The sequence below is a fragment of the Micromonospora sp. DT233 genome (assembly GCF_049841815.1).
In the GTDB taxonomy this organism is placed as follows: domain Bacteria; phylum Actinomycetota; class Actinomycetes; order Mycobacteriales; family Micromonosporaceae; genus Micromonospora.
The window spans coordinates 225,478-281,422 of sequence record NZ_JBNCLB010000003.1 but is presented as its reverse complement, the minus strand read 5'-3'; the positions used below and the strand labels follow the sequence as shown (position 1 = coordinate 281,422).

At 75.2% G+C, this 55,945-nt stretch carries 52 protein-coding genes (2 of these 52 running past the window's edge); 19 read left to right on the top strand and 33 right to left on the bottom strand.

Features of this window, described 5'->3' with window-relative positions; genetic code table 11:
• Positions 1-1,873, bottom strand: partial view of a putative bifunctional diguanylate cyclase/phosphodiesterase gene (locus ACLQ2V_RS09310; RefSeq protein ID WP_425717993.1) — the 5' portion only. It extends 794 nt beyond the left edge of the window; only the first 1,873 of its 2,667 coding nucleotides appear in the window; the start codon lies at positions 1,871-1,873; its stop codon lies beyond the left edge, outside the window.
• A 260-nt stretch (positions 1,874-2,133) separates the two neighbouring features.
• Here ACLQ2V_RS09310 and ACLQ2V_RS09305 point away from each other — a divergent pair, with 260 nt between their 5' ends.
• Positions 2,134-2,511: a PH domain-containing protein gene (locus ACLQ2V_RS09305; RefSeq protein ID WP_425717992.1), complete on the top strand. Its 378-nt coding sequence runs from the start codon at positions 2,134-2,136 to the stop codon at positions 2,509-2,511.
• Positions 2,512-2,593: 82 nt separating this feature from the next.
• Here ACLQ2V_RS09305 and ACLQ2V_RS09300 read toward each other — a convergent pair whose 3' ends face one another.
• A complete protein-coding gene (locus ACLQ2V_RS09300; protein WP_425717991.1) occupies positions 2,594-3,520 on the bottom strand; it encodes a 2-hydroxyacid dehydrogenase in 927 nt (308 codons plus the stop codon).
• Positions 3,521-3,598: 78 nt separating this feature from the next.
• Here ACLQ2V_RS09300 and ACLQ2V_RS09295 point away from each other — a divergent pair, with 78 nt between their 5' ends.
• Both ACLQ2V_RS09295 and ACLQ2V_RS09290 read left to right on the top strand, forming a co-directional pair.
• A complete protein-coding gene (locus ACLQ2V_RS09295; protein ID WP_425717990.1) occupies positions 3,599-4,771 on the top strand; it encodes a PQQ-dependent sugar dehydrogenase in 1,173 nt (390 codons plus the stop codon).
• Between the two features lie 161 nt (positions 4,772-4,932).
• The gene (locus tag ACLQ2V_RS09290) at positions 4,933-6,498 is read left to right on the top strand and encodes a metallophosphoesterase (protein WP_425717989.1); all 1,566 of its coding nucleotides are present in this window, start codon (positions 4,933-4,935) and stop codon (positions 6,496-6,498) included.
• Between the two features lie 45 nt (positions 6,499-6,543).
• On the opposite strand, the gene ACLQ2V_RS09285 is transcribed toward ACLQ2V_RS09290, so the two are convergent.
• The 6 genes from ACLQ2V_RS09285 to ligA form a co-directional block, all read right to left on the bottom strand.
• Positions 6,544-8,901, bottom strand: a complete 2,358-nt coding sequence (locus ACLQ2V_RS09285) for a transketolase-like TK C-terminal-containing protein (protein WP_425718320.1) — start codon at positions 8,899-8,901, stop codon at positions 6,544-6,546.
• Positions 8,902-9,015: 114 nt separating this feature from the next.
• A complete protein-coding gene (gene gatB, locus ACLQ2V_RS09280; protein ID WP_425717988.1) occupies positions 9,016-10,509 on the bottom strand; it encodes an Asp-tRNA(Asn)/Glu-tRNA(Gln) amidotransferase subunit GatB in 1,494 nt (497 codons plus the stop codon).
• A 13-nt stretch (positions 10,510-10,522) separates the two neighbouring features.
• Positions 10,523-11,998: an Asp-tRNA(Asn)/Glu-tRNA(Gln) amidotransferase subunit GatA gene (gene gatA, locus ACLQ2V_RS09275; protein WP_425717987.1), complete on the bottom strand. Its 1,476-nt coding sequence runs from the start codon at positions 11,996-11,998 to the stop codon at positions 10,523-10,525.
• Positions 11,995-12,300: an Asp-tRNA(Asn)/Glu-tRNA(Gln) amidotransferase subunit GatC gene (gene gatC / locus ACLQ2V_RS09270; RefSeq protein ID WP_425717986.1), complete on the bottom strand. Its 306-nt coding sequence runs from the start codon at positions 12,298-12,300 to the stop codon at positions 11,995-11,997. The genes gatA and gatC overlap by 4 nt, the downstream gene beginning before the upstream one ends.
• Before the next feature lie 165 nt (positions 12,301-12,465).
• Complete coding sequence (locus ACLQ2V_RS09265) at positions 12,466-15,060, bottom strand: putative bifunctional diguanylate cyclase/phosphodiesterase (RefSeq protein ID WP_425717985.1); 2,595 nt, start codon at positions 15,058-15,060, stop codon at positions 12,466-12,468.
• A 221-nt stretch (positions 15,061-15,281) separates the two neighbouring features.
• Positions 15,282-17,420 (bottom strand): NAD-dependent DNA ligase LigA, encoded by a 2,139-nt coding sequence (gene ligA / locus ACLQ2V_RS09260; RefSeq protein ID WP_425718319.1) that lies wholly within the window; start codon positions 17,418-17,420, stop codon positions 15,282-15,284.
• Positions 17,421-17,872: 452 nt separating this feature from the next.
• Here ligA and ACLQ2V_RS09255 point away from each other — a divergent pair, with 452 nt between their 5' ends.
• Positions 17,873-18,508 (top strand): type II toxin-antitoxin system PemK/MazF family toxin, encoded by a 636-nt coding sequence (locus ACLQ2V_RS09255; protein WP_425717984.1) that lies wholly within the window; start codon positions 17,873-17,875, stop codon positions 18,506-18,508.
• A gap of 77 nt (positions 18,509-18,585) precedes the next feature.
• On the opposite strand, the gene ACLQ2V_RS09250 is transcribed toward ACLQ2V_RS09255, so the two are convergent.
• The 7 genes from ACLQ2V_RS09250 to ACLQ2V_RS09220 all read right to left on the bottom strand — a co-directional run bounded on the left by ACLQ2V_RS09250 (position 18,586) and on the right by ACLQ2V_RS09220 (position 24,978).
• Positions 18,586-19,587: an ADP-ribosylglycohydrolase family protein gene (locus ACLQ2V_RS09250; RefSeq protein ID WP_425717983.1), complete on the bottom strand. Its 1,002-nt coding sequence runs from the start codon at positions 19,585-19,587 to the stop codon at positions 18,586-18,588.
• A 48-nt stretch (positions 19,588-19,635) separates the two neighbouring features.
• The gene (locus ACLQ2V_RS09245; protein ID WP_425717982.1) at positions 19,636-20,001 is read right to left on the bottom strand and encodes a VOC family protein; all 366 of its coding nucleotides are present in this window, start codon (positions 19,999-20,001) and stop codon (positions 19,636-19,638) included.
• A gap of 36 nt (positions 20,002-20,037) precedes the next feature.
• Positions 20,038-21,042: a methionine synthase gene (locus ACLQ2V_RS09240; protein ID WP_425717981.1), complete on the bottom strand. Its 1,005-nt coding sequence runs from the start codon at positions 21,040-21,042 to the stop codon at positions 20,038-20,040.
• Positions 21,043-21,062: 20 nt separating this feature from the next.
• Positions 21,063-22,136, bottom strand: a complete 1,074-nt coding sequence (gene mnmA / locus ACLQ2V_RS09235; protein ID WP_425717980.1) for a tRNA 2-thiouridine(34) synthase MnmA — start codon at positions 22,134-22,136, stop codon at positions 21,063-21,065.
• A 46-nt stretch (positions 22,137-22,182) separates the two neighbouring features.
• Complete coding sequence (locus tag ACLQ2V_RS09230) at positions 22,183-23,358, bottom strand: cysteine desulfurase family protein (protein WP_425717979.1); 1,176 nt, start codon at positions 23,356-23,358, stop codon at positions 22,183-22,185.
• 118 nt (positions 23,359-23,476) lie between these two features.
• A complete protein-coding gene (locus ACLQ2V_RS09225) occupies positions 23,477-24,136 on the bottom strand; it encodes a class F sortase (RefSeq protein WP_425717978.1) in 660 nt (219 codons plus the stop codon).
• A complete protein-coding gene (locus ACLQ2V_RS09220) occupies positions 24,133-24,978 on the bottom strand; it encodes a DUF4397 domain-containing protein (RefSeq protein ID WP_425717977.1) in 846 nt (281 codons plus the stop codon). The genes ACLQ2V_RS09225 and ACLQ2V_RS09220 overlap by 4 nt, the downstream gene beginning before the upstream one ends.
• Positions 24,979-25,219: 241 nt before the next feature.
• Here ACLQ2V_RS09220 and ACLQ2V_RS09215 point away from each other — a divergent pair, with 241 nt between their 5' ends.
• On the top strand, positions 25,220-25,825 hold the full coding sequence (locus ACLQ2V_RS09215; RefSeq protein ID WP_425717976.1) for an RNA polymerase sigma factor: 606 nt from the start codon (positions 25,220-25,222) through the stop codon (positions 25,823-25,825).
• Positions 25,788-26,753: an anti-sigma factor gene (locus ACLQ2V_RS09210; RefSeq protein WP_425718318.1), complete on the top strand. Its 966-nt coding sequence runs from the start codon at positions 25,788-25,790 to the stop codon at positions 26,751-26,753. The genes ACLQ2V_RS09215 and ACLQ2V_RS09210 overlap by 38 nt, the downstream gene beginning before the upstream one ends.
• Positions 26,754-26,871: 118 nt before the next feature.
• On the opposite strand, the gene ACLQ2V_RS09205 is transcribed toward ACLQ2V_RS09210, so the two are convergent.
• The 4 genes from ACLQ2V_RS09205 to ACLQ2V_RS09190 all read right to left on the bottom strand — a co-directional run bounded on the left by ACLQ2V_RS09205 (position 26,872) and on the right by ACLQ2V_RS09190 (position 30,037).
• Positions 26,872-27,831, bottom strand: coding sequence for an electron transfer flavoprotein subunit alpha/FixB family protein (locus tag ACLQ2V_RS09205; protein WP_425717975.1), 960 nt, complete (start codon positions 27,829-27,831; stop codon positions 26,872-26,874).
• An 11-nt stretch (positions 27,832-27,842) separates the two neighbouring features.
• Entirely contained in the window at positions 27,843-28,622 is a 780-nt protein-coding gene (locus tag ACLQ2V_RS09200) for an electron transfer flavoprotein subunit beta/FixA family protein (RefSeq protein WP_425717974.1), read from the bottom strand.
• 210 nt (positions 28,623-28,832) lie between these two features.
• Entirely contained in the window at positions 28,833-29,237 is a 405-nt protein-coding gene (locus ACLQ2V_RS09195) for a hypothetical protein (RefSeq protein WP_425717973.1), read from the bottom strand.
• A gap of 2 nt (positions 29,238-29,239) precedes the next feature.
• Positions 29,240-30,037, bottom strand: a complete 798-nt coding sequence (locus ACLQ2V_RS09190) for a GNAT family N-acetyltransferase (RefSeq protein WP_425717972.1) — start codon at positions 30,035-30,037, stop codon at positions 29,240-29,242.
• 115 nt (positions 30,038-30,152) lie between these two features.
• On the opposite strand from ACLQ2V_RS09190, the gene ACLQ2V_RS09185 reads away from it, so the two are divergent.
• Positions 30,153-30,551, top strand: a complete 399-nt coding sequence (locus ACLQ2V_RS09185; protein ID WP_425717971.1) for a PLD nuclease N-terminal domain-containing protein — start codon at positions 30,153-30,155, stop codon at positions 30,549-30,551.
• A 19-nt stretch (positions 30,552-30,570) separates the two neighbouring features.
• Here the strand turns inward: ACLQ2V_RS09185 and ACLQ2V_RS09180 are convergent, their stop codons facing one another.
• On the bottom strand, positions 30,571-32,193 hold the full coding sequence (locus tag ACLQ2V_RS09180; protein WP_425717970.1) for an acetolactate synthase: 1,623 nt from the start codon (positions 32,191-32,193) through the stop codon (positions 30,571-30,573).
• Between the two features lie 117 nt (positions 32,194-32,310).
• Positions 32,311-33,084: an enoyl-CoA hydratase-related protein gene (locus tag ACLQ2V_RS09175; protein WP_425717969.1), complete on the bottom strand. Its 774-nt coding sequence runs from the start codon at positions 33,082-33,084 to the stop codon at positions 32,311-32,313.
• Positions 33,085-33,181: 97 nt separating this feature from the next.
• Here ACLQ2V_RS09175 and ACLQ2V_RS09170 point away from each other — a divergent pair, with 97 nt between their 5' ends.
• Positions 33,182-33,736 carry a DUF6232 family protein gene (locus ACLQ2V_RS09170; protein ID WP_425717968.1) on the top strand — a complete coding sequence of 185 codons (555 nt, stop codon included), beginning with the start codon at positions 33,182-33,184 and terminating at the stop codon, positions 33,734-33,736.
• Here the strand turns inward: ACLQ2V_RS09170 and ACLQ2V_RS09165 are convergent.
• On the bottom strand, positions 33,682-34,173 hold the full coding sequence (locus ACLQ2V_RS09165) for a nuclear transport factor 2 family protein (protein ID WP_425717967.1): 492 nt from the start codon (positions 34,171-34,173) through the stop codon (positions 33,682-33,684). The genes ACLQ2V_RS09170 and ACLQ2V_RS09165 overlap by 55 nt on opposite strands.
• 312 nt (positions 34,174-34,485) lie before the next feature.
• Between ACLQ2V_RS09165 and ACLQ2V_RS09160 the strand changes: the two genes are divergently transcribed.
• Both ACLQ2V_RS09160 and ACLQ2V_RS09155 read left to right on the top strand, forming a co-directional pair.
• On the top strand, positions 34,486-34,968 hold the full coding sequence (locus ACLQ2V_RS09160; RefSeq protein ID WP_425717966.1) for a DUF6232 family protein: 483 nt from the start codon (positions 34,486-34,488) through the stop codon (positions 34,966-34,968).
• A gap of 52 nt (positions 34,969-35,020) precedes the next feature.
• The gene (locus ACLQ2V_RS09155; protein WP_425717965.1) at positions 35,021-35,707 is read left to right on the top strand and encodes a hypothetical protein; all 687 of its coding nucleotides are present in this window, start codon (positions 35,021-35,023) and stop codon (positions 35,705-35,707) included.
• A gap of 20 nt (positions 35,708-35,727) precedes the next feature.
• Here ACLQ2V_RS09155 and ACLQ2V_RS09150 read toward each other — a convergent pair whose 3' ends face one another.
• Together ACLQ2V_RS09150 and ACLQ2V_RS09145 are read right to left on the bottom strand one after the other, a co-directional pair.
• Positions 35,728-36,627, bottom strand: a complete 900-nt coding sequence (locus ACLQ2V_RS09150; RefSeq protein WP_425717964.1) for a ribokinase — start codon at positions 36,625-36,627, stop codon at positions 35,728-35,730.
• Between the two features lie 67 nt (positions 36,628-36,694).
• Entirely contained in the window at positions 36,695-37,528 is an 834-nt protein-coding gene (locus ACLQ2V_RS09145; protein ID WP_425717963.1) for an ABC transporter ATP-binding protein, read from the bottom strand.
• 131 nt (positions 37,529-37,659) lie between these two features.
• Here ACLQ2V_RS09145 and ACLQ2V_RS09140 point away from each other — a divergent pair, with 131 nt between their 5' ends.
• Complete coding sequence (locus ACLQ2V_RS09140; protein ID WP_425717962.1) at positions 37,660-38,682, top strand: ATP-binding cassette domain-containing protein; 1,023 nt, start codon at positions 37,660-37,662, stop codon at positions 38,680-38,682.
• A complete protein-coding gene (locus ACLQ2V_RS09135; protein ID WP_425717961.1) occupies positions 38,679-39,686 on the top strand; it encodes an ABC transporter permease subunit in 1,008 nt (335 codons plus the stop codon). Before ACLQ2V_RS09140 ends, ACLQ2V_RS09135 begins: the two co-directional genes overlap by 4 nt.
• Positions 39,687-39,718: 32 nt before the next feature.
• On the opposite strand, the gene ACLQ2V_RS09130 is transcribed toward ACLQ2V_RS09135, so the two are convergent.
• On the bottom strand, positions 39,719-40,894 hold the full coding sequence (locus ACLQ2V_RS09130; protein ID WP_425717960.1) for an ROK family transcriptional regulator: 1,176 nt from the start codon (positions 40,892-40,894) through the stop codon (positions 39,719-39,721).
• Positions 40,895-41,071: 177 nt separating this feature from the next.
• Between ACLQ2V_RS09130 and ACLQ2V_RS09125 the strand changes: the two genes are divergently transcribed.
• A complete protein-coding gene (locus ACLQ2V_RS09125) occupies positions 41,072-42,526 on the top strand; it encodes a glycoside hydrolase family 3 N-terminal domain-containing protein (RefSeq protein WP_425717959.1) in 1,455 nt (484 codons plus the stop codon).
• Between the two features lie 128 nt (positions 42,527-42,654).
• Here the strand turns inward: ACLQ2V_RS09125 and ACLQ2V_RS09120 are convergent, their stop codons facing one another.
• Entirely contained in the window at positions 42,655-44,166 is a 1,512-nt protein-coding gene (locus ACLQ2V_RS09120; RefSeq protein ID WP_425717958.1) for a cation:dicarboxylate symporter family transporter, read from the bottom strand.
• Positions 44,167-44,261: 95 nt separating this feature from the next.
• Positions 44,262-44,966 (bottom strand): GNAT family N-acetyltransferase, encoded by a 705-nt coding sequence (locus ACLQ2V_RS09115; RefSeq protein WP_425717957.1) that lies wholly within the window; start codon positions 44,964-44,966, stop codon positions 44,262-44,264.
• Between the two features lie 250 nt (positions 44,967-45,216).
• Between ACLQ2V_RS09115 and ACLQ2V_RS09110 the strand changes: the two genes are divergently transcribed.
• Positions 45,217-45,408, top strand: a complete 192-nt coding sequence (locus ACLQ2V_RS09110; RefSeq protein WP_425717956.1) for a DNA repair protein — start codon at positions 45,217-45,219, stop codon at positions 45,406-45,408.
• Positions 45,409-45,503: 95 nt separating this feature from the next.
• Here the strand turns inward: ACLQ2V_RS09110 and orn are convergent, their stop codons facing one another.
• Entirely contained in the window at positions 45,504-46,094 is a 591-nt protein-coding gene (orn, locus tag ACLQ2V_RS09105) for an oligoribonuclease (protein WP_425717955.1), read from the bottom strand.
• Between the two features lie 74 nt (positions 46,095-46,168).
• Between orn and ACLQ2V_RS09100 the strand changes: the two genes are divergently transcribed.
• The gene (locus ACLQ2V_RS09100) at positions 46,169-47,458 is read left to right on the top strand and encodes a glycosyltransferase family 87 protein (protein ID WP_425717954.1); all 1,290 of its coding nucleotides are present in this window, start codon (positions 46,169-46,171) and stop codon (positions 47,456-47,458) included.
• Positions 47,459-47,608: 150 nt separating this feature from the next.
• Here the strand turns inward: ACLQ2V_RS09100 and ACLQ2V_RS09095 are convergent, their stop codons facing one another.
• From ACLQ2V_RS09095 to ACLQ2V_RS09085, 3 genes are all read right to left on the bottom strand, one after another.
• The gene (locus tag ACLQ2V_RS09095) at positions 47,609-48,208 is read right to left on the bottom strand and encodes a hypothetical protein (protein ID WP_425717953.1); all 600 of its coding nucleotides are present in this window, start codon (positions 48,206-48,208) and stop codon (positions 47,609-47,611) included.
• Between the two features lie 185 nt (positions 48,209-48,393).
• Positions 48,394-49,119 (bottom strand): YcnI family protein, encoded by a 726-nt coding sequence (locus tag ACLQ2V_RS09090; protein ID WP_425717952.1) that lies wholly within the window; start codon positions 49,117-49,119, stop codon positions 48,394-48,396.
• Positions 49,120-49,134: 15 nt separating this feature from the next.
• On the bottom strand, positions 49,135-50,805 hold the full coding sequence (locus ACLQ2V_RS09085; protein WP_425717951.1) for a copper resistance CopC/CopD family protein: 1,671 nt from the start codon (positions 50,803-50,805) through the stop codon (positions 49,135-49,137).
• 424 nt (positions 50,806-51,229) lie between these two features.
• Here ACLQ2V_RS09085 and ACLQ2V_RS09080 point away from each other — a divergent pair, with 424 nt between their 5' ends.
• The 4 genes from ACLQ2V_RS09080 to ACLQ2V_RS09065 all read left to right on the top strand — a co-directional run bounded on the left by ACLQ2V_RS09080 (position 51,230) and on the right by ACLQ2V_RS09065 (position 54,444).
• Positions 51,230-51,844 carry a sigma-70 family RNA polymerase sigma factor gene (locus ACLQ2V_RS09080; RefSeq protein WP_425717950.1) on the top strand — a complete coding sequence of 205 codons (615 nt, stop codon included), beginning with the start codon at positions 51,230-51,232 and terminating at the stop codon, positions 51,842-51,844.
• Positions 51,845-51,969: 125 nt separating this feature from the next.
• The gene (locus ACLQ2V_RS09075) at positions 51,970-52,488 is read left to right on the top strand and encodes a MauE/DoxX family redox-associated membrane protein (RefSeq protein WP_425717949.1); all 519 of its coding nucleotides are present in this window, start codon (positions 51,970-51,972) and stop codon (positions 52,486-52,488) included.
• On the top strand, positions 52,481-53,197 hold the full coding sequence (locus ACLQ2V_RS09070; protein ID WP_425717948.1) for a DsbA family protein: 717 nt from the start codon (positions 52,481-52,483) through the stop codon (positions 53,195-53,197). The genes ACLQ2V_RS09075 and ACLQ2V_RS09070 overlap by 8 nt, the downstream gene beginning before the upstream one ends.
• Positions 53,194-54,444 carry a hypothetical protein gene (locus ACLQ2V_RS09065; RefSeq protein WP_425717947.1) on the top strand — a complete coding sequence of 417 codons (1,251 nt, stop codon included), beginning with the start codon at positions 53,194-53,196 and terminating at the stop codon, positions 54,442-54,444. The genes ACLQ2V_RS09070 and ACLQ2V_RS09065 overlap by 4 nt, the downstream gene beginning before the upstream one ends.
• A 106-nt stretch (positions 54,445-54,550) precedes the next feature.
• Here the strand turns inward: ACLQ2V_RS09065 and ACLQ2V_RS09060 are convergent, their stop codons facing one another.
• Both ACLQ2V_RS09060 and cbiQ read right to left on the bottom strand, forming a co-directional pair.
• Complete coding sequence (locus ACLQ2V_RS09060; RefSeq protein ID WP_425717946.1) at positions 54,551-55,312, bottom strand: energy-coupling factor ABC transporter ATP-binding protein; 762 nt, start codon at positions 55,310-55,312, stop codon at positions 54,551-54,553.
• A protein-coding gene (gene cbiQ, locus ACLQ2V_RS09055; RefSeq protein WP_425717945.1) for a cobalt ECF transporter T component CbiQ crosses the window boundary here: on the bottom strand, positions 55,309-55,945 show its 3' portion. The gene runs 134 nt beyond the window's last position; the window shows 637 of its 771 coding nt (coding positions 135-771); the start codon falls outside the window, past its right edge; the stop codon is at positions 55,309-55,311. The genes ACLQ2V_RS09060 and cbiQ overlap by 4 nt, the downstream gene beginning before the upstream one ends.

Genomic DNA, 55,945 nt, shown 5'->3' with positions numbered 1-55,945 from the left:
CGTCGTACCACTCGATGCGGTCCCGGCCGAGCTGGGCGGCCCGGTGCCGGGCCAGGTCCGCCTGGCGCAGCACGTCGTTCGCGGCGGCGGCCCCGGAGAGCTCGGCCAGGCCGACGCTGGCCCGCAACCGGACCTCGCCGCCCGCCACCTGGTACGGCACGCCGAGCATCTCCAGCAACCGGGCACCCAGCGCGTACGCCAGCACGGAGCCGGCGGTGGTGACCACCGCGAACTCGTCCGCGGCCAGCCGGGCCAGCACGTCGTCGCAGCCGACGGCCGCGCGCAGCCGGCGGGCGGCCTCGACCACGGCCGCGTCGCCGCCGGCGTGGCCGTGGTCGTCGGCGACCTCGCCCAGGCCGTGCAGGCCCACCACCAGCAGCGTTCCCGGCCCGTTTCGCCGGGCGTCCAGCTCGCGCACCAGCTCGCGCCGGTTGGCCAGCCCGGTGAGCTGGTCGGGCGCGGCGAGTTGGTGGACCGCCGGTTCCAGCCGGCGGCGCTCGCCGACGTCGCGCACGTGCAGCACCAACGCGTGCACCTCGGGCACGTCCCGCTGGTCGCTGATCGTCGACTCGGTCTGCCGCCACGCCCCGTGCCCGTCGCGCAGCCGGGCGGGCAGCAGCGTGGGCTGCGCGCCGGCGCGCACCCCGTCGAGCAGCCGGGTGGCCCGGGGCACGTCCTCGGGGTGCAGCAGGGCGGTGAAGGGGTGACCGAGGACCTCGGCGTCGGTCAGCGCGAAGAGCCGGGTGGCCGCCGGGGACTGCCAGCGCACCCGCAGCGCGTCGTCCAGCAGCATGATCAGGTCGTGGCCGCCGGAGACCAGCGCCCGCAGCTGCGCCTCCTGCGCGGCGAGGCGGGCCGCGTACCGGCGGTTGTCGGTGTTCGAGATCAACTCGCGGACCACCAGCGGCGGGATCACCGCCAATCCGAGCAGGACGGTGCCCGGCCGGAATTCGCCGCGCGCCGCCAGGTGACCGGCGGCGGCCAGGGCGGCGACGACGGCCGGGGCGGTGATCCGGGGCCAGCGCGGCGGCGGGCCGTCCGGCCTGGGCGGGTCGCCGGCGGCCACCCGGCGGACCCCGTCCGCAGTCAGCAGCGCCCCGGCCACCAGCGGCGCGACGGTGACCAGCAGGGCCCGCTCCGGCGCGTCGTGGGCGAGCAGCACGATCAGCCCGAGCAGGCCGAGGTGGGCGGCCCCGGCACCGAGCAGGCAGTTGGCCCTGCCCGGCCGCCGCCGCCAGTGCGCCAGCGCCGTCACGCCGATCGCCGCGAAGCCGAAGCCGAAGCCGGCGGCCACCGCCGCGACCCGGGCGGCGGTGGTGGCCTGCCCCAGGGCGAGCAGCAGCACCCAGCCGGCGAAGGCCAGGCTCAGGCCCAGGCCGACCACGTCGACCGCGCGGCGCAGCCGGGCCCGGTGGGACAGCCGGCTGCGACCGGGCAGCAGGAGCAGCCCGGCGGTCTGCGGCAGGGCCGCCAGCGCGAAGCCGGCCGCGCCGACGGCGGCCCGCAGGTCGACGCCGACGAGCGGCAGCACCGCGACGGTCAGCCCGACGGTGGCCACCGCCGCGTCGAGCAGGCCGGCGATCGGACGGCACCGGGCCGACCGCCGGTGGGGGACCACCGGCCGGGCCGGGGACGCGAGGTGGTCGGGGACCGCCGGCCGGTCGGGGGTGGCCGGAAGGTCCGGGACGGAGAGCCGGGAGAGCCGGATGCCGGCCAGGACGCTGCCGGCGGCACCGGCGAGCGCCACCGCGGCCAGCGGCGGCACGACGCCGAGCAGGCCGGCGACGACGAGCAGGGTCGTCGCCGCCAGCACCAGCAGGTCGGCGGCGTTCGAGGGGCGGCGGAGGGCACCGGAGGGATACGCGACGGGCACGGTGGTCGCCTTCGTGAGGGGGCACGGGCGGTGGGGGCACGGGGTGGCGGGTTGCGGGTGGGTCGCCGCCCGGCGTGGCGTTCCGAAGCGGCGCGGGCACGTTGGGTTAGCGGGCCCAACTTGATGAAACGGCCAAACGTCACCGCAGGAAATGGCCAACGCGGCAGTAAGATGAGTGATTCAAATCACATTCACGGCATCGGCCGCCCGGTCCGCCGCCCGCCCGGAGGCCAAACCCGTCCGGATGGGATCATCGACCGGTGAGCCGCACCGAGACCGTCCGCTTCCGCCACAGCCAGGCGCTCCTGGTCGCGGCGGTGATCGCCTTCATCGGGACGCTGCCGTTGGCCAGCATCCGGTGGTACCTCCTGCCGCTGCTGCTCATCCCGCTGGCCATCGGCGTCTGGGTCTGGCGGGCCGGCACCGAGGCGGACGCCCGGGGGCTGCGCCTGCGGGCGCTGGTCGGGCAGCGCCGGATCGACTGGGAACGGGTCGTCGAGCTGGCCGCCGACCCCCGGGGCCGGGCCGTGGCCCGGCTCGACGACGGCGAGGTGCTGGTCCTGCCGGCGGTGCGGGGCAGCGAACTTCCCCGGCTCGTCGCCGTCACCGGCCGGCCCCCCTCCGACCCCACCGGCTGACCCAGCAGCCGTTCGCCACCGTGCTGGCTCAGCAGCCGTTCGCCACCGTGCTGGCTCAGTAGCCGTTCGCCACCGTGTTGGCTCAGTAGCCGTTCGTCACCGTGTTGGCCAGGGGCCGACCGGCGGCGAAGCGCCGGACCTGCTCCCCCACCAGCCGGTACGCCCGGGGCAGCAGCCCGCGCACCGAGCCGGCGACGTGCGGGGTGAGCAGCACGTTCGGCAGCCCCCACAGTGGGTGGTCGGCGGGTAGCGGCTCGGGGTCGGTGACGTCCAGCGCCGCCCGCAGCCGGCCCGTGGTCAGCTCCGCGACCAGCGCGTCCGTCCGGGCCACCGGGCCGCGCGCCGCGTTGACCAGCAGCGCGCCGTCGGGCATCGCGGCGAGGAACGTCTCGTCGACCAGGCCCCGGGTCGCCTCGGTCAGCGGCACCAGCAGCACCACCACGTCGGCCTCGGGCAGCAGCGCCGGCAACTCGTCGACCCCGTGCACCCCCTCCGCCGGGCGGGGCGTCCGGGCGACCAGCGTGAAGGTCACCTCGAACGGCGTCAGCCGGGCCCGCACCGCCGCGCCGATCGAGCCCGCGCCGACGATCAGCACCCGCTTGCCGGCCAGCTCGTCGGTCGGGCAGACCCGGTCGTACGCCCACTCGCGGACCGACTGGGCGACGGCGAAGGCGGGGAAGCCGCGCAGCGCGGCCAGGATCGCGGTGAGCACCCACTCGGCGGTGCTGGAGTCGTGCACGCCGCGCGCGTCGCAGAGCGTCACCCCCTCGGGGACCCGGTCGACCCAGGCGTCCGCGCCGGCCGAGAGGAGCTGCACCACCCGCAGGTCGGGCAGCTCGTCGAGGAGTGCGGTGGCGGAGGAGTCGGAGAGGAACGGTGGCACCCAGAACCGCACGTCGGCCCCATCGGACGGCAGCCGCGACGGGTCCTCGGCCACCTCCACGGTGACGCCGGGGGGCACCGCGCCGAGCAGGGTGCGGCCGGCCGGGTGCGCAATCCATACCTTCACGCCCGCCGACGATAGCCGCCCCACCCCCCGCCCGGCACGCGGTCCCTCGTCCGTGGCGGGTGCGACTAGGCTGGGCCGGTGAGCGCCCGTACCCCGTACCCCCGCAGGAACCCGCTGCGCGCGGTCGTCGCGGCGTCGTGCGCGGCGCTGCTGCTGGCCGCCGCCGGATGCAGCTTCGGCGATCCGCCGCCGGACCCGGCCGGCGAGCCACCGAACCTCCCCGCGCCCTCCGCCTCCGCGCCGGCCGGTGGTGCCGGCCCGCAGGCGGTGGCGACCGTGCTGGCCAAGGGGCTGCGGGTGCCGTGGGGGATCGCCTTCCTGCCCGACGGCGCCGCGCTGGTCACCGAGCGCGACAGCGGCCGGATCCTCCAGGTCGGCCCCGGCTCCGGGCGCGAGGGGCTGACCGTCACCACCCTGCGGACCGTGCCCGGCGTGGCGGCCGGCGGAGAGGGCGGCCTGCTCGGCATCGCCGTCTCGCCCCGCTACGCCTCGGACCGGGCGATCTTCGTCTACCACACCGCCGAGCGGGACAACCGGATCGTCAAGCTGACCCCCGACGCGGCGACGCCGATCCTGACCGGCATCCCCAAGGCCAACATCCACAACGGCGGTGGGCTCGCCTTCGGGCCGGACGGCTACCTCTACGCCAGCACCGGCGACGCCGGCAACCGGGCTGCCGCCCAGGACCGCAAGCAGGTCGGCGGCAAGATCCTGCGGCTCACCGCCGCCGGCAAGCCGGCGCCGGGCAACCCGTACCCGGGCTCGCCGGTCTGGTCGCTGGGCCACCGCAACGTGCAGGGCCTCGCCTGGGACGCCGGCAAGCGGATGTACGCCGTCGAGTTCGGCCAGAACACCTGGGACGAGATCAACCAGATCACCAAGGGTGGCAACTACGGCTGGCCCACGGTCGAGGGGAAGTCCGACGACCGGCGCTACACCGACCCGCTGGCGCAGTGGAGCACCTCCGAGGCGTCCTGCTCGGGCCTGACGGCGAGCGACCGGCTGCTGGTCACCGCCTGCCTGCGCGGGGAGCGGCTCTGGCTGGTCGAGCTGACCGCCACCGGTGGCGTGCTCGGCCAGCCCCGCGAGCTGCTCAACGGCAAGTACGGCCGGCTGCGGGCGGCGGTCACCGCCCCCGACGGCTCGATCTGGGTGAGCACCTCCAACCACGACGGGCGGGGTGATCCGGCCGCCGAGGACGACCGCCTCCTGCGCCTCGTCCTCTCCGACGGCGGCGCCGGGCGCGGCTGAGCCACGCGCGGCCGATCCGGGCGCGGCTGAGCCGGGCGCGGCTGAGCCGGGCGCGGCGACCGGATTTCGGGCACCGCCGCCGGGTCGGCCGGTTCCCGGGCGACCCGCCCGGGTATCCGGGGTTTGCCAAGATCTTTCACAGGGCAGGTCAGAATCTCAGCATGGACGGCCAGGAGAACGAGCAGCCGAACACCGGGGACGCCGACGCCCCGGCGACCGCGCGCACCCGACGCGCGACGGCCCCCTCCCGACCCACCGCCCGGCGCCGGCTGCGCCGGGTCGGCGTGGCGCTCGCCGTGGTGGCGGTCGCCCTGGTCGGGGTGGTGCTGGGCACCTTCGGCGGCGGGCAGGTCGAGACCGACATCGGCCCGTTCCGGGCCGAGCTGACCCTCTCCCCCGCGCTCACCGGCGGCACCACCGTCGACATCCCGCCGCTGGGCGCCCTGCAACTGGACAGCCACAACGGGCCGACCCACCTCACCGTGGGGCTCGGGGCGCTGGACCAGCGGCGCACCGAGGCGTTGATCGACGACCCGGCGAGCATCAGCCGGGCCAGCCAGTCCGCCGTCACCGACGTGCGCAACGGGGTGCTCCGCCTCGGCCTGCGCGCCACCGGCGCGGCGCTGCTGGTCACCCTCGTGCTCGGGGTGCTGGTGTTCCGCGACACCCGCCGCGCCGCCTGGGCCGGCGGGCTGGCCCTGGTGATCACCGGCGGCAGCCTCGGCCTGGCCGCGTCCACCATCCGCCCCCAGTCGATCGAGGAGCCCCGGTACGAGGGCCTGCTGGTCAACGCCCCGGCGATCGTCGGCGACGCCCGGCGCATCGCCAACGACTACACCAAGTACGCCGAGCAGCTCCAACGCATCGTCGGCAACGTCAGCCAGCTCTACACGACCGTGGCCGCCCTGCCGGTCTACGAGCCGGCCCCCGGCACCACCCGGGTGCTGCACGTCTCCGACATGCACCTCAACCCGACCGGCTGGCAGCTCATCCGCACCGTGGTCGAGCAGTTCGACATCGACGTGGTCATCGACACCGGCGACATCACCGACTGGGGCAGCGAGCCGGAGGCCTCGTACGTGGCGTCGATCGCGCTGCTCAAGAAGCCGTACGTCTACATCCGGGGCAACCACGACTCGGGCAAGACGGCGGCGGCGGTCGCCCAGCAGCCCAACGCGACGGTGCTGAACAACTCCACCACCACCGTCGCCGGGCTGACCATCGCCGGCATCGCCGACCCCCGCTTCACCCCCGACAAGGAGACCTCACCGGCCGGCAGCGGCCTGACCCAGGCCGTCGCCGACCAGGTCATCGGGGCCGGCGACCAGCTCGCCGCCACCGTGCGCAACTCCCCGCAGCCGGTGAACATCGCCCTGGTGCACGACCCCGCGTCGGCCGGCCCGCTCTCGGGCACCTGCCCGCTGGTGCTCTCCGGGCACACCCACGCCCGGCAGGTCTCCAAGCTGCCGCAGGCGCCGGGGCAGCCCCCGACGCTGCTGATGGTGGAGGGCTCCACCGGCGGGGCCGGGCTGCGTGGCCTGGAGGGCGAGAAGCCCACCCCGCTGTCGATGACCGTCCTCTACCTCGACCAGAACAAGCTGCTCCAGGCGTACGACGACATCACCGTCGGCGGGACCGGCCAGTCGCAGGTCAGCCTGGAGCGGCACGTGGTGGCGGACCCGGCGGCCGGCGCCCAGGCCCCGGTCACCCCGACGCCCACCCGCTGACCCGAAGGCCGGGGCCGGGGCCGGGGGGCGGGAGCCGGGGCGGGCTCAGCGCAGCGACAGGGCCGCCAGGGCGGCGTTGACGATGCTGCCCGGGAGCAGGTCGTGCAGCTCGTAGAGCTCGCTGACCGTGCCGGACTGGCCGAACTCGTCCACCCCCAGCGGCACCGCCGGGGCGCCGACCGCGGAGCCGAGCCAGGCCATCGCGTGCGAGGCGGCGTCGTGCACCGACACCACCGGCACCCGGTCGGCGAACGCCGAGCGCAGCGCGCCCGGGACGCTCGGCACGGTGGCCGTGCGGACCCCCTGCCGCAGGGTGCGCTGCCACGCCCGGTACAGCCGGTCCAGGCTGGTCACGTCCACCACGTGCGCGGCGATGCCCTCCTCGGCCAGCTCCGCCGCGGCGGCCACCGCCTCCGGCAGCACCGCCCCGGACGCGGCGAGCTGCACCACCGGCGCGTCGGCCAGGTGCGGGTACGCCTGGTGTGCGTCCACCAGCCGGTACGCCCCGGCGACCGCCTGGCGGCGCAGCACCGCGTCACCCAGCCGGGCCCGCGCCGCCTCGAAGGGCGCCTGGTCGATCGGGCGGGTGCTGAGCCGGAAGTAGTACGCCCCGTCCTCGGCCGGCGCGGCCGTGGCCGCGGGCGCCCCACCGGCGGCGATCTGCCCCAGCGCGTCGCAGAGCAGCCAGTCCAGGGTGGCCGCGTACGCGGGCTCGATGAACGTGACGCCCGGCAGCTCCAGCCCCACCGAGGCGGTGATCGTGGACTGGTGCGCCCCGCCCTCCGGGGCGAGGGTCACCCCCGACGGGGTGCCGGCGACCACGAACCGGGAACCGGAGTACGTGCCGTAGAGGAACGCGTCCAGCCCGCGCAGCACGAACGGGTCGTAGACCGTCCCCACCGGCAGCAGCGGCTGCCCGGACAGGTCCCAGGCCAGGCCGAGCTGCCCCAGCAGCAGGAACAGGTTCATCTCGGAGATGCCCAGCTCGATGTGCTGGCCCGACGGGCTCTCCGTCCAGCGCAGCATCCGGTCCTCCGCCCAGGAGCGCCGCTCGGTGGGGGCGAAGACCCCGGTCTTGTTGATGAACCCGGCGAGGTTGGTGGAGGTGGCCACGTCCGGGGCGGTGGTGACCAGGTAGGGGGCCACCTGCGGATCGCGGGCCAGGTCGACCAGCACCCGGCCGAAGACCTCCTGGGTGGAGACGGGCTTGTTGGTGCGTACCCGGGTGGTCTCCGGGACGGTGACCGGCAGCGCCCGCTCGCGGGGCGGGCGGGACAGCGCCTCCCGGCGGGCGTTGGCCCGGATGCCCGCCTCCGACGCCGGGTCGAGGCGGTCCCACTCCGTGTCGGCGCTCAGGCCGTTCGCGGCGCGCAGGGCCGCGACCTGCTCGGTGCTCAGCAGCGCCGAGTGGTTGCGGGGATTGCCGGCGATCGGCAGCCCCCACCCCTTGACCGTGTACGCGAAGACCACGCTGGGCCGGTCGGTGACCGCGTCGCACTGGGCGTACGCGTCGAGCATCGCCGCCAGGTCGTGCCCGCCCAGGTCGGTGACGAGCGGGCCCAGCTCGGCGTCGGAGACCTCGGCGATCAGCTCGGCGATCGGAGCCGGCGCGCCGTCGAGGAACTGCTCCCGCAGCGCCGGGCCGGCCAGCCCGAAGAGCGACTGGTACTGCTCGTTGGGCATCGCGTCGATCCAGTCGCGCAGCGCCTCCCCGCCCGGCCGGGCGTACGCGGCGGCGAGCCGGCGGCCGTACTTGACCTCCACGACGTGCCAGCCGGCGGCCTCGAACTGGCCCCGCCACTGGTTGATCCGGATGCCCGGCACGACCCGGTCCAGCGACTGGCGGTTGAAGTCGACCAGCCACATCACGTTACCCAGGCCGGTGGTGGCCGGGTCGGCGACCGCCTCCCAGATGTTCCCCTCGTCCAGCTCCGCGTCGCCGATCAGGGCGACGAAGCGGGAGTGCGGGCGCTGCCCGAAGTGGGCGTCGACGTAGCGGCGGGTCACCGCGGCGAAGAGCGGGGCCGCCGCGCCGAGGCCGACGGAGCCGGTGGAGAAGTCGACGCCGTCGGGGTCCTTGGTGCGTGACGGGTACGACTGGAGCCCGCCCCGGGCGCGCAGCCTCGGCAGGTACGACCGGTCCAGGTTGCCCAGCAGGTATTGGATGGCGTGGAAGACCGGCGAGGCGTGCGGCTTGACCGCGACCCGGTCCTCGGCGTCGAGGTGAGCGAACCACAGCGCGGTCATCGCGGTGACCAGCGACGCGCTGGACGCCTGGTGGCCGCCGACCTTCACCCCGTCGCCGGTGTCCCGGTCGTGGTTGGCCGCGTCGACGATGCGGGTGGCGAGCCAGAGCACCCGCCGCTGGATCTCGTCGAGGACGTCGAGGTCGTGCTGGTTCACGATGGGCTCCATCCGGGCGTCCTCGTCGACGCCCTCGCGAGGGGTACGCGCTCGGGGCAGGGCAAGGGCCGCCGCCGGGTCACGACGGCGGCCCCTTCGGGGTGGAACTCGGAGCTACCCGCCGAGGCGGGCCAGGATCAGTTCGCGGACGGTCTTCGCGTCGGCCTGGCCCCGGGTGGTCTTCATGACCGCGCCGACCAGCGCGCCGGCCGCCGCGACCTTGCCGCTGCGGACCTTCTCGGCGACGTCCGGGTTGGCGGCGATGGCCTCGTCCACGGCGGCGGTCAGCGCGCCGGTGTCGGAGACCACCTCCAGGCCCCGGTTGGTCATGATCTCGGTCGGCGAGCCCTCGCCGGCCACCACGCCCTCCAGGACCGTGCGGGCCATCTTGTCGTTGAGCTTGCCGGCGTCCACCAGGCCCTGCAGCTCGGCGACCTGACGCGGGGTGGCCCCGATGTCGGCCAGCTCCACGCCGGTCTCGTTGGCCCGGCGCGACAGCTCACCCAGCCACCACTTGCGGGCGGCGGCGGGGGTGGCCCCGGCGGCGATGGTCTCCTCGATCAGCTCGACCGCGCCGGCGTTGAGCACCGACTGCATGTCGGTGTCGGTCAGGCCCCACTGCTCCTGCAGGCGGCGGCGGTGCAGCCGGGGCAGCTCCGGCAGGGCCGCCTTCAGCTCGGCCACCCACGCGGCGTCCGGGGCCAGCGGCACCAGGTCCGGCTCGGGGAAGTAGCGGTAGTCGGTCGCGGTCTCCTTCGACCGGCCCGGCCGGGTGCCGCCGGTGTCCTCCTGGAAGTGCCGGGTCTCCTGGGTGATCCGGCCGCCTGAGTCGAGCACCGACGCCTGGCGCAGCATCTCCGAACGGACCGCCCGCTCCACCGAGCGCAGCGAGTTGACGTTCTTGGTCTCCGTGCGGGTGCCCCACTCCGCGCCCGGCAGGTTCAGCGAGGTGTTCACGTCGCAGCGCAGCGAACCCTCCTCCATCCGCACGTCCGAGACGCCCAGCGAGCGGATCACGTCACGCAGCTCGGTGACGTACGCGCGGGCCACCTCCGGGGCGAGCGCCCCGGTGCCGGGGACCGGCTTGGTGACGATCTCCACCAGCGGAATGCCGGCCCGGTTGTAGTCGACCAGCGACTCGGTCGCGCCGTGGATGCGGCCGGTGGCCCCGCCCACGTGCAGCGACTTGCCGGTGTCCTCCTCCAGGTGCACCCGCTCGATGCCGATGCGCACCAGCTCGCCGCCCACCTCCACGTCGAGGTAGCCGTCGACGCAGAGCGGCTCGTCGTACTGGCTGATCTGGAAGTTCTTCGGCATGTCCGGGTAGAAGTAGTTCTTCCGGGCGAACCGGCACCAGGAGGCGATGGAGCAGTTCAGCGCCAGGCCGATGCGGATCGTCGCCTCGATGGCCGCCTTGTTGGCCACCGGCAGCGAGCCGGGCAGGCCCAGGCAGACCGGGCAGACCCGGGTGTTCGGCTCGCCGCCGAAGTCCGTCGGGCAGCCGCAGAACATCTTGGTGTTCGTGCCCAGCTCGACGTGGGTCTCCAGGCCGATCACCGGTTCGTAGCGCGCAACGACCTCGTCGTACGCGGGCAAGGTAGTCGTCATTGGTGCTCCTGCCTCACAGTGCCGGTGGGGTGAACGTGCCGACGGCGGACTCCAGGGCGGCGGCGACCCGGTACATCCGGTCGTCCGCCATCGTCGGGGCCATCACCTGCAGGCCGACCGGCAGCCCCTCGGAGAGCCCGCACGGCACCGAGATCCCCGGCCCGCCGTACAGGTTCGACGGGATGGTGAAGAGGTCCGCCAGGTACATCTGGTACGGGTCGGCGGTGCGCGAGCCGAGCGGGAACGCCACGAACGGCGTCGTCGGCGAGATCAGCGCGTCGACCCGCTCGAACGCGGCGGTGAAGTCCCGGGTGATCAGCGTCCGGACCTTCTGCGCCTGCCCGTAGTAGGCGTCGTAGTAGCCCGAGGAGAGCGCGTACGTGCCGAGCATGATGCGGCGCTTGACCTCGGGGCCGAAGCCGACGTCCCGGGTCAGCGACATGACCTCTTCGAGGGACCGGTTGCCGTCGTCGCCCTCGCGCAGCCCGAACCGGACGCCGTCGAAGCGGGCCAGGTTCGAGGAGCACTCGCTCGGCGCGATCAGGTAGTACGCCGACAGGGCGTAGCTGAAGTGCGGGCAGGAGACCTCGACGATCTCCGCGCCGAGCTTGGCCAGGGTGTCGACGGACTCCCGGAACGCCGCCAGCACCCCCGGCTCCGCGCCCTCGCCGGTGAACTCCTTGACCAGACCGAGTCGTACGCCGGTCAGGTCGCCGGTCGCGCCGAGCCGCGCGGCGCCGACCACGTCGGGCACCGGCTGCGGGATCGAGGTGGAGTCGCGCGGGTCGTGCCCGCCGATCGCCGCGTGCAGCAGCGCCGCGTCGAGCACCGTACGCGCGCAGGGCCCCGGCGTGTCCAGCGAGGAGGAGAACGCCACCAGGCCGTAGCGGGAGGAACCGCCGTAGGTGGGCTTCGCGCCGACGGTGCCGGTGACCGCGCCGGGCTGGCGGATCGAGCCACCGGTGTCCGAGCCGATCGCCAGCGGCGCCTCGTACGCGGCCAGCGCGGCGGAGCTGCCGCCGCCGGAGCCGCCCGGGATGCGGTCGGTGTCCCACGGGTTGCGGGTCGGGCCGTACGCCGAGTATTCGGTGGAGGAGCCCATCGCGAACTCGTCCATGTTGGTCTTGCCGAGCATGATCGTGCCGGCGGCCCGCAGCCGCTGCACGATCGTCGAGTCGTACGGCGGACGCCAGCCCTCGAGGATCTTCGACCCGACGGTGGTCGGCACGCCCTTGGTGGTGAGCACGTCCTTCACCGCCACCGGGACGCCCGCCAGCGGGCCCAGCTCCTCGCCGGCGGCCCGGCGCTCGTCGATCGCGCGGGCGGCGGCGAGCGCGCCGTCGGTGTCGACGTGCAGGAAGGCGTGCACCCGCTCCTCGACGGCGGCGATGCGGTCCAGGTGGGCGCGGGTCACCTCCACGGCGGAGGCCTCGCCGCCGGCGACCAGCGCGGCGATCTCGACGGCGGTCAGCTTGGTCAGGTCAGTCACGACGCCACATCCTCGTCCAGGATCCGCGGTACGCGGAACCGCTGCTCCTCCGCGTCGGGCGCGCCCGACAGGGCCTCCGCCGGGGTCAGGCCCGGCACCACCACGTCCTCGCGCAGCACGTTCGTCAGCGGCACGGAGTGCGACGTCGGCGGGATGTCCTCCGCGGCGACCTCGCCGATCTGGGCGACCGCTCCGAGGATCGTGTCGAGCTGCCCGGCGAGGGTGTCCAGCTCCTCCTCCGTGACGGCGAGCCGCGACAGTCGCGCCAGGTGCGCGACCTCCTCGCGGGAGATGGCGGCCATCTGTGCCCCCTTCGTGGCTGTCGTGCTGTTGCGGCGGTGGGCCGCCGCGCGCCGAGTCGACGATGACGTGCGGTGACCGGAGCGAGTCTATTGTCCAGCACCCGCCGGGTGTCTCCGACTCCCCCTCCAATCGGCGCGGCTGCCCTTTCGGCACGGGGGGCGGGGTCAGCGGGCCTGCGAGGGCCGGGTTCCGGCCTCCCGCGCCGCCGGCCGCAGCGGTCGGTACCGGGCCAGCCAGGCGGCCAGCTCGTCGGCGGGCATCGGCCGGGCGTAGAACCAGCCCTGCGCCACGTCGCAGCCGGCGGCGTGCAGCAGCCGCCAGGTCCGCTCGTCCTCCACCCCCTCGGCGACCACCCGCAGCCCCAGCGCCCCGGCCAACTCGATCATCGACCGGACGATCGCGGCGTCGTCGGCGTCGTCGGCCATCCCGAGCACGAACGACCGGTCCACCTTCACCTCGGAGAGCGGCAGCCGGCGCAGGTGCTGCATCGACGAGTACCCGGTGCCGAAGTCGTCCAGCGCGATGGCCACCCCGATGCCGTGCAGCCGGGAGATCGTGGCCAGCACCCGGCGGGGGTCGGCCATCAGCGCGCCCTCGGTGATCTCCAGTTGCAGCCGCTCCGGGCGCACGCCGTACCGGGCGAGCCGGTCGGCGATCTGGTCGGCGATCTCGCCGGTGTGCAGGTCCCGCACGCTGACGTTGAGCGCGGCCCGCAGGGTGATCCCGGCGGCCGACCACGTCGCCAGCTGCCCCACCACGTCGTCGACCACCCGGCGGGTGAGCAGCCGCATCACCGCGCTCTGCTCGGCGACCCGGATCAGCTCCTCCGGGTCGACCATGCCCCGACGCGGGTGCCGCCAGCGCAGCAGCGCCTCCACGCCCACCACCTCCCCCGTGGCGATGGCGACCTGGGGTTGGTAGTACATGGTGATCTCGCCGGCGTCGCCGACCGCAGCGGATGCGCCCGAGCCGCCCGAGCTGGCCGAGCCCACCGAGCTGGCCGAGCCCGCCGAGCTGGCCAGGATGCCGGGCCCGCCCGCGTTGCCCGGCGTCGGGCTGCCGCCGGAGGGCTCGAGATCCGACCGCCCTGCCCCTGCCGCCGCCGTCGGCGTCGGTGCCGTCGCCTGTGGCGGCACTGCGGTCGCCGTCGCCGTGGTCGTCGGCTCCGCCGTCGGGACCGGCCCGGCCGCCCGGTCGCCCCCCGCCGGGGCGCTGCCGGGGTCGGCGGGCTGCTCCGCCCCGGCCCCGCCGGCCCGCCGGCGCAGCGGATCGGCGGCCGTGACGATCCGATTGATCAGCTCGTCGGCGTGGGCGGGCTCGGAGCGCTCCCGACGTCGGCGCAGCCGGGCCATCCCGCCGGCCCGTCCGGCGACCGCCGGGGGGAGGGCTGCGGGCAACGCGGCACCGTCCCCACCGCGCACCCCGGCGATCTCCCGGTCGTCCCGCCCCGCCGGGCCCGCTTCGAGTACGCGCCGCAGGTCGGCCAGGAGGCCCAACCGCTCGGCGGAATTGTGGTCGGACTCGGCGGCGTAGACGGCGACGGTGTCGTTGCGGTGCTTCGCGTCGTACATCGCCACGTCGGCGTGGCGCATCAGGGTGGCGAAGTCCTCGCCGTGCTCGGGGTAGAGGGCGATGCCGATGGAACCGCCGACGTCCAGGGGCAGCCCGTCCAGCTCCACCGGCTCGGCGAGCGCCCCCGCCAGCCACTCGGCCCGCTCCCGGGCGGCCGTCACGCCGGTCAGCCCGGTGCAGACGATGGCGAACTCGTCCCCGCCGAGGCGGGCGAGCAGGTCCTGCTCCCCCACCGCGTCGGCCAGCCGGGCGCTCACCTCCACCAGCAGCCGGTCACCCACGGCGTGCCCGAGCGCGTCGTTGACGTTCTTGAACCGGTCGAGGTCTATCAGCAGCAGCGCCAACTGGGCATCGGAGTCGCCCCGCGCGGCCCGTTCGGCGTGCAGGTGGACCTGCTCGGCCACCTCCGCCAGCAACGCCTTGCGGTTCGGCAGGCCGGTGAGCGGGTCGAGCGCGCCGAGCTGCTCCTGCTCGACGGCGAGCCGGGCCATCCGGTACACCGCGAAGAGCGGCACCAGCACCAGCGGGATCAGCGCCGCGCTGGCCCGCGCGGCGGCCACCAGCACCGGGGCGAGCAGCAGCAGCGAGCCGGTGGAGATCAGCTCGTACCCCAGGCCCGACCGGACGCCGGGCCACCACCGCTCCCCGAACCGCAGCCAGATGGCCATGCTGACCAGGCCGTAGTTGACCACGAACCAGGCCGCCGTCGCGCCGCCAACCGCCAGCACGTCGGTCCAGCCCAGCGGCCCGTCGTCGAAGATCCCACCCGGCCCGAGGCCGGTGACCAACGCGGCGGCGGCCAGGGAGCAGGTGTACTGGGCGGCGTTGAAGCCGGCCCGCCACGCGGCGTGCCCGGTCCGCCAGCCGGAGACGACGACCGCCACCGTCTGCACCGCCACGGCCGGGGCGAGCCCCCAGCCCAGCAGGATGGCGAAGGTGAAGCAGGTGGACGGGAAGACCGCCGAGGACTGTCGTCGCCCCGGCGGCACGAACGGTCGGGCGTCGCAGACCACGGCGAGCGCCGCCATCGTCCAGAACGCCCCCGGCAGGTCGGCGAGGCGGCCCGGCAGGTCGGTCAGCGGCCCGGCCGAGACCAGCAGCGCCAGCGCCGCGACGCCCGCGACGAAGCCGAAGAAGACCGCAGCCCGTCCCGGCGGGACGGAGTTTCGCGGGTCGACGGCCTCCATCGCACCTCCCGGCACAGCCTCGACGGGCCCTGCGCCCGTCGTGACCTATGAAACGCCCTGATCACCGGTTTGTCCGAGACGACAGCCACGAATCGGTCGTAGTCGTAATTAAGTTGGTATACGCGGCCAGGTGCGGTCAAGCCCCGCCGAGCGGTGTGCGGCCCCCGCCGGGAGGCACGGCACTCCGCCGGCACGCAGGCCCCCGGCGCGGCCGACGGCCGTCACTCAGGGACGCGGGCCGCTTCCCGGGCCGCGTCCGGGCCCTCGGCCAGCAGGATCCGGAAGCCCTCCTCGTCCAGCACCGGCAGCTTCAGGCCGACCGCCTTCTCGGCCTTCGAGCCGGGGTTGTCGCCCACCACCACGAAGCTGGTCTTCTTCGACACCGAGCCGGTCACCTTCCCGCCCCGGGACTGGATCTCCTCGGCGGCCTGGTCGCGGGAGAAACCGGCCAGGGTCCCGGTCACCACGACGGTGAGCCCCTCCAGCGGGCGCGGCCCCTCGTCGCCGGCCTCCTCGGCCATCCGTACGCCCGCCTCGGCCCACTTGCGGACCACCTCGCGGTGCCAGTCGACGGCGAACCACTCCTTGATGCTGGCCGCGATCGTCGGGCCGACGCCGTCGACCGAGGAGAGCTCCTCCTCGCCGGCCGCCTCGATCGCGGCCATCGAGCGGAAGTGCCGGGCCAGGGCCTGGGCGGCGGTCGGGCCCACGTGCCGGATGGAGAGCGCCACCAGCACCCGCCACAGGTCGCGTTCCTTGGCCACGGTGAGGTTGTCGAGCAGCTTGGCGGCGTTGGTGCCGAGGCTGCCGTCCTTGTTGACGAAGAACGGCGACGTGGCCAGCTTGGCGGCGTCGAGGCCGAACAGGTCGCCCTCGTCGGTGATGACCTTCGCGTCCAGCAGCGCCGCCGCGCCCTTGTAGCCCAACACCTCGATGTCGAACGCGCCCCGCCCGGCCAGGTGGAAGACCCGCTCGCGCAACTGCGCTGGGCAACTGCGGCTGTTGGGGCAGCGGATGTCGATGTCGCCCTCCTTGGCCGGGGCGAGCGGGGTGCCGCAGGCCGGGCAGGTGGTGGGCATCACGAACGGCCGGGCGTCGGCGGGCCGCAGGTCGACCACCGGGCCGAGCACCTCGGGGATCACGTCGCCGGCCTTGCGGATCACCACCGTGTCGCCGATCAGCACCCCCTTGCGCTCCACCTCGCGGGCGTTGTGCAGGGTGGCCAGGGCCACCGTGGAGCCGGCCACCCGCACCGGCTCCAGCACGGCGAACGGGGTGACCCGGCCGGTGCGCCCGACGTTGACGTCGATGTCGAGCAGCTTGGTGTTGACCTCCTCCGGCGGGTACTTGAAGGCGATCGCCCAGCGCGGGGCCCGGCTGGTCGAGCCGAGCCGGCCCTGGATGGAGACCGGGTCCACCTTGACCACGACGCCGTCGATCTCGTGCTCGACGTCGTGGCGGTGCTCGGCGTAGTGGGCGATGAACTCGGCGACGCCGGCCAGGTCGGGCACCACCCGCCAGCGCTCGCTGGTCGGCAGCCCCCACGCCTTCAGCGCCGCGTACGCCTGGGACTGGGCGGCCGGGGTGAAGCCGCGCCGGGCGCCGATGCCGTGCACCACCAGCCGCAGCGGCCGGGACGCGGTGACCCGCGGGTCCTTCTGGCGCAGGCTGCCGGCGGCGGCGTTGCGCGGGTTGGCGAAGGGCTCCTTGCCCTGCTCGACCAGGCCGGCGTTGAGGTCGGCGAAGGCGGCGACCGGGAAGTAGATCTCGCCGCGCACCTCGATGAACTCGGGCACGTCGGGGAAGTCGGCCGACGGGGTCAGCCGGGCGGGCACGTCGCCGATGCTGCGGACGTTGGCGGTGACGTCCTCGCCGGTGCGCCCGTCGCCCCGGGTGGCCGCGCGGACCAACCGGCCCTTCTCGTAGGTGAGGTTGATCGCCAACCCGTCCACCTTGAGCTCGCAGAGGTAGGGCACCGGGCCGCCGGCGTCCCGCTCCACCCGCTCGGCCCAGGCCGCCAGCTCCTCGTCGGCGAAGGCGTTGTCGAGGGAGAGCAGCCGCTCGGCGTGGGTGACCGGGGTGAAGTCCGTGGAGAACGTGCCGCCGACCCGCTGGGTCGGGGAGTCCGGCGTACGCAGGGCGGGGAACGTCGCCTCCAGCGCCTCCAGCTCCCGCAGCTGCCGGTCGAACTCGGCGTCGGTGACGATCGGGGCGTCCAGCACGTAGTAGCGGTACTGGTGTTCGGTCAGCTCCTGGCTGAGCGTGGCGTGCCGCTCCCGCGCCTCGGGGGTCGGCTCGGCGCCCGCCGCCGCCTCCTGGGCCGGGGTGACCCGCTGCGCGACGACGTCCTCCGCCGCCACGTCACCGCCGCCGGTCGACCCGACACCGCCACCGGCCAGGTCGCCACCACCGTCGGCCGGATCGCCGTCGACCGAGCCGCCGCCGGCCGGGTCCCCACCGGCCGAGCCGGCACCGTCGCCCGCAGGGTCGCCGCCGCCGTCTGCCGATGCGCCACCGCCTACGGGGCCGGGTCGGCCCCCAGTCGGCCTCGCGGCCGAGGCCGCCTCGCCCTGGGCCGCTCCGTCGCTGCTCGACGCCCCGTCGCTCTCGGACACCCTGCCGCTCCCCGACACCTCGCCGCTACCGGACACGTCGTGCGACCTCCCGTGATCAAGCTACCCCCGCACCGTATCGGTCGGGTGGGACAATCCACCGTCCGCCCGCCGCGCCCGACCGCCCGGCACGCCCCCCGACGTGCGAGGATCGCCGCACGTCGGCGGCACCGGGCCGGCACGGGACGAGGGGGAACGGGATGCCGGACTGGCTGCTCTGGGCGCTGGCGATCGTGCTGGCCGTCGCGGCCGGTTGGGCGTGGAGCGAATGGCGTCGGCGCGCCGCCGGCACCGGACGCGCCCGGTCGGACCGGTCCCGCCCCGGCCGCCCCCGGCCGCGCCCCGGCCGCAGCGCCACCCGCCCCGACCGGGACGCCGGCACGCGTTCGACCGGTGCCGGCACGCGCGGTTCCGACGCCGGCACGCGCCGGCCCGGACGGGGCGCCGACACCCGCAGACCCGGCCGTACGGCCGCCCCGCCCCGACCCCGCGACGGCGACCGCGACACCGCCGGCACGCCGCGCCCCGGCGAGATCTGGTGGGCCGACGTGCCGTACGCCGACGGCAGCGGCTCGAAGGTCCGCCCCTGCCTGGTGCTTTGGGCCGACGGCCGGAGCGCCGAGGTGCTCAAGATCACCAGCCAGGACAAGTCCGATCGGGACGACCACGTCCGCATCCCCACCCGCGACTGGGATCCCGACGCCGAGCACGACAGCTACCTCGACATCAGCGAACCGATCCCCGTCGCCGCCTCGGCCTTCCGGGAGCAGGCCGGCACCTGCCCCACCCAACTCTGGCGGCACCTGACGGCCCTGCCCCACCTGCCCACTTCCTGAAGTCGTCCCGCGCGGCCCGGGGTCGCGCCCGCGCCCACCCACGAAGTCGGTCGGGCGAGGGCACACCGGCAGCGGGCTCAGTCGTGCGGGGTGGCGAGGGTGAGCAGGTCGTCGGCGTACTCGATTCGGGTGGACCACTCCGCCGGCCAGGCGGGCATGCCGTGGGCCGCGCCGACGAACGCGCCGGCCAGGGCCGCGATCGAGTCGGAGTCCCCGGCGGTGGTCGCGCCCCGGGCCAGCGCGCCCACCGGGTCGTCGGCGTGCCACAGCGCGCAGAGCAGCGCGGTGGTCAGGGCCTCCTCGGCCACCCACCCCTCGCCGGTGCGCCGGCACGGGTCGCCGCCGTCGTCGGGGCGGGCCAGCGCGGTGCTGAGCCGGCCGAGCGCGCCGAGGCACTCGTCCCAGCCACGGGCGATGAACTCCTGCGGCGAGTCCACCCCCGGACGCTGCCACAGGTCGCCGAGCCACTCCGCCCGGTAGACCCGGCGCTGCTCACGGGCCCGCCCGGTGAGCAGCGCCGGCAGCTCGGCCAGGGCCGCGCCGTCGCGCAGCACCCGGACCGCGTACGCGGTCAGCTCGCTGGCGGCCAGCCCGGTGGGGTGGCCGTGGGTGAGGCCGGCCTGGAGCTGGGCGAGGCCGGCCAGGGTGTCCAGGTCGACGGGGAGCAGCCCGACCGGGGTGACCCGCATGTTCGCGCCGCAGCCCTTCGAGCCGGCCACCGTCGCCTCCTGCCAGCGCAGCCCCCGGGCCAGCTCCGCGCAGGCGCGCAGGCAGGTCATGCCGGGGGCGCGGTTGTTCTCCGGGCTGACCGACCAGGCCAGGAAGCGCTCCCGCAGCAGCGGCTCGACCACCTCCGGCGTGGGCGTCGGCGCGTCGTGCAGCGCCCAGGCCACCGCGAGTGCCATCTGGGTGTCGTCGGTGACCATCGCCGGCTCGCCCTCCAGCTCACGGGGGCCGGACGGGCCGTAGCGGCGGTGGATCTCGTCGACGGTCAGGAACTCGGTCGGCCGGCCCAGCGCGTCACCGTAGGCGAGGCCGAAGAGCGAGCCGGAGGCCCGCCGGAGCGAGGAGTCGATCATTCAAGCGATGATGCCCCGCGCCCGCAACCGCCGCCACGTGGGGCCCGGTCAGTCCCAGCAGAGACAGAACGGGTGGCCGACCGGGTCGGCGTAGACCCGGAAGCCCTCCCCCTCGCCGGGCAGCCGCCGCGCCCCCAGGGCCAGCGCCGCCCTCTCGGCGGCCTCGATGTCCTCGACGGTGACGTCGAGGTGGAGCTGCTGGGGCCGCTCCGGGTCGGGCCAGGCCGGCGGGCGCAGGTCGGGGGCCCGCTGGAAGGCGAGCCGGGGGTGGTGCCCCGGCGAGCCGCCGAGGGTCACCCACTCGTCGTCGGATTCCTCCTCGATCAGCGGCAGGCCCAGCAGCTCGGCGTAGAACGCCGCGAGGGCCCGGGGGTCGGGGCAGTCGATGACCGTGGTGCGCAGTTGTCCAACCATGGGCGCCATTCTGCCCACCGGGTACGACGGAAAACGTCACTCCTCGGCGAGTCGCCGCCCCGCGTCGCGGCACGCCGCGAGCACCGCCCGGACGTACTGCGGGTCGGCACCGGCGAGGCCGCAGGCCGGGGTGACCACCACCTGCTCGGGCAGTTGGCGGGCCGGGAAGCCGAGGCGGCCCCAGAGCTGGCGTACCCGGTCGGCGACCTGGGCGGAGGTCGGGGCGCGACCGCCCGGCGGCGCGGTGGCGGGCGCGGCGCCGGCCAGCAGCCCGAGCCCGGCGTCGATGGCCTCGCCGAGCGGGTCGAGCTCGCGCACCAGGCTCAGGTCCAGCGCGACCGCGACGGCCCCGGTGGAGCGGATCAGCTCCAGCGGCACGTCCGGCGCGCAGCAGTGCACCACGACCGGCGCGCCGACCGCGTCGACCACCGTGCGCAGCAGGGCCGCCGCGTCGACCTGCGGCACCGGCCGGTACGCGCCGAAGCCGCTCTCGGTGGGCACCCGCCCGGCCAGCACGGTCGGCAGGGAGGGCTCGTCGAGCTGGAGCAGCACCGTGGCCCGGGGCAGCCGGCGGGCCACCGCCGCGACGTGCCCGCGCAGCCCCTCGGCGAGGGATCCGGCCAGGTCCCGCACGGCGCCCGGGTCGCGCAGCATCCGCCCGCCGATGGGCAGGTCGAGCGAGGCGGCCAGGGTGTACGGGCCGGCGGCGGAGACCTTGACCGTCCCCGCGAACTCCTCGGCCTGCTCGGCGAGCTGGTCGAGGTCGCGTTCCATCAGGTCCCGGGCCCGGCGCAGGTCCCGCCCCGGGTGGGCGGCCACCCGCCATTGCCCGGCGTAGAGCTCGACGGGGAGCTCGGTGAGCAGGCCGCCGGTGCGCCCGATCAGGTCCGCCCCCGCCCCGCGCGCGGGCAGCTCGGGCAGGTGGGGCAGGGCGGGCAGCTCCCCGAGGACGATCCGCTGCGCCTCGGCGACGTCGGTGCCGGGCAGCGAACCGATGCCGGTCGCCGCGCCGGCGGGCCAGGGCCACGCAGTGTGTGTCACGGGCGAAGGGTATACGGGGTTCAGCCGGCGATGGTGGCGGAGCCGAGCACGACGTCACCGGCCGGGTCCGGCCGGTACGCCACCAGGGCTTGACCAGCGGCGACGCCGCGCAGTGGGCGGCGCAGCTCGGCGCGCAGGGTGCCGCCGGTCAGCTCGACGGTGGCGGCGACCACGTCACCGTGGGCGCGCAGCTGCACCTCGCACTCGATCGGGGCGGTCGGCGGCTCGCCGCCGGTCCAGACCGGGCGCTCGGCGCGGACCGTGGAGACCTCCAGCGCCTCGGCCGGCCCCACCGTGACGGTGTTGGTCGTCGGGGTGATGGAGAGCACGTAACGCGGCCGGCCGTCCGGGGCGGGCCGGTCCAGGTGCAGGCCCCGCCGCTGCCCCACCGTGTACGCGTACGCCCCGGCGTGGCTGCCCACCACCGCGCCGGTGAGCGCGTCGACCACCTCGCCGGGGGCCTCGCCGAGCTGCCGGGCGAGGAAGCCGCGGGTGTCGCCGTCGGCGATGAAGCAGATGTCGTGCGAGTCCGGCTTGTCGGCCACGGCGAGCCCGCGCCGGGCCGCCTCCGCGCGGACCTGCGCCTTGGTGGAGTCGCCGAGCGGGAAGACCGACCGGTCCAGCTGGGCGCGGGTCAGCACGGCCAGCACGTACGACTGGTCCTTGGCGGCGTCGACGCTGCGCCGCAGCAGGCCGTCCGGGCCGAGCCGGGCGTGGTGGCCGGTGACCACGGCGTCGAAGCCCAGCGCGACGGCCCGGTCCAGCACCGCCGCGAACTTGATCTTCTCGTTGCAGCGCAGGCACGGGTTCGGGGTGCGGCCGGCCGCGTACTCGGCGACGAAGTCGTCGACCACGTCGGCGTGGAAGCGGTCGGCCATGTCCCAGACGTAGAACGGGATGCCGAGCACGTCGGCGGCCCGCCGGGCGTCGCGGGCGTCCTCCAGGGTGCAGCACCCCCGCGCCCCGGTGCGGTAGGTCTGCGGATTGCGGGCCAGCGCCAGGTGCACGCCGGTGACGTCGTGCCCGGCCTCCACGGCCCGCGCCGCCGCCACGGCGGAGTCCACCCCGCCCGACATGGCCGCCAGAACCCTCACCCCGTCACGCTCCCTTCCCCGACCACGAGCCTACCCGGGGGTGCGGTCAACGCGGGGTGCGCAGGGCGGCGGCCCGGCGGGCCCGGTCGACGGCGGTCGGCAGGGCGGCCACCACGGCGTCGATCTCGGCCTGGGTGCTGGTGTGGCCGAGGGTGAAGCGCAGCGAGGAGCGGGCCCGGTCGTCGTCGGCGCCCATCGCGATCAGCACGTGTGAGGGCTGGGCCACCCCGGCGGAGCAGGCCGAACCCGTCGAGCAGGCGATGCCCTGGGCGTCGAGCAGCAGCAGCAGGGCGTCGCCCTCGCAGCCGGGGAAGGAGAAGTGCGCGTTGCCCGGCAGCCGCTCGACGGGGTCGCCGTTGAAGACCACCTCGGGGACGGCGTGGCGGACCCGCTCCACCAGGTCGTCGCGGAGCGCGGCCACCCGGGCCGCGTACTCCCGCTGGCCCTTCACGGCCCGCTCCACCGCGATCGCGAAGGCGACGATGCCGGCGGTGTCCAGCGTGCCGGAGCGCACGTCGCGCTCCTGGCCCCCGCCGTGCAGCAGCGGCGTGGCCGCGACGTCGCGGGCCAGCAGCAGCGCCCCGACCCCCGTCGGGCCGCCGAGCTTGTGGCCGGTGACGGTCAGCGCGGAGACGCCGGCGGCGGCGAAGTCGACCGGCACCTGACCGACGGCCTGGACCGCGTCGGTGTGCAGCGGCACGCCGTGCTCGGCGGCGACGGCGGCCAGCTCGGCGATCGGCTGGAGGGTGCCCACCTCGTTGTTGGCCCACATGGCGGTGACCACGGCGACCCGGTCGCCGTGCGCGGCCAGCTCGGCGCGCAGCGCCTCCGGGGCGAGTCGGCCCACGGCGTCCACCGGCAGCCAGCCCACCTCGGCGTCCTCGTGGTCGGCCAGCCAGTCGACCGCGTCGAGCACGGCGTGGTGCTCGACGGCGCCGGAGACCACCCGCCGCCGAAGCGCCGACGCCGACCGGCGGGCCCAGAAGATCCCCTTGACGGCGAGGTTGTCGCTCTCCGTGCCGCCGCCGGTGAAGATCACCTCGGACGGGCGGGCGCCCAGCGCGGCGGCCACCCGTTCGCGGGACTCCTCCACCCGCCGCCGGGCCCGCCGGCCCGCCGCGTGCAGTGACGACGCGTTGCCGACCTCACGGGCGGTCGCGAGGTACGCCTCCAGTGCCTCGTCGAGCATCGGAGTCGTCGCGGCGTGATCCAGGTATGCCATCGCCGATCAGCCTACTGACCGGGCCTGCGCAGGCCGAAGGCCGGAGGGCACCCGCGCCCCGGCGGCGGGTGGCCGTCGGGGCGCGGGCGCGTGGTGGGCGGGGACAACGGCCGGTCCCCTACGCCGGTACGGCGGTGACGACGATGTTGTCGCGGTAGTGCCGGGTCCGGGCGTCGAACGGGCCGCCGCAGGTGATCAGGGTCAGCCTCGGCTTGCCGTCGCGGGCGAAGTACCGCTGCAACGGGATCTTCGTCTTGGCGTACTCCTCGCGGGCCACGACCCGGTACTCGCGCGGCCGCCCGTCGCTGCCGGCGGCGGTGAGGGTGTCGCCCCGGTCCAGCTCGCGGAGCCGGTAGAACGCCCCCTTGCCCTGCTCGGCGCTGTCCACGTGGCCGGCGATCACCACCGAACCGGCGGCGGTGGCCAGCCCGGGGCCGTACCGGTACCAGCCGACCCGGTCGACGCTGGGCGGCACCTCGAACTCGTCGGTGCGCTGGTTGATCCCGACGGGATCGACCACGACGCTGACGTCGATGGCGGGGATGCGCAGCCGTACCGGGGGGAGGGTCTGCTCGCCGGCCGGCAGCTCGCCCGGCGCGACCGGCACGGAGGCCGGTGTGCCGCCGGTGGGTGACGACGGCGCGGTGGCCAGGGCCGCCGCGTCCCGCGCCCCGACGTCCTCGGCGGGACCCGAGCCGCAGGCCACGAGGCCCGCGACGGTGAGCGCGGCGACGCCGGCGGCCATGGCCGCCAACGCGCCGCGGTGACGCACCGTCACCGGCGACCGCCCCGGGCGGTGGCCGTCCGGGCGGTGGCCACCCGCGCGCCGCCGCCGACCAGCAGCAGTACGCCGGCGCCGGCCAGCGCGTACCACCAGGTCTGCACGCCGGTGCCGGCCTGGCCGCCGGTGCCGCTGGGCACGCCGCCCGGGGCGGAGTGCAGGCCGGTGATCGTCTGCGCCACCAGGTCCAGGTTCTTGGCCTCGGCGGAGCCGGTCGCGTAGACGATGGTGGCGGTGCCCTCCTTGAGGTTCAGGTCGGCCGGGCCGATCGCCACGGTGTCGGTGCCGGCGAGCACCACGTCGGCCTTGACCGTGCCGGCGTCGACGTCCGCCTTGGCCTCCTCGGGGTTGGTCAGGCCCTCGAAGACCGGCTTGCCACCGGCCCGGACGTCCACCGCCGGGGCCGCGGCGGTGTGCCGGACGATCAGCCGGGCCTTGCCGGCGGCGAGCTTGGCGGTGTCGTTGACGAACGGGGTGATCTTCGGCTTGCCGGCGGCGTCGAGGTGGGCGGCGAGGCTGATGTTCGCCCCGCCCGGGACCTCGGCGTCGTCGACGGTCAGGATCGCCTTGTCGATCGCCTCGCCCGGCTTGGTCAGGGCGATGTCGTACGCGCCCTCCTCCAGGCTCAGCGGGCCCGCCACGTCGCCCGGGGCGAAGTTGTCCAGCGTCTTCTTGCCGTCGACGTAGACGTCGACGGGGGTGTCCGGGATCCCGTGGACCACCGACACCTTGGCGGTGGCGGCGAAGGCCGGCGTCGCGGTGGCGGCGGCCACGCCGGCGAACGTCAACGCGGCGACCGCGCCCCCCGCGGCGACCCGACCCAAGTTCGGAAACTGCATGTCTTCCTCCTGGTGGTTCGTGCTGGTTCGTCAGGTCTGTCGTGCAGAACGGGTTACGCCGGCCGGCGCACCCCCGGATGCGATCGCCGAAAGATTTCTTTTCTGCGCGCCGACCGCATCCGGGGCGAGGGCCGCGGACGAAGAGCAGATGAGAAGAGTGCAGGCGCATACCGACCGCGAGAGTGGGGCGAGGACTGTGCGGGCTACAGTCGGGCATGTCCCACGGAAGGCGAACCGCCCGGTGACAGCGGTGCAGCAGAAACCCGATCCGCCACCCCCCGACGACCTCGCCGAGCGGTTCCGCGCCGGCGACGAGGCCGCGCTGCGGCAGGCCTACGACCGGTACGGCCGGGCGGTCCTGCACCTGGCCACCAGCACCCTGGCCAACCGCAGCGACGCGGAGGACGTGACCCAGGCGACCTTCGTCGCGGCCTGGCTGGGGCGGGACACCTTCGACCCGGCCAAGGGCTCGCTGATCGGCTGGCTGCTCGGCATCGGCCGGCGCAAGGTGGTCGACCGGCTGCGCGCCGCCGCCCGGGAGAGCCGGGTCGTGGAGACGGTCCGGCGGCTACCCGAGCCGGCGGCGACCGGCCCGGACCCGGAGACGGTGGTCGACCGCCTGGTGCTCGCCGACGAGCTGGCCCGGCTCCCCGACGACCAGCGCCGCATGTTGGAGCTGGCGTTCTACGACGACCTGACCCACCAGCAGATCGCCACGGCGACCGGGGTGCCGCTGGGCACGGTGAAGAGCCACATCCGCCGTGGGATGGCGAGCCTGAAACGCAGATGGGAGGTGGACGGTGCCGCACCTGGAGCACGACCGGCTGGTCTATCTGGCGCTCGGTGAGAGCGAGGCGGACAGCGACGAGGGCCGCCACCTCGGCACCTGCGCGCACTGCCGGGGCGAACTGGCCGCCCTCCGGCACGTCGCCGGCCTCGGCGCCGAGACCCGGGGCCTGAGCGACCTGCCCGACCCGCCCGCGCACGTCTGGCAGGGCATCCTCGCGCAGCTCAGCGCCGCCGACGGTGCCCCGTCGTCCCCCGGCGCGGCGCAGGCCGGCACCGACGACCTGCCGTCGCCCGGCGAGCGCCGGGCCGTGCCGATGCCGAGGGGCGCGAAGACCGCCGCGGCGGGCGGCGTCGCGGGGCCGAGCGACAGCCCCGGCACGCCCACCGGCACCGACACGCCCACCGGCACCGACACGCCCACCACCGCCGGGCCGCCCACCATCCGTGGCGGGGCGACGGTCGGCGGGGCTGCGGTCGGCGGGGCGGCGGTCGGCGGGGCGGCGGTCGGCGGGGCGAGGGGCCGGCGGGCGCGACGTCGGCTGCCCCGTTGGGCGGGCACCGTGGCGACCGCGTTGGCCGCCGCCGTCGTCGGGGTGGTCGGGACGCTCGCCGTCCTACCCGACGCCGCCGACGCCCCCCGGCCGCCGCAGCGCGCGGTGCTGGCCGGCGGGCAACTGTCGGCGTACGGCAGCACGCCGCGCGACGCCAACGGGAACGCCCGGGTGTTCGCCGACGGCCAACTTCATCTGCACGTGGCGAATCTCCCGACGGTTCCGGGGTACTACGAGGTCTGGCTGATCGATCCGTCGACCATGCGGATGTTCTCGGTCGGGGTGCTCAGCTCCGGCACGGGCGACGCGCTGCTACCGTTGCCGCCGAACGTCGATGTGCGGACCTACTCGGTGGTGGACGTCTCCGCCGAGCGCTACGACAACAAGCCCGCCCACTCCGGCGACAGCCTGCTGAGGGGCGCACTGACGGGCTGATCGGCGGGCCGGATCAGCTCCCCGGCCCGCCGATCAGCTCCCTTCCGTGACGCGAGGCAGGGGCCATCCGAACCCGGGTGGCCCCTGCCTCGTTGCCCGCCGGTGGCGGGGCGTGCGTTCACTTGCGCTTGCGGATCTCCTCGGCGGCCTGGGGGACGATCTTGAACAGGTCGCCGACCACGCCGAAGTCGGCCAGCTCGAAGATCGGGGCCTCGCCGTCCTTGTTCACGGCGACGATGGTCTTCGAGGTCTGCATGCCGGCCCGGTGCTGGATCGCGCCGGAGATGCCCAGCGCGACGTAGAGCTGCGGGGAGACCGTCTTGCCGGTCTGGCCCACCTGGAACTGGTGCGGGTAGAAGCCGGAGTCGACGGCCGCGCGGGACGCGCCGACCGCGCCGCCGAGCAGGTCGGCCAGCTCCTCGACCAGCTTGAAGTTGTCGGCGTTGCCGACGCCGCGACCGCCGGAGACGACCACGCCGGCCTCGGTCAGCTCGGGGCGGGAGCCCTTCTGCTCGGCCACCCGGTCGACGACCTTGGCGAGCTTGTCGGCGTCGGTGACCGACACGGTGAGCTGCTCGACGGCGGGCGTGGCGGCGGCCGGGACCGGAGGAACCGAGTTCGGCCGGACGGTGACCAGCGGCAGGCCACGGGTGACCTTGGACTTCACGATCGCCGAACCGGCGAAGGCGACCTGGGTGGCGGTGCCGTCGGCGGCGAGGCCCACCACATCGGTCAGGATGCCGTTGTCCAGCTTGACGGCGAGCCGGGCGGCGATCTCCTTGCCCTCCTGGGCGGAGGCCAGCAGCACGGCGGCGGGCTGGACCCGCTTGACCAGCTCGGCCAGCACGGTGGCCTTCGGTGCCACCAGGTAGCCGTCGATCTCCTCGCTCTCGGCGGCGTAGATCTTCTCCGCGCCGTACTCGCCCAGCTTGGCGCTCAGCGCCTCGGCGGCGCCGGGGCCACCGAGCACGACCGCGCTGGGCGTGCCCAGCTCGCGGGCGAGGGTGAGCATCTCCAGGGTGACCTTCTTGACGCCGAACTCGCGGGTGGCTTCGACGACGACGAGAACCTCAGACATGTCCAGACCCCTCACACGAACTTCTCGGTGGCGAGGAACTCGACCAGCTGCACGCCGCCGGAGCCCTCGTCGGTGACCTTCGCGCCGCCGGAGCGCGGCGGACGCTTGCTGTGCTCCAGCACGGCGCTGGTCGCGCCGTCGAAGCCCACCTCGGCCGGTGCGACGCCGAGGTCGGCCAGGGTGAGGGTCTGCACCGGCTTCTTCTTGGCGGCCATGATGCCCTTGAACGACGGGTAGCGCGGCTCGTTGATGGTGTCCCAGACGGAGACCACGGCCGGGGTGGAGGCGGTGACCACCTCGTAGCCCTCCTCGGTCTGCCGCTCGACGGTCAGCGTGGCCCCGTCGACGGTGAGCTTGCGCGCGCCGGTCAGGGCGGCGACGCCGAGGCGCTCGGCGATCATGTGCGGGATGACCTGGACCCGGCCGTCGGTCGACTCGGCCCCGCAGATCACCAGGTCGGCGTTGAGCTGACCCAGGGCGGCGGCGAGGACCTTCGAGGTGGCCACGGCGCAGGAGCCGTGCAGCGCATCGTCGACGACGTGGACGGCCTTGTCAGGCCCCATGGAGAGCGCCTTGCGGATCGACTCGGTCGCCCGGTCCGGACCCATGGTCAGGATGGTGACCTCGCCGCCGTGCGCCTCCTTGACCTTCAACGCCTCCTCGATGGCGTACTCGTCCATCTCGTTGATGACGTTGTTCGCCGAACCGCGGTCGACGGTGTTGTCGTCGGGGCGCAGGCTGCGGTCCGCGCCCGAATCGGGCACCTGCTTGACGAGTACGACGATGTTCATCGCGATTCGACGACCCTCCTGTTGGTGTGGCGATTGCTCGCCGGTCTCGGGCGCAGCCTCGCGCGTCGTCGACGCGTGGTCAACCGCCGGCCGCTGTTTCTGCTTGCCCACCGGCAATGTTACCCACAAGTAGTATTCGCTCCCGAGGGCCCGACGGTGACACAGATCACCCCGGCGGGTCACGCCGAGCGGTCGGCCCTGCGCCGCCGGTCAGCTCGCCTCGGCCAGCGTCCGCCTGATCCGGTCGATCACCGCCGCCTCGGCCGGCGCGACGCCCCCGTCGGCCTGCGCCACCCGGTCGGCCGCGACCAGCACCACCGAGCGGTACGCCTCGACCTCCCCCGGCGCCTTGGCCCGCAGGATCTCCATCGCCCGGCGCAGCGCCGGCAGCACGATCGCCTCGATCTGCGCCGCCGGACTCTGCGGCAGGTGCGGCAGCGGGCCGGAGGTGAGCGCCTCCCGCACCACCCCGCCGGCCTCGACCAGCGCCCCGGAGGCGGCGATGCTCTCCCGCACCATGGCCAGCACCCCGGGCACCGCGTTGGAGACCAGGAACACGGCGCCGAAGGCCCCGGTCCGCAGGGTGAGCCGCTCGTCCGCCGTCAGTGATTCCATGATCACGGAGTGTAGACGTACGGGGTGGTGGTGGTGACCGCGACGAGCCCGAGTCGCTCCAGGATCGGCCGGCTCTCCGGCGAGCAGTCCACCTGCACCAGGGCCTTGCCGCGCTGCTCGGCCAGCCGCGCCCGGTACGCCACCAGGGCCCGGTAGACGCCCCTGCGCCGCCACTGCGGCAGCGTCGAACCGCCCCACAGCGTGGCGAAGCCGGTGCCGCGCTGGTAGCGCACCCAGCCGGCGCTGATCGCCTCGTCGCCCGCCTCGGCCACCACGACGGTGATCGACTGCGGGTCGGCCTCGATCTCCCGGGCCAGCCCGGTCACCAGGTGGCTGCGGTCGCTGTTCCAGACCGCCTCCTCCATGGCGGCGACCCGCTCCAGGTCCGCCATGGCGGTGACCTCGCGCAGGCGTACCCCCTCGGGGAGCACCGGGACGGCGGCGGCCAGGGCCGCGACCGGGCCGACCACGACGGTCTCCTGCTCCTCCGGCACGAAGCCGGCGGCGCGCAGCCGGTCGCCCAGGTCGGCCGGCTCGTCGTGCCCGTTGAGCTTCCACTCGGCCCCCTCGCCCCGGGCGCGGAAGAACTCGACCTGCCGGGCGATCAGGGCGTCCAGGGCGGGGCCGGCCAGCCCGTCCAGCGTCCGGTACGTGATGAAGCCGCGCTGGTCCAGGCCGAGCACCCGGGTCAGCGGGCCGTCGGAGTCGACGGTCACCCCCGCCGGCAGCGGGTCGGGGATCTCCGGGCGGATCTGGGCGTCGTAGGCGTCGCGCAGGCGACGCGCGTCAAGATCGGTCATTGCCTCAGCCTAGGCAACCGGCAAAACGGATAAATGGCCTCAGCCGGGGGCGGTTAGGCACCGGTTCGACGCGCACCGCTGCGCCGACGCGTCCCGGTGCGCCATGATGGCCGGCATGGTTCGCCTCTACGGGGTGCTCTTCCTGGCCCAGTTCGTGCTCGCCGTCTGCGCGCTGATCAGCTGCCTCTCCGCCGAGGAGGGGCAGATCCGGGCGCTGCCCCGGATCGCCTGGGTGCTGATCATCCTGTTCTTCCCGCTGGTCGGCTCGATCGCCTGGTTCGTCGCCGGCCGGGAGCCCGGGGCGCGCGGCCGGGTCGGCACCCGGCCGACGGGGATCGGTCGCACCGAGCGCCGCCGGCCGGTCGCCCCGGACGACGACCCCGACTTCCTCTCCGCGCTCGACGAGCGCTCCCGCGCCGAGCAGCGGGACCGCCTGCGCCGGGAGGAGGAGCGGCGGCGGCGCGAGACCGAGCCGGGCCGAGCTCCGGACGACCGGGACCGCCCGGAGCTCTGAACGCGCGGCGTCGGGCGGCTCAGGCCAGATTCGACGACCGGGGGTACGCGTCGGCCGGGTCGGTCAGCACGTTGACCAGGTACGGCACGCCGGAGGCGAAGGCCCGCTCCAGGGCCGGGGCCAGGTCGGCGGCCTTCTCCACCGTCTCCCCCGCGCCGCCGAGCGCCTCGACCACCCGGTCGTAGCGCAGGCCCGGCTGCAGGTCGGCGGCCACGTCGTAGCCGTACATGGCGCGCATCGGGTGCTTCTCCAGCCCCCAGATGCCGTTGTTGCCGACCACGATCACCACGGGGAGCCGCTGCCGGACCAGGGACTCCACGTCCATCAGCGAGAAGCCGGCCGCGCCGTCGCCCATCAGCACGCAGACCTGCCGGTCGGGGTGGCTGACCCGGGCCCCCATCGCGTAGCCCATGCCGGTGCCGAGGCAGCCGTACGGGCCGGGGTCGAGCCAGGTGCCGGGCTGCGCGGGCTCCAGGTACTTCCCCGCGTACGAGACGAAGTCGCCGCCGTCGCCGATGGTGATGGCGTCCGGGGCGAGGACCCGACGCAGCTCGCCGTAGACCCGGGCCGGGCGGATCGGGTCGGTCTCGGCGGCCATCGCCTCGGCGTCGCGGGCCTTCGCGGCGTCCTCGGCGAGGCGCAGCTCGGCGATCCAGTCGGCGTGGTCGGCCCGGTCGCCGGAGTGCTCGGCGAACGCGGTGAGGATCAACCGCAGGTCACCGGCGGGGCTGACGGCCGGCTGCACGTGGGTGGCGCGCTGGCTGGGGGCGTCCACCACGTGCACGACCTGCGCGTCGCCGAAGTCGCCGAAGGAGAGCCGGAAGTCCAGCGGGGTGCCGACCACCACGACCACGTCGGCGCCGCCCAGGGCGACCCGGCGAGCCTTGGCGAAGGCCAGCGGGTGGCTCGGCGGCAACGACCCCCGGCCCATCCCGTTGGTGAACACGGGCACCGACAGCGCCTCGGCGGCGGCCCGCAGGGCGTCGACGGCGTCCCCGGCGTACACGTCGGAGCCGGCGATGATCACCGGGCGGGCGGCGGCGGCGATCAGCGCGGCGGCCCGCGCCACCTCCGCCGGGTCGGCCTCGATCGGGGCGGGCGGGGTCGCCTCGGGCAGCTCGGCGTCGCCGACGGAGAAGACCGCCTCCAGCGGCAGGTCCAGGAAGACCGGGCCCCGGTGCGGGGTCAGCGCGGTGCGCAGCGCGGCGTCGACGGCGCGCGGGATGTCGTCGGCGCTGAAGACCGTCTCGGCGTGCTTGGTGACCGGGGCCACCAGCGGGAGGTGGTCCATCTCCTGCAGGCTGCCCGAGCCCCAGCGGAACTGCGGGGCCCGCCCCCCGAGCACCAGCACCGGTGAGGCGTTGAAGAAGGCGCTGGTCAGCCCGGAGATGCCGTTGGTGACGCCGGGGCCGGCGGTGAGCACGGCGAGACCGGGGCGGCGGTTGAGCTTGGCCACCGCCTCGGCCGCGAAGACCGCCGACTGCTCGTGCCGCACGTCGTAGAGCGGGAAGCCGGCGCCGTGGGCGGCGTCGTAGAGCGGAAAGACGTGCCCGCCGGAGAGCGTGAACATCTCCCGCACGCCGTGCGCGCGCAGCGCCGCCAGCGCCAACTGCCCGCCGTGACCCTCGACCCGTTCCGTCATCGCCGCTCCGCTCCCTCGTCCACGATCGACGTCACACGCTACTGGCCGGTAGGCCCGATGTGAACCGCCCCCGACGCCACCGGGTGGTCCTCGGGCCTACCGGCCGGGTCCTCGGGCCTACCGGCCGGTGAAGTCCGGCTTGCGCTTCTCGACGAAGGCGGCCATGCCCTCGCGCCGGTCGTCGGTGGCGAAGAGCGCCGCGAAGAGCTGAGACTCCCAGGCCAGGCCGGAGGCCAGGTCCATCTCCAGGCCGCCGTCGACCGCCAGCTTCGCCGCCCGCAGCGCCTGCGCCGGGCCCCGCAGGTACGGGGTGACCAGCTCGACGGCGGCGGCGTACACGTCGGCGGCCGGGACCACCCGGTCGGCCAGGCCGATCCGCAGCGCCTCCTGGGCGTCCACCATCCGACCCGACATGATCAGATCCTTGGCGCGGGCCGGGCCGACCAGCCGAGCCAGTCGCTGGGTGCCGCCCGCGCCGGGGATGACACCCAGCTTGATCTCGGGCTGCCCGAGCTTGGCGTCCTCGGCCACCACCCGCCAGTCGCAGGCCAGCGCCAGCTCGCAGCCGCCGCCGAGGGCGTACCCGGTGATCGCCGCGACCACCGGCTTGGGGATCCGGGCGAACGCGCCGAGCGCGCTGGAGAGGTTCGCCGCCCGGCCGGCCATGTCCGCGTAGGACATGTCGGCCATCTCCTTGATGTCCGCGCCTGCGGCGAAGACCTTCTCGCCGCCGTAGACGACGACGGCGCGCACCTCGGGGTCGTCGGCGGCCGCCACCGCGGCGGCCCGCAACTCCTCCTGGACCTGCTTGTTCAGCGCGTTCATCGGCGGCCGCTCCAGCCGGATGGTGCCGATGCCGTCCCTGGTCTCCAGCCGCACGAACTCGCTCACGCTGCCCTCACTTCCTCGTCGAAGTCGCGTGCCAACCTTACGACCCGGATCGTTGGGGTAGACAGTCCGGTGATCGCCCTGCTACCCGGAGCCGCCCATGACGACGTACTACGAGGACAAATCGGTGCGGGTGACCGGCACCGCCGTCCGGATCGACGACCGGGTCTACCCGCTGGCCGAGATCAGCCTGGTCTGGCACCTGCGGGGCGGCCGGTCCTGGCGGGTGCTCGCCGGCCGGGGCGCGCTCGGCGTAGCACTGGCCGGCCCGCTCGTCGCCGCCGCACTGGGGGTGGCCCTGGCGCTGTGGCTGCACCGCTCGGTCACCGTCACGATCGCCATCGTGGGCGCGTCGGTGCTGGTCGGGCTCGCCGTCGGCCCGGTCGCCGACTTCCTCTTCGAATACCTGGACCGCTCGTACACCCGGGGCAGCCGGCAGCTCGAGCTCTGGGCCCGCTGGCGTGGGCAGCCGGTACGGCTGCTGAGCACCCGCGACGCGCTGCGCTTCGGGCAGATCTACCGGGCCGTGCAGCGGGCGGTGGAGGCCGGCCAGGCCACCGGCCCCGCCGCCGGCCCGGCACCCGACCCGCGCCAAGGGCCTCAGAACGCGATCGGCGCGTCGGGGAGCATCGCCAGGCCGCGCAGGAGACCGTAGAGGTCCTGCTCGCCCCAGAACTGCACGATCCGGCCGTCGGCCAGCCGGTACATCTTGCAGGCGCTCTGCGTGGCGGTCACGCCGGTGGCATCCCGGCGGTACGTCTGCACGAGCGCGACGACCACCCGGTCCCCGGCCGCGAAGAGCTCCACGATCTCCTGGTCGAGCACGGTCAGCCCCGGCGCGGCGACCGCCTGTTCCACGTACCGCCGGCCGCGCACGGCGGTGCCGGAGCCGTAGATCTCGACGTCCTCGGCGACCACCTGACGCAGCTCGGCCAGGTCCTTCGTGACGAACGTCCGCAGGTACCGCCGAACCACCTCGACGTTGCGCCCCACCTCGGCATCCTGCCCCGGCACGCCGTGCCGCTCCGGCCCGCCGTGCTGCTCCGGCCCGCCGTGCCGCTCCGGCCCGCCGTCACGCAACTGTTTCCTCATGGCATTCCAAGCTAGGCGGCCGGGCCCGGTGCCGGTGCCGCTGCCCGGCACCGGGCGGGGACCTCTCTGACGGGCCCTATGGAGCTGATGTCGCGAACGAATCGGCGCGGGCTGCCCCGCAGCGAGGCGGCCGCAAACCAGCCGATCCCGGTTGTGGAGGGATCGGTCGGACTCGTGGCGGCTGCGGGTGATGTCGTGAACGACTCAGCTCCAAAGGACGCGGAGGAGGTGTCCCCTACCGCCCGTCGGGCTTGCTGTGGATGGGCTCGCAACCGGCTGGGCGCGCCCGGCCCGTGACGGTTAACCTTAGTGATGACCCTCTATTACCGGGACGACGCGGTGCAGGTGACCTCCGAGTCGATCCAGGTGGGCGGCCACCTCATCGAGATCCCCGACGTGACGTACGTCTATCACGCGCGCGGGCGGACGACCCTCGCCGTCCGGGGCCGGGTCGTCGGCCGGGGCGTGCTGGTCCTGCTGCTGTCGCTGCCCCCGCTGGTGGCGCTGGTCTGCGTGGTGTCCCTCGCCTATTCGGCGCAGGACCGGGGCAACTGGACCCTGGCCCTGATCATCCTGGCCGCCTGCGCCGTCGGCGCGCTGGCCATGTTCCCGTTGCTGGAGCTGGCGCTCGGCTGGCTGGACCGGTCGTACGAGCGGGGCAACAAGGTGCACGAGCTGTGGGTGCAGCACCACGGTCGGGAGGTGATGCTCCTGCGCACCCCGGACGCGCTGCGGTTCGGGCAGATCTACCGCGCCGTGCAGCGCGCCGTCGAGCAGCAGGGGGAACAGCGCTGACCTGCGGCGGCCCGCTCCACGTTTGTTGCCGGCCCGACGCACACTGGTGGGCATGGCGATTTCCCTTCCCCGGCCGGCCGCCGTCGTCGGCCTCACCCGCTCCGCCCTCGACCAGGCGCTCGGCTCGGCCGCCTCCGTCGCGGCCGTGCCGACGCGCGCGTTCGCGCTGCTCGACGGCGTGGAGGCGCTGCTGAGCCGGATCAACGCGGTGGTGGACCGGATCGAGGGGACGCTGGAGCGCACCGACCGGGTGCTCGACGACGCAGAGGCCGCCGTGCGGGAGGTCGCCGTCATCAGCGCCGCCGCGACGACCGCCATCGAGAACGCCACCGAGATCGCCGCCACGGCGGCCGTGGTCGTCGGCGAGGCGCAGGTGGTGGCCGGCCGGGTCGCCGGGACGGCCGCCGCCGCCGGGGAGGCCGCCGGCACCGCCGCCGAGCTGTTGGCCGCGTACGAGCCGGCGCTGCGGCGCGGCGCGCCGATGGCGGCCCGCTTCGTCGAGCAGCTCAGCCACGAGGAGGTGACCGCGGCGATCCGGCTCATCGACGAGCTGCCCAAGCTCAAGGAGCACCTGACCGCCGACGTCCTGCCGATCCTGGCGACCCTGGACCGGGTCGGCCCGGACCTGCACGCCCTCCTCGACGTCACCCGGGACCTGAAGCTCGCCGTCGCCGGCATCCCTGGCCTGGGCATGCTCCGCCGCCGGGGCGAGAAGCTGAACGAGGACCCCACCCCCTGACCCGACCGACCGGGGCGCGGTCAGGCCGGGCGGGCGTGCAGCTCGTCGATCTCGGCCCGCTGGGGCAGCGCCACGGACGCGCCGAGCCGGCGTACGCAGGCCGCGCCGGCCGCCGCCGCCCAGCGCACCGCCGCCAACAGGTCCCGCCCCTCGCCCCAGGCCACCGCCAGCGCCGCGGTGAACGCGTCGCCGGCCGCCGTCGAGTCGACCACGTCCACCCGCACCGCCGGCACGTGTACCGCCTCGGTGCCCCGCTCGACGTACCAGGCACCCTCGCCGCCGATGGTCAGCACCGCGCGGGGCACGAGCGCGAGCAGCGCCCCCGGGTCGTCCCGGCCGCGCCCGGTGAGCGCCTGGGCCTCGTTCTCGTTGACCACCAGCAGGTCCACGGCGGCGAGCAGCTCCGCCGGCAGCGGGCGGGCCGGTGCCGCGTTGAGGACCACCCGGGTGCCGGCGGCGCGGGCCGCCAGCACCGCCTCGGTCACCGTGGGCAGCGGGATCTCCAGCTGGGCGAGGAGGACGTCCGCCGCGCGCACGGCACCCAGCTCGCCCTCGGTCAGCCCGGTGAACGCGCCGTTCGCGCCGGGGGTCACCAGGATCGCGTTCTCACCGTCGGCGCTGACCATCACCAGGGCGACGCCGGAGGTCCCGTACACCACCCGGAGCTGGCCGGTGTCGACGCCGGCCGCGGTGATCCGGGCCCGCAGGGTGACCCCGAACGCGTCGGAGCCGATCGCGCCGAGGAAGGCGACGGAGCCGCCGGCCCGCGCGGCGGCGATGGCCTGGTTCGCCCCCTTGCCGCCGGGGACCATGACGAAGTCGTCGCCGAGCAGCGTCTCGCCGGGGCGGGGCAGGGCCGGCGCGGTGGCGACCAGGTCCATGTTGGCGCTGCCCACCACGACCACCCGGGTCTGCTGCACCACGGCCTCCTCGATGAGTCGACGTCCCGCCGGAGTGTAGGGCCCCGCGCCGACAGAGTCGGTGCGCTCAGGCGGCGCGGGCCGCCCAGCGGTCGCCGACCCGGTCGACGGTCAGCGGCAGGCCGAAGGTCTTGGAGAGGTTCTCGGCGGTCAGGGTGTCGGTGAGCAGCCCTTCGGCGACCACGCCGCCCTCGCGCAGCAGCAGGGCGTGGGTGAAGCCCGGCGGGATCTCCTCGACGTGGTGGGTGACCAGGACCAGGGCCGGGGCGTCCGGGTCGTACGCCAGCTCGGCCAGCCGGGCCACCAGGTCCTCGCGCCCGCCCAGGTCGAGCCCGGCGGCCGGCTCGTCGAGCAGCAGCAGCTCCGGGTCGGTCATCAGCGCGCGGGCGATCTGCACCCGCTTGCGTTCCCCCTCCGACAGGGTGCCGTACGCCCGGTCGGCGAGGTGGCCGATGCCGAACTGGCCGAGCAGGGCGTGGGCGCGCGCGGTGTCGGTGCGGTCGTAGCTCTCCCGCCAGCGGCCCACCACCGCCCAGGCGGCGGTGACCACCACGTCGAGCACTCGTTCCTCGGCGGGCACCCGCTCGGCGAGGGCGGCCGTGGAGAGGCCGATGCGCGTGCGCAGCTCGTTGACGTCGGTCCGGCCGATCCGCTCGCCGAGCACGTGCGCCGTGCCGGTGGTCGGGTGCAGCCGGCCGGCCGCCAGGCTCAACAGCGTCGTCTTCCCGGCCCCGTTGGGGCCCAGCACGACCCAGCGCTCGTCCAGCTCGACCCGCCAGGTCACGTCGTGCAGCAGCGCGGTGCCCGACCGGCGTACGCCCACGGCGTCCAGGTCGACCACCAGGTCCGCGTCCACGGAGGCGGGGGCGGGGGCGGCACCGGGGGTCAGGTCACCAGTCACCCGAACATCCAACCACGCACCGCCGTGCCGCCCCCCACGGGCGGCGTCCACGACCTAGGGTGATGCGCCGTGGCGTTGGTCACCGCACCGGGGAGGAACCAGATGCCGTACCGCCGTCGGAGGCATGCCGAGTGAGCGCCGTCATCGAGATCGAGGGGCTGCGCAAGACGTTCCACGGCCCGTCCCGCAGCCGGCAGGTCGCCGTCGACGGCTTCGACCTGCTCGTCGGCCGCGGTGAGGTGCACGGCTTCCTGGGGCCGAACGGCTCGGGCAAGACCACCACGCTGCGCGCCCTGCTGGGGCTGGTCCGCGCCGACGCGGGCCGGATGCGGCTCTTCGGCGAGGAGCTGCCCCGCCGGCAGGGCGCGGTGGCCGGGCGGGTCGGGGCGATCGTGGAGACGCCGCAGTTCTTCGGCAACTTCACCGGGCACCGCACGCTGCGGCTGCTCGCCCTGGCCGGTGGGGTGCCGACCCGACGGGTCGACGAGGTGTTGGAGCGGGTGGGGCTGCACGGCCGGGGCCACGACGAGGTCAAGGGCTACTCGCTGGGCATGCGCCAGCGGCTCGCGGTGGCGTCGGCCCTGCTCAAGGAGCCGGAGCTGCTGATCCTGGACGAGCCGGCCAACGGGCTGGACCCGGCGGGCATCCGGGAGATGCGGGACCTGATGCGGGAGTTGGCCGCCGCCGGGGTGACGGTGCTGCTGTCCAGCCACATCCTCGGCGAGATCCAACTGATCTGCGACCACGTGACGATCGTCTCCAAGGGCCGGCGGGTCGCCGCCGGCGCGGTGCACGACGTGCTGGCCGGTCACGACCAGCACGAGTGGCGGGTGCGGGTGCCCGAGCCGACGCGGGCGGCGGAGCTGCTGCGCGAGGCCGGCCTGCCGGTGGACGAGCACGCCGACCACCTGGTCGTCGGCGGGGTGCCGGACGCGGGGGAGATCAGCCGGCTGCTCGGCGAGCGGGGCCTGTGGGTCAGCGAGCTGGCTCCGCTGCGGCCGGACCTGGAGAGCGTCTTCCTGGAGCTGACCGACGAACGGACCCACGATCCCCACCCGCCCGGTCCGGCGTACGTGCCGCCGCAGGCCCCGGACGGGGCACCGCTGATCGACCTCGGCGTGCTCGCCGACGACGCCAGGGAGGCGAGGGCGTGAAGCTGGTCCGGGCCGAGTTGGAGCGGCTGGCCGCGCGCCGCTTCGTCCAGCTCATGCTGGCGCTGCTGGTGGTGGCGTTCGCGGTGACCGCGGTGACCACCCTGGTCGGCTCGCACCAGCCGTCACCTGGCGAGATCGCCTCGGCCCGGCAGGCTGCGGTCGAGGAGCGACAGGCCCTGGAGTCGACGTTCCAGAAGTGCCTGACGGCGATGCGCGGGGGCCTGCCGCCGGAGGAGGCGGAGAGCTTCCCGGAGGACTGCTCGGTCTTCGACCCCGCCCAGCGGGAACGGCTGCCGGCGACCGCCGACCACCTACAGGGGGTGTTCAACCTCGCCGACCAGGCCCGGCCGCTGCTGTACCTGCTGATGGCGTTCCTGGTGCTGTTCGGGTTCCTGGTCGGCGCCTCGTACATCGGGGCGGACCTGGCCACCGGCGGGGTGGTCAACCTGCTGATCTGGCGGCCCCGGCGGCTGGCCGTGCTCGGCGCGAAGCTGGGCACGCTGCTCGGCGCGCTGACGGCGGTGTCGGTGCTGGCCTCGGCGGCGTACGGGGGCGCGTTCTGGCTGATCGGGCAGACCGCCGGCATGCCCGGGGAGACCGGCGGGGACTTCTGGCCGTCGCTGGGGCTGATCTGGGCCCGTGGGGTGGTGCTGGTGCTCCTCGTCGCGACGGCCGGCTTCGCCATCGCCACGTTGGGCCGGCGGACGGCGGCGGCGCTCGGCGCGGTGATGGCGTACGCGGTGGTGTGGGAGCTGGGCCTGCGGGTGGTGGTGGAGGTGGTGGGCATCCCCCGGGGCGAGGACTGGATGCTCTCCACGTACTTCGACGCCTGGCTGACCGGGCAGGCCCGGCTCGCCGACTCCACCGTCTGCCAGCACGTGAGCGGCTACTGCGACAGCTCGTACGTGATCGGTTGGGAGTCCGGGCTGGCGGTGCTGCTGGCGGTGATCGGCGGGCTGACGCTGGCCGCGTTCGCCGCGTTCCACCGCCGCGACCTGATCTGAGGCCGCGCGCCCCCGGTCCCGGCCGGGTGCGGTCAGCTCACGGTGCTGCCGAAGAGGTCGTCGCGGACCGCGTCCAGGGCGGTGCGCAGCGCACCGTGCAGGACGGGCTCCTCGGTCAGCCCGGTCGGCACCACCCGGGGCTGCACCAGGGTGATCGCCGCGACCTCCCGCTGCACCCGGTCGGCGAGCGCCGCGCCGCCGGCGTGCCCGACCTCGCCGGCGAGCACCACCAGCGGCGGGTCGAGCACCACGCAGGTGCTGGCCACCCCCAGGGCCAGCCGGCGGGCCAGCTCGTCGAGCAGCGGGCCGCCGGCGACCTCGTCCTTGACCGCCGCGCGTACCGCCTCGGCGGCGTCGTCGGCGGCGAAGCCGTGCTCGCGGGCCACCGCCAGCACCGCGTCGGCGCCGGCGAGCCGTTGGAAGGCCGGCTTGGCCCGCCGGGAGACGTCGCGCGGGATGGGCGCGCCGGGCACCGGCAGGTAGCCGATCTCGCCGGCCGCGCCGGTGCTGCCGTGGTGCAGCCGACCGCCGAGCACGATCGCCAGGCCGATGCCGGCGCCCACCCAGACCAGCACGAAGTCGTGCAGTTGCCGGGCCGCGCCGGACTGCGCCTCGGCGACGGCGGCGAGGTTGACGTCGTTCTCGAAGACGACCGGGGTGGCCAGGTCCTCGCGCAGGGCGGCCAGCAGGCCCCGGTGCCAGCGCGGCAGGTTGAACGCGAAGGTGATGTCGCCGGTGCCCGGGTCGACCAGGCCGGGGGTGCCCAGCACCACCCGGCGTACGGCGGCCAGCTCGGCCCCGGCGCTGCTGGCGGCCTGCACGACGGCGTTGTGCACCACGCCCACCGGGTCGTCGGTGTCCCTTGTGGAGAGCTCCACCCGGCCGGCCGTCGCGCCGGTGATGTCGGCGCACGCCGCGACGACCCGCTCCGCGCCGACGTCCACCCCGACCACGTACGCGCTGCCCGGCCGGACGGCGTAGAGCTGGGCGTTCGGGCCCCGCCCGCCGGCCTGCTCGCCGACCCGGGTGACCAGGCCGCGCTCCTCCAGCCGCTCGACCAGCTGGGACGCGGTGACCTTGGACAGCCCGGTCAGCTCGCCGAGCCGGGCCCGGGTCAGCGGGCCCTGTTCGAGGAGCAGCTCCAGCGCCGCTCGGTCGTTGAGTGCCCGCAACAGGCGGGGGGTGCCGGGCAGCCGGGTCGCACTCATGCCACGTCCTCATTAGCTTTCGTAAACTTTGCCGACCAACCGACCAGCAGACGGGTGCCCGTAGCGTAACGGCCGCCCGGAACCGGGGCGGTCGGACGACCCGGCAGCCGCCGGCGACCCGCCGGCGGCCCCGGCCCGACGTTCGTGTGCCCTCGCCGGCACCGGAAGGGGACACCCGTGGGGATCGATCCAGGACTGCGCCGACTCGCGCTGGGCACGCTGCTGGCCGCCTACCCGGGGCCGGTCCCGCCGGGCTGGGCCGTCGACCTGGTCGACGCGGGGCTGGCCGGGCACACCCTCTTCGGCACGAACGTGCACGACCCCGCCCAGCTCGCGGCGAGCACGGCGGCGCTGCGGGCGGCCCGGCCCGACGTGCTGGTCGCCATCGACGAGGAGGGCGGCGACGTGACCCGGTTGGCGCATGCCACCGGCAGCCCGTACCCGGGCAACGCGGCGCTCGGCGCGGTCGACGACCCGGCGCTGACCGAGCGGGTGTACGCGGCCATCGGGGCGGAGCTGGCGGCGCTCGGGATCACCGTCGACCTCGCCCCGACCGTGGACGTGAACACGGCCGACGAGAACCCGGTGATCGGCACCCGCTCGTTCGGCGCGGACCCGGCCCGGGTGGCGGTGCACTCGGCCGCCGCCGTCGCCGGCCTCCAGTCCACCGGCGTCGCCGCCTGCGCCAAGCACTTCCCCGGCCACGGGGCGACGATCGCCGACTCCCATCACGAGCTGCCGACCGTCGACGTGTCACCGGCGGTGCTGCGCCAGCGGGACCTGCCGCCGTTCGCGGCCGTGGTCGACGCCGGGGTGCGGGCGATCATGACGGCGCACATCCGGGTGCCCGCGCTGACCGGGGACGCCCCGGCGACCTTCAGCCGGGCCATCCTGGTCGACCTGCTGCGCCGCGAGTACGGCTTCACCGGGGCGGTGATCACCGACGCGCTGGAGATGCAGGGCGCGGTGCTGGCCGCCGGTGGCGTCGGCCCGGCGGCGGTGCGGGCGCTGGCCGCCGGGGCGGACCTGCTCTGCATCGGGTTCAAGGTGGACGCCGAGTTGGTCGAGCGGGTGGTCGCCGAGATCGTCGACGCGCTCGGCGACGGCCGGCTGGAGCGGGCCCGCGTGGAGCAGGCCGCCGGCCGGGCCGCGGCGCTGGCCGCCTGGACCCGGGCCGCCGGGGGCCCGTTGCCGCCCACCACCGACCTGGGGTACGCCGCCGCGCGGCGGGCCGTCCGGGTGGAGGGCGACCCCGCCGGGCCGGTCGCCCCGCTGGTGGTGCAGCTGCACGCCGCGTCCACGGTGGCCGAGGGGCGGGTGCCGTGGGGGCTCGGCCCGCACCTGTCCGCCGCGCTGGAGCAGGTGCGGGTGGTGGCCGCCGAGACCGACGTGACGGCCCTGCGGGCGCTCGCCGGTGCCCGGCCGATCGTGCTGGTCGGCCGGAACCTGCACCGGCTGCCCGACTGCGCCGACCTGGTGGCCGCGCTGGCCGCCGCGCATCCGGTGACGGTGGTCGAGATGGGGTGGCCGGGCAGTTGGCGGCCGGCCGGCGCGCGGGCGTTCGTCACCACGTACGGGGCGAGTCACGCCAACGGGCGGGCGGCGGCGCAGGCGCTGGGCCTGACCGGCTGACCCCGCCCCGTCGCGCCGCGCGGGAATACGTAGCGTCATGGACGCCGCAGACCTGACGCGCGGGCCCGGGGAAAGCACGCGGACCGTGGATCCGGCCGGGATCCACGGTCCGCGCCCTGCCGCGGGGGTCAGCGCGGGGCGGGCACCGGGCGGGCCGGGTCGGCGACCCGGGCGTCGGCCTGGGTGCCGTCGCGCGGCACGTCGTCGTGGTCCTCGTCGAGCATGGTCGCCTCGTCGAACGGGTCGTGGCCGGCCAGCACCCGCCGCGCCCGGTCCCGGTCGAAACCGTGGGTCCAGGTGCCCACCAGCACGGTGGCCACGGCGTTGCCGGCGAAGTTGGTCATCGCCCGCGCCTCCGACATGAACCGGTCGATGCCGACGATCAGGCCCACCCCGTCGACCAGGTCCGGGCGGTGCGACTGGAGGCCACCGGCCAGGGTGGCCAGGCCGGCGCCGGTCACCCCGGCCGCCCCCTTCGACGCGATGATCATGAACAGCAGCAGCGAGATCTGCTCGCCGACCGACAGCGGGTTGCCCATCGCCTCGGCGATGAAGAGCGAGGCCATGGTCAGGTAGATCGCGGTGCCGTCGAGATTGAACGAGTATCCGGTGGGGACGGTGATGCCGACCACCGGCTTACTCACCCCGACGTGCTCCATCTTGGCGATGAGCCGGGGCAGCGCCGACTCCGACGACGAGGTGGAGAGGATCAGCAGGAACTCCCGGCCGAGGTAGCGCAGCAGCTTGAAGATCGAGATCCGGGCCACGAACCAGAGCAGCAGGCCGAGCACCACGAAGATGAAGATCACGCACGTGGCGTAGAAGCCGAGCATGATCTGGGCCAGGCTCTTCAGGGCGTCCACGCCGGTCGCGCCGACCACGGCGGCGATCGCGCCGAACGCGCCGATGGGCGCCAGCCACATGATCATCGCGAGCACCTTGAAGACCACCCGCTGGAGCACGGCGATGGCGTTGATCACCGGTTCACCGCGCGCCCCGAGGCTCTGCACCGCGAAGCCCACCAGCAGCGCGACCAGGAGCGCCTGGAGCACGTCCCCCGCCGTCAGCGCGGAGAACAGGGTGGTCGGGATGATGCCGAGGACGAACTCGACGGTCCCCTCGGACTCCCCGCTGGCCGCCTTCCGGCCCGCGCCGGCCAGCGCCTCGTCCAGTTGCAGCCCCGAGCCGGGGTGGATCAGGTTGCCGACCACCAGGCCGATGCCGAGCGCCACGGTCGACATCAAGAGGAAGTAGCCGAGGGCGAGGCCGCCGACCTTGCCGACCTGCGCGGCCTTCCGCACGGAGCCCACGCCGAGCACGATGGTGCAGAAGATCACCGGCCCGATCATCATCTTGATCAGGTTGACGAAGCCGGTGCCGAGCGGCGCGAGGGACTTGCCGAAGTCGGGGAAGAGCAGCCCGACCACGATGCCCGCGACGACTGCCGCGATGACCGCGAGGTAGAGGTAGTGGGTGCGGTCCTTGCGCCGCGACGGTTCGGCGACGCTGTCCCGCCCCGCTTCGGCGACGGGCCCCCGCCCACCGGGCCGACCCGACCCGGCCGGCGGATCCTGCGGGCCGGGTCGGCCTGCGGGGCCCGGCTCCGCCTCCGAGTCGGGATCCGGTTCCGATGGGGGCACAGAAGAGCGGTTATCGGCCATGCGGCCACCTCTACCCCACCGTGTCGGTCATCACACCGGCGGGAGTGGATCATCGGCGCCGGCCGATGGGCTGGTCACGGCGGGTACACCCCGTACGACCGCCAGCCCCGGTCGGCGAAGCCGGCGGCCTCCGCGACCCGCGCCGACGCCGCGTTGTCGCGGCGGTGCCGGTACGTCGGTACCGCGCCCTCGTCGAGCACCCGGCGGGCGGCCCGCGCGACCAGGCGCCGGGCCAGCCCCCGACCCCGGGCGGCCGGCACCGTGCCGACGGCCAGCTCGTGGCCGTGCGCGTCGTGTCGCTTGATCGCCACGCCGGCCAGGTAGTTCCCGTCGGCGTCGCGGACCACCAGCACCTCCCGGTCGAACAGGCCCAGCCACCCGGGCAGGCCGGGCTCGGTCGGCCGGACCCACTCCCCCACCTCGGGCAGCGGGGCCGGGGCCACCGTCCATCGGAACACGTCGTCACTGCCCACCCAGCGTGGCTGGCCCACGGCGGCCGGCAGGCCGGCCAGCAGCCGGTCCGGGCGACGGGCCAGCTCCCGGACCGCCCGGACGTGCCGGGTCGGCACCGAGAGCACCGCGCCCCGGCCGTCGTCGACCGCGATCGCCGGGCGGAGCCGGCCGTCCCAGGCCGGCAGGTCCCGCCGGTACGAGCCGACCACGTGCAGCCCCTTGCCGGCCGGCCACCGACCGAGCCAGGTCGCCAGGTGCAGGTACAGCCGCCGGTCGAGCACCGGTCGCCCCCCTCCGCCGCGCCGCCGCCTCGACGGTGGCAACATGATCATGGTACGCCGCTCGGGGCCGGCGGCGCCCCTTCCGCCGATCTCCCGGCCCGGCACGCCGACGGCGGGACGGGCCGGCCGGCGTTCCCGCGGGCGGATTGGGCCCGTCGTGGGCGGGTAGTCGTACCGGAAGATCACCGATGACTGTCGGTTCCCCGCCCGGTTGCCGGTGACGGGAACCGGACGCATCGATCGAGCGTCATACCCAGTTCCATACCTGGACAACTTTCTCTGGGACGGTGTAGTCATGCCGAATTTGCCTGAGCACAGGCACCAGCAGGACACGGCGGGCCGGTGGCGCGCGGTCGCGCACTTCCTGGCCCAGCCGGCGTACCGCGAGGCCCGCGACGCGCGCCGGGCGGAGCCGGCCCTGAGCTGGTCGGAGCTGGACCGGCTACCGGCCGGCGCCTCCACCCGACGCGGCCTGACCGCCCGCTGACGCCCGCCGCCCGAGCGCGGCACCGGCCCAGGCCCGGCGGGCTCGACGGCTCGGGGTCCGGCCCCTCGGAGCCCGACCGCGCCCGGCCTCGCCGGTCAGAGCTCGGCGGCGATGGCCTTGGCGGCGTCCACGTCCGGGCCGGGCAGCGGGACGAAGACGGTGCGCCGGTAGTACTCCAGCTCGCGGATGCTCTCCCGGATGTCGGCCAGCGCCCGGTGCGCCAGGCCCTTGCGCGGCTGCCCGAAGTACACCCTCGGGTACCAGCGCCGGCACAGCTCCTTGATGGACGACACGTCGATCATGCGGTAGTGCAGGTGCGCGTCCAGGCGGGGCATGTCCCGGGCGATGAAGCCCCGGTCGGTGGCGATGGAGTTGCCGCACAGCGGCGCGGTGCGCGGGTCCTTGACGTGGCTGGTGACGTAGTCGAGCACCAGGTCCTCGGCCTCGGCGAGGGTCACGGCGGAGCGCCGGACCTCCTCGGTGAGACCGGACTTGCCGTGCATCGTGCGGACGATCTCCGGCATGCCCGCCAGCGCCGCCTCGTCGGCGTGGATCACCACGTCGACGCCGTCGCCGAGCACGTTGAGGTCGGGGTCGGTGACGAGCGCGGCGACCTCGATCAGGGCATCCCTGCCGAGGTCCAAGCCGGTCATCTCACAGTCGATCCAGACGAGGAGGTCAGCCACGCCGCACAGCCTACGCGCAGCCCACGCCACCGCGCCTCGGCCCGGTCGGCGGATCGGACCGCTAGGGTTTTCCCGTGCCAGCCGAACCGATCGCGCCACCCTCCGTCGCCGCCGACGAGTCAGGTGGCCGCCGGATCCGACGGCTGGTCACGGTGCTGGCCCTGGCGGCCGTCCTGCCGGCGCTCTACCTGCCCGGCCTGGTGCACGACTTCTTCGACCTGAAGATCTACATGCGGGCGATGGACTGGTGGGCCGCCGGCCACCCGCTCTACGACTACGCGCAGTCGGACCGGGTCCAGGGCGAGCTCTACTTCACCTATCCGCCGCTGAGCGCGCTGCTGCTGCGCCCCTTCGCGCTGCTGCCGCTGGGGCTCACGATCGCGGTCTTCACGATCCTGACCGCGCTCGCCGTGGTGGTGACCACCCGGTGGCTGCTCGCACCCGTCATCGCCCGGCACGGCCTGCGCCGGGCGTTCACGCTCACGGTGGCGGTGCTGCTGGTCTTCGCGGTCGAGAGCACCCGGGAGACGATCACCTTCGGCCAGATCAACATGCTGCTGGTCGTGCTGATCCTGGCCGACCTGCTCTTCGCGGTGCCGCAGGGGCGGCGCTGGGCGGGGGTCGGCGTCGGGCTGGCCACCGCGTTGAAGCTCTACCCCGGCATCTTCATCGTCCACCTACTGGCGGCCCGGCGCTGGCGGGAGGCCGCCGTGGCGTCGGCGACCGCCGCCGGGGCGACCCTGCTGGCGGCGGCCGTGGCCCCGGCGGACTCGTGGCGGTTCTTCACCCACGAGCTGTGGGCCACCAACCGGGTCGGCCGCACCGACTACACCGGCAACCAGTCGCTGTTCGGGCTGCTCAGTCGCCTCACCGCGCCGGCCGAGCCGAACCGGGTGCTCTGGCTGGCGCTGGTCGGGCTGATCGCCGCGTACGGGCTGCGGCGGGCCGCCCGCGCGGCCACCGCCGGCGACGCGCTCACCGGGCTGACCCTGGCGGGGCTGGTCGGCTCGCTGGTCAGCCCGATCACCTGGACCCACCACATCTACTGGTTCGTCCCGGCGGTGGTGGTGCTGGCCGACGCGGCGCTCGGCGAGGACCCGGCCAGGCCGGGTGGGGCGCGGCGTCGCCGGTGGCTGGTCGGCCTGGCCGTCGGCACCGCCGTGGTGATCGTCTACGGCGTGGTCTCGTTCCAGGACTGGGGGGTGGCCCCGGTCCGCACCGACTCGCCCGGGGACTTCCTGGTCCGCAACGCGTACGTGCTGTTGAGCCTGCTGCTGGTGGCGACCCTGCCGGTTTCGCGGGCCCCCGCGCAGGCCGCCACCCCGGGCAAAGAATCACATCAAATGGACACTCCCCCCAAGTAACGGCCCTACCGGCTAGTATTGGCACATCTCGGGCATCTCCCGTGGCACCGATCCCCGGTGCGGCGGCCCTCCGTGTCGGCAGCACGGAGGGCCGCTCGCGTTGCGGCGAACGACGCGAGGGCCGGGGCGCGCAGCCGGCGGAGCCTCCGGTCAGGAGGGCTGGCGGGCTCGGACCCCGCCGGGGGCGGCCGGCCGGATGCGGCGCGGCTCGATCCGCAGCGGTCGGGCCGTCGCCTCCGGGGTCAGCGGCGGCCAGGCCGGCGGCTTCGGCCGCGACGACGGGCCGAAGTCGGCCAGGGTGGCCGGGCGGCCGGCCGGAGCGGGCCCGAGGGCCCGACGGGGCCGCTCGGCGGCCGGGCCGACGGCCACCAGCGACCGCTCGGCATGGGCCGTCGGGGCCGGCGCGGGCTCCGCCCCGAGCCCGGCCAGCGAGGTCACCCCGAGCCGACCGGCCAGCACCGGGACCTGGTCGGGCTCGACCACGAAGACCACCTCACGGGGACGCACCGGTCGCAGCAGCAGCGCGGCGGAGACCACCAGCAGACCGCCCAGGGCCATCGACACCCAGCCCGCCACGGGCAGCCATCCGGTGCCGAGCCAGTCCCGCAGGTCGACCGCGCCGATCCGGGCGGTGAAGCCGCCGGTGGGGCCGACCCGCCGGGCGGCGAGGCCCAGGGCGGCACCGGCCAGCAGGGCCGGTGTCCCGATGGTGAGCAGCAGCATGCCGACGAGCGCGCGAGCGAATCGCATCCGTGTGGTTCCTCTCCGTGGCCGGGTACCCGCACGACCTTACCGACGCAAATCGCACAATCAGCCGATATCACCAGCAACGGCAAACGGCGCGCACCGGAAACGGGTCGGCCCGCCGGTGGGCCGGCGGGCCGACGAAGCGGAACGAACCCAGCCCGGGCCGGAGGGGCCCGGCGCGGGCGGGGTCAGGAGCGGGCGGCCGGTGACCGCCGGGTACGGACGAACGCCAGCCCGCCGAGCACCAGGCCGGCCAGCCCGGCCACCAGCCCCGCCGCGCCGAGCACGGTCCCCGTGGCACCGTCGTCGGAGTCGTCGTCGGAGTCGTCCGCCCCGGCGGCCACCGGGGCGGCGGTCCCGGGCGACGGGGCGGCGGCGGTCAGGGTGAGCACCGGGGCGGGCTGCTCCGGCTCCTCGGCCCCCGGCGTCGGCACCTCGATCCAGCGCACCACGTTGCCGTCGGAGTACGTCTGCAGCGCCTTGAACGCCATCGTCTCCACCTGCGGCAGCGGCCCCATCGAGACCGGGAACTCCTGGAACTGCCCCGGCTTGACCGCCGCGCCCCCGGTCGCCGTCCAGGTGATCTTCGAGACCGCCTCGGCGATCTCGCTGCCGTGCACCTGCACCGGCGGGTCGATCTTGCGCCGCTCCAGGGCCACCGTCCAGCCCGGCACCGGCAACGTGGAGACCGAACCGACCGGCGCGTTCTCCGGCAGCAGCACCTCGACCTTGGTCGTCGAGGCCGCGTCGCTCTCGTTGGGCACCCGGAACGCGAACCGGCCGTACCCGCCCTGGGTCGCCTGCTTCGGGTCCACCGAGACGTGCGCGGAGGCGGGCGCGGCCACGCCCAGCACCACGGCGGCGACGACACCGAGGGCGCCGACGGCGGCGACGGAACGCCGGTGACGGATCATGGGGAGTGCCTTTCGTTAACGGATCGCCACGGTGGCGCCCACCGTGGCCTGGTCGACGTCCGACGTCCGGACGGTGAAGCGGAGCTGCCAATCGCCCACGGCGGGCAGGTTGATCTCCCCCGTGGCGTGGTTGTCGGTCAGCGGCAGCAGCGGAATCTCGATCGGCTCGATCCCGGCCGACGGCAGCGCGGCGGTGGCCTTCCACTCGGCCACCGGCTGCGGCCGGTTCTCCGGCGTGTACGCGTACAGGTGCAGGGAGTTGTTGCCCCGCCGGGCCGGGTCCAGCTCGACCTGCAGGGAGTACAGCGGGCTGGACAGGGTGGTGGTGAAGTACCCGGTCGTCGCGCCCGCGACGTCGGCGGAGGCGGTGCGGGCCGGGGTGGTCTGCACCAGCACCGCCGACAGCCCCAGCACCACGGCGGTGATCGCCAGCTCCGCCACGACCGCCCGCCGCATCGACGTGGGTCGCCCGGCGGCCGCCCGCCGCCGCACCAGCGAGCGGGAGTACGCGGCGACCGCGATCACCAGCGCGAAGAGCGCGACCTTGGCCAGCACCAGCCGGCCGTACGTGGTGTCGACCAGCGCCGCCGGGGTGGCCACCTCGATGAGCGCCTGCACGGTGCCGGCCAGCAGCAGCGCCGCCACGGCGAGCGCCGCCCAGCGCGACCAGATCGGCAGGATCGCGTCGAGCTCCCGCTCGTCGGCCCGGCGCAGGAGGAACCCGGCGAGCATCACCAGCCCGCCCAGCCAGACCGCCATGGCGCCCAGGTGCACCGCGTCCACCAGCACCGACACGGCCGGGGCGGGCGAGGCCGCCGGGTGCCCGGCCAGCGGCCAGGTGAGGAGCGCGGCCCCGCCGAGGATCGCCAGGATCACCGTGTCGGTGCGGCCGACCGGCCCGGCGAAGAGCGGGCGGAGCAGGAACGCCGCCGCCGCGAGCAGGCCCAACCGGACCAGGTGCGCCGCCCCGTACGTGCTGCCCAGCACCTCGCCCAGCCCCGCGCCGGTCACGTCGAACGGGCCGCCCCCGGCGGTGTACGGCACCTGCAACCACAGCTCCGCGAGCGTGCCGAACGCGAGCAGGCCCATCCCGCCCCAGGCCAGCCGGGCCGCTCCCCGGCGCTCCAGCCGCCGGGGCCAGAGCGCGCCGAGCACCAGCGCCGGGCCGACGAGCAGCAGCAGCCCCGCGTAGCCGAGGTACTTGGCGACCTTCATCCCGTTCTCCACCACCGGGTCGGCCCGGTTGCCGGCCGCCCCGGAGTCCGTGGGGGGCGTCGACGGCGCGCCCACGGAGTAGGTGAACGCACCCGAGACCGGGTGGCTGTCGGCGGAGATCACCCGGTAGCTGACCAGGTACGTGCCCCGCCCGGCCGACGGGTCCACCGGCACGGTCACCACGGCCTCGGCGAAGGACGGCTCCCCCAGGTCGGCCCGCGCGCCGTTCGGGGCGATCACCCGGATCTTGCCCGTCACCTTGCGCACCGGCTCGCTGAACGTCAGCACCACCTCGCTGGATGCGCTGGGCACCACGGCGGAGGCGGCGGGACTGCTGCTCACCAGCACCGCGTGGGCGCTCGCGGGGGTGGCCGGGGCGAGCAGCAGGGCGACGACGGTGACCAGCAGGCCGGCCAGCGCGCCCGCGCGGGCGAGCCGGCGACGCGGAGGCCGGAGTTTGGCAGCAGTCATGCCGGCAATGCTCGCCGACGACGGGCCCACCCGGCGACCCCAGGCACCCCGGTGATCCGACGTACCCGGGTGATCCGGCGCACCCCGTGGCCCGGACCGGCCGGCGGGGCCGGGGGCGGCACCGGGGGGAGCGGCCTCACCCGCGCCCCGCCGCCCCGGCGACGGCAGCGCCCGCACGTCGTCGCCCGTCATGAGGAGGTAGTCGGGCCGCCCGCCGGGAAAGTTCCCCGAGATGCCGGCGAAAAGTCCCCGGACGGCGGGCCGCGGCGGCACCGAGAAGGCCCCGGACGGCGGGCCGCGGCGGCGCCGAGAAGGCCCCGGACGGCAGTCGGCAGGTTCCGTCGGGAGGGCGCTCGGTGGCGTACGCCATGGAAGGGCCGAAGGGCCCTGCCGGACCGTCACGTGCCGCGTACCCTGGTGTGACGTGATCCCCGCCCCACGCGAACCCGCCGCCGTCGGTCCCTGCGCCGTCGCGATCGGCGGCGTCCGGCCGCCGGGCACGCACGGCGACACCGACGCGGTCACCGAGTCGGCGTTGGCCGCGCGCGAGGGCGACCCGGCCGCCCAGGTGGCCTTCGTCCGGGCCACCCAGGCCGAGGTGTGGCGGTTCGCCGCCGCGCTCGTCGACGCCGACAGCGCCGACGACCTGACCCAGGAGACCTACCTGCGGGCGTTCCGGGCGCTGCCCGGCTTCGAGGGGCGCTCCAGCGTCCGCACCTGGCTGCTCGGCATCGCCCGCCGGGCCTGCGCCGACCACCTGCGCGCCGTGGTCCGCCGCCGGCGGCTCACCGAGCGGCTGGCCGCGCACGCGCACACCGACCGGCCGCACCCGGACCCCGCCGGGCAGTTCGGCGTCGCCGACCTGGTGCGCCGGCTGCCCACCGACCGACGCGAGGCGTTCGTGCTCACCCAACTGCTGGGCCTGTCGTACGCCGAGGCCGCCGCCGTGGCCGGGGTCCCCGTCGGCACCATCCGCTCCCGGGTGGCCCGGGCCCGCGCCGACCTGGTCGCCTCGGTCGGCGAAGGGCTCGCCCGATGAGCCCGCCGCGCCGGCCACCGGGCTCACCCGACGAGGCGGCCCGCTCGCCCGAGGAGTCCCCCCGCTCGGCGACGGGACTCGCCAACGAACGGGAACTTTCCTCGGGTTCGGGACGACAAACGAGCGTGCCCCCCGCAGCCCGCACCGCCGCCGCCCGATGGCCCGCCGTCCGCCCCTGGCTGGGCGTCGCCGCCCGGCTGGGGCTGGCCGCCGTCTGGCTGGTCGCCGGCGCCACCAAGGTCGGCGACCTGGCCGCCTCCGGCCGCGCCGTCAACGCCTACGAGGTGCTGCCGTACGACGTCGCGACGGTGGTCGGCGCGGCGCTGCCCTTCGTCGAGCTGGCGCTGGGAGTGCTGCTGCTGCTCGGGCTGGCCACCCGGCTCACCGCCGGGGTCTCGGCGGCGCTGCTGGTGGTCTTCGTCGCCGGCATCGCCTCGGCCTGGGCGCGCGGCCTGAACATCGACTGCGGCTGCTTCGGCAGCGGCGGTCAACTCGCCGCCGGACAGTCCCCGAACTACCTCCCGGAGATCCTCCGGGACCTGGGATTCCTGGCGCTGGCCGGGTTCCTGCTGATTTGGCCCCGCACCCCCGTCTCCATCGACGGTTGGCTGGCGGGCGCACCTGTGGAGGACGACGATGAGTAGTCGCAAGGGGCAGCGGGACGCCGCCCGGGTGGTACGGGAACAACTGGCCCGGGAGCGCCGCCGCCGGCGGACGCTCTGGACCTCGATCGCGGCGGTCGCCGTGCTGGTCATCGCCGGTGGGATCGGCTGGGCCGCCTGGAGCAGTCAACGCTCCGACAGCTTCACCGCGCCCACCGGGTCCAACGAGGCCGGCACCGGCGTGGTCACCGGCTCCGGCCCGGTCACCGTCGACGTCTACGCGGACTTCCTCTGCCCGGCGTGCAAGCAGTTCGAGCAGGCCAGCTCGGCCACCATCGACCAGCTCATCGCCGAGGGCAAGGCCAAGGTGGTCTACCACCCGGTGGCGTACCTGAACCGCTACTCCTCCACCCAGTACTCCACCCGCTCGTCGGCCGCCTCCGGCTGCGCCGCCGAACTCGGCCGGTTCCGGCCCTTCGCCAAGGCCCTCTTCGACCAGCAGCCCCCGGAGGGCGGCGCCGGCCTCAGCGACGACAAGCTGGTCGACATCGCCGTCGAGAGCGGCCTGGACCGGGACGACTTCGCCGCCTGCCTGCGGGAGGGCGAGTTCAAGCCGTGGACCGAGCACGTCACCGAGCAGGCGGACAAGGCCGGGGTCACCGGCACGCCCACCATCAAGGTCAACGGCCAGGAGCTCGCCGACCGCAGCCCCGAGGGCCTGACGGCGGCGGTGGCGGCGGCCGGCAGGTGACCGGCACGCCGCCGCGCCGGGGCGGGCTGGTCCACCGGGGCGGGCTGCCGCGCCGGGGCGGGCTGGTCCACCGGGGCGGGCTGCCGCGTCGGGCCGGGCTGGTCCACCGGGGCGGGCTGCCGCGCCGGGGCGGGCTGGTCCGCCGCGCCGGGCTGGTCGTCGTCGCCGGGCTGGTCGCCGTGCTGACCGGCGCCGCGCCGGCCGCCGCGCACGGCGGGGAGGCGCCGCAGGGCACCGACTACCGGGCCGAGGTGACCTCGGTCGCCCCGGCCCGCCCCGGGCTGACCGTCCGAGCGGTGGAGGCCGGCGTCCGGTTGGAGCTGGTCAACCGCACCGGGCGGGCGATCGAGGTGATCGGCTACTCCGGGGAGCCGTACCTGCGCGTCGGCCCCGACGGAGTGTTCGAGAACAGCCGTTCCCCCGCGACGTACCTGAACCGGACCCTCGCCGAGGGTGCCACGCTGCCCGCCGAGGCCGATCCCGCCGCCGCCCCGCACTGGCAGCGCATCGACGACGGAACGACGGCCCGCTGGCACGACCGGCGGGCCCTCTGGCAGGAATCCGACCCGCCCGCGCAGGTGCTCGCCGACCCCACCCGGGAGCAGCGGGTACGCGCCTGGACGATCCCGCTGCGCGACGGCACCGAGCCGGTGGAGATCCGGGGCACCCTCGACTGGGTGCCGCCGCCGGACCCGTACCCCTGGTGGGTGGCGACCGCCCTCGGCTTCCTCCTGGTCGGCGCCGCCGGGCTGCTGGCCACCGGCACCGCCGCCGGGGCCCGCGCGCTGGCCGGCGTCGGCGCGGCGCTGGCCGCCGGAGGGCTCGCCGCTATCGTCGTCACGATCGGCCGGGTGGTGGACGCCGGGGCATCCGGTGTCGGCGAGGTGCTGCGCGGCCTGCTCTCCGGGGAGTTCTGGGCGCTGCTCACCGGCCTCGGCGCGCTCGCGGCGGGCGGCCTCGCGCTGGCCCGCCGCCCGGCCGCCGACTTCGCCGTGGCGCTGGCCGGGACCTGCCTCGTCCTCTTCGCCGGCGTCGGCAACCTCGCCGTCCTCAGCCGCTCCGTCCCGCCGCTGCCCTGGTCGGGCGAGCTGGCCCGCACCCTGCTGGTGCTGATCCTGGCCACGGGCGCGGGCGCCACCGCCGCCGGCATCCTCCGCCTCCGCTCCACCGCCCTCTCCCACCCCCCGCCCACCACCCCCACTCCCCCCACTCCCCCCACCCCCGGGGTTGTGGTGGGGCCGCGTTGATCAAGAGATTTGCGTCAATTTTGATCTCCCCAGTGACGTAAACCTCTTGATCAACCTCGGCGGGGAGGTGGGGTGGGGTGGGGGTGGGGGTGGGGTGGGGGTGGGGTCAGGGGGTGTAGCCGTGGGGGAGTTCCAGGCGGTGGTGGGCCAGCAGGGGGGCGTTGGACAGGAGGGTGCGGGTGGGGGCGTCGGCGACTATGCGGCCGGCGTCGAGGATCACCGAGCGGTCGCAGAGCTCCAACGCGTACGGCAGGTCGTGGGTGACCATCAGCAGGGTCACCGGCAGCCCACGCAGGATCTCCGCCAGCTCCCGGCGGGCCGCCGGGTCCAGGTTCGACGACGGCTCGTCGAGCACCAGGATCTCCGGCCGCATCGCCAGCACGGTGGCCACCGCCACCCGGCGGCGCTGCCCGAACGACAGGTGCTGCGGGGTGCGGTCGCGGTGCTCGGTCATCCCCACCGCCGCCAACGCCTCGTCGACCCGGGCCGTCAGCTCCGTCCCGCGCAGCCCCAGGTTGGCCGGCCCGAAGGCCACGTCCTCGGCGACGGTGGGCAGGAAGAGCTGGTCGTCCGGGTCCTGGAAGACGATCCCGACCCGTCGGCGGATCTCCGCGAGGGTCTTGCGGTCCCGGCTCACCGGCAGGCCACCGACGCTCACCGTGCCCTCGGTGGCGGTGAGGATGCCGTTGAGGTGCAGCACCAGGGTGGTCTTGCCGGCACCGTTGGGCCCGAGCAGCGCCACCCGCGCCCCGCGCGGCACGGTCAGGTCCACCCCGTGCAGGGCGACGTGCCCGTCCGGGTACGCGTACCGCACGCCGCGCACGTCGAGCGACGGTGGAGCCGGTTGATCCTGCACGTACCCGATCATGTCAGGACGACGGCGACGCCGGCGATGGTGGCCGCGACCAGCGGAACCGTCGCCCCGGCCACCCACTGCCCGGCGGTCGCCGCGCCCGCGCCCTGCCACACCGCCGGCATCCGGCCGGAGTAGCCGCGCGACACCATCGCCAGGTAGACCCGCTCCCCGCGTTCGAACGCGCGCAGGAAGAGCGCCCCGATGCCGGCGGCGAAGCCGCGCAGCTGCCACAGGAAGCGCGGATCGTCGCCCCGGGAGACCCGGGCCACCCGCATCCGCCGGGCCTCGCCGACCAGCACGTCCAGGTAGCGCAGCATGAACATGGCGATCTGGGTGAGGATCTGCGGGCAGCGCAGCCGGTCCAGGCCGACGATCAGGTCCCGGGTCGTCGTGGTCGCCGCGAGCAACAACGACGCCAGTACGCCGAGGGTGCCCTTCGCGACGATGTTCCAGCCGCCGAGCAGCCCGTCGACGGAGAGCGCGACCCCCGCCACCTCGACCCGCTCCCCCGTGCCGAGAAACGGCAGCGCGAACGCGAAGAGCACGAACGGCAGCTCGATCGTGGCGCGGCGCAGCAGCCAGCCCGGCCCCACCCGGGCCAGCGCGGCGACCGCCGCGACCAGCAGGGCGTACCCGCCGAAGGCC

Excerpts from the sequence above, each read along its gene's own strand:
- ACLQ2V_RS09290 (WP_425717989.1), top strand. The coding sequence starts at position 4,933 with ATGGACGGCCAGGAGAACGAGCAGCCGAACACCGGGGACGCCGACGCC.
- gatB (WP_425717988.1), bottom strand. The coding sequence starts at position 10,509 with ATGACGACTACCTTGCCCGCGTACGACGAGGTCGTTGCGCGCTACGAA.
- gatC (WP_425717986.1), bottom strand. The coding sequence starts at position 12,300 with ATGGCCGCCATCTCCCGCGAGGAGGTCGCGCACCTGGCGCGACTGTCG.
- ACLQ2V_RS09265 (WP_425717985.1), bottom strand. The coding sequence starts at position 15,060 with ATGGAGGCCGTCGACCCGCGAAACTCCGTCCCGCCGGGACGGGCTGCG.
- ACLQ2V_RS09255 (WP_425717984.1), top strand. The coding sequence starts at position 17,873 with ATGCCGGACTGGCTGCTCTGGGCGCTGGCGATCGTGCTGGCCGTCGCG.
- ACLQ2V_RS09250 (WP_425717983.1), bottom strand. The coding sequence starts at position 19,587 with ATGATCGACTCCTCGCTCCGGCGGGCCTCCGGCTCGCTCTTCGGCCTC.
- ACLQ2V_RS09245 (WP_425717982.1), bottom strand. The coding sequence starts at position 20,001 with ATGGTTGGACAACTGCGCACCACGGTCATCGACTGCCCCGACCCCCGG.
- ACLQ2V_RS09230 (WP_425717979.1), bottom strand. The coding sequence starts at position 23,358 with ATGGCATACCTGGATCACGCCGCGACGACTCCGATGCTCGACGAGGCA.
- ACLQ2V_RS09220 (WP_425717977.1), bottom strand. The coding sequence starts at position 24,978 with ATGCAGTTTCCGAACTTGGGTCGGGTCGCCGCGGGGGGCGCGGTCGCC.
- ACLQ2V_RS09205 (WP_425717975.1), bottom strand. The coding sequence starts at position 27,831 with ATGTCTGAGGTTCTCGTCGTCGTCGAAGCCACCCGCGAGTTCGGCGTC.
- ACLQ2V_RS09200 (WP_425717974.1), bottom strand. The coding sequence starts at position 28,622 with ATGAACATCGTCGTACTCGTCAAGCAGGTGCCCGATTCGGGCGCGGAC.
- ACLQ2V_RS09195 (WP_425717973.1), bottom strand. The coding sequence starts at position 29,237 with ATGGAATCACTGACGGCGGACGAGCGGCTCACCCTGCGGACCGGGGCC.
- ACLQ2V_RS09190 (WP_425717972.1), bottom strand. The coding sequence starts at position 30,037 with ATGACCGATCTTGACGCGCGTCGCCTGCGCGACGCCTACGACGCCCAG.
- ACLQ2V_RS09185 (WP_425717971.1), top strand. The coding sequence starts at position 30,153 with ATGGTTCGCCTCTACGGGGTGCTCTTCCTGGCCCAGTTCGTGCTCGCC.
- ACLQ2V_RS09180 (WP_425717970.1), bottom strand. The coding sequence starts at position 32,193 with ATGACGGAACGGGTCGAGGGTCACGGCGGGCAGTTGGCGCTGGCGGCG.
- ACLQ2V_RS09170 (WP_425717968.1), top strand. The coding sequence starts at position 33,182 with ATGACGACGTACTACGAGGACAAATCGGTGCGGGTGACCGGCACCGCC.
- ACLQ2V_RS09165 (WP_425717967.1), bottom strand. The coding sequence starts at position 34,173 with ATGAGGAAACAGTTGCGTGACGGCGGGCCGGAGCGGCACGGCGGGCCG.
- ACLQ2V_RS09160 (WP_425717966.1), top strand. The coding sequence starts at position 34,486 with ATGACCCTCTATTACCGGGACGACGCGGTGCAGGTGACCTCCGAGTCG.
- ACLQ2V_RS09155 (WP_425717965.1), top strand. The coding sequence starts at position 35,021 with ATGGCGATTTCCCTTCCCCGGCCGGCCGCCGTCGTCGGCCTCACCCGC.
- ACLQ2V_RS09130 (WP_425717960.1), bottom strand. The coding sequence starts at position 40,894 with ATGAGTGCGACCCGGCTGCCCGGCACCCCCCGCCTGTTGCGGGCACTC.
- ACLQ2V_RS09115 (WP_425717957.1), bottom strand. The coding sequence starts at position 44,966 with ATGTTGCCACCGTCGAGGCGGCGGCGCGGCGGAGGGGGGCGACCGGTG.
- ACLQ2V_RS09110 (WP_425717956.1), top strand. The coding sequence starts at position 45,217 with ATGCCGAATTTGCCTGAGCACAGGCACCAGCAGGACACGGCGGGCCGG.
- ACLQ2V_RS09095 (WP_425717953.1), bottom strand. The coding sequence starts at position 48,208 with ATGCGATTCGCTCGCGCGCTCGTCGGCATGCTGCTGCTCACCATCGGG.
- ACLQ2V_RS09090 (WP_425717952.1), bottom strand. The coding sequence starts at position 49,119 with ATGATCCGTCACCGGCGTTCCGTCGCCGCCGTCGGCGCCCTCGGTGTC.
- ACLQ2V_RS09085 (WP_425717951.1), bottom strand. The coding sequence starts at position 50,805 with ATGACTGCTGCCAAACTCCGGCCTCCGCGTCGCCGGCTCGCCCGCGCG.
- ACLQ2V_RS09070 (WP_425717948.1), top strand. The coding sequence starts at position 52,481 with ATGAGTAGTCGCAAGGGGCAGCGGGACGCCGCCCGGGTGGTACGGGAA.
- ACLQ2V_RS09060 (WP_425717946.1), bottom strand. The coding sequence starts at position 55,312 with ATGATCGGGTACGTGCAGGATCAACCGGCTCCACCGTCGCTCGACGTG.